Annotated in this window: 53 protein-coding genes and 4 pseudogenes (2 of these 57 only partly in view); 28 read left to right on the plus strand and 29 right to left on the minus strand. The window is 72.0% G+C overall.

Going from position 1 to position 55,558, the window contains the following annotated elements; translation table 11 throughout:
* Positions 1-496, plus strand: the 3' portion of a protein-coding gene (locus ACPC54_RS07710; RefSeq protein WP_498962300.1) for a LysR family transcriptional regulator. Its footprint begins 413 nt before the window's first position; 496 of the gene's 909 nt are visible here — the last part of the coding sequence; its start codon lies beyond the left edge, outside the window; it ends in the stop codon at positions 494-496.
* A 75-nt stretch (positions 497-571) separates the two neighbouring features.
* On the opposite strand, the gene ACPC54_RS07715 is transcribed toward ACPC54_RS07710, so the two are convergent.
* From ACPC54_RS07715 to ACPC54_RS07735, 5 genes and pseudogenes are all read right to left on the minus strand, one after another.
* Positions 572-1,834, minus strand: coding sequence for a hypothetical protein (locus ACPC54_RS07715; RefSeq protein ID WP_498962302.1), 1,263 nt, complete (start codon positions 1,832-1,834; stop codon positions 572-574).
* Between the two features lie 210 nt (positions 1,835-2,044).
* Positions 2,045-2,440, minus strand: coding sequence for a DUF2267 domain-containing protein (locus ACPC54_RS07720; protein WP_498962304.1), 396 nt, complete (start codon positions 2,438-2,440; stop codon positions 2,045-2,047).
* 59 nt (positions 2,441-2,499) lie between these two features.
* Positions 2,500-2,904: a DUF2267 domain-containing protein gene (locus ACPC54_RS07725; RefSeq protein WP_498962306.1), complete on the minus strand. Its 405-nt coding sequence runs from the start codon at positions 2,902-2,904 to the stop codon at positions 2,500-2,502.
* Positions 2,901-3,143, minus strand: a pseudogene (locus ACPC54_RS07730) (STAS domain-containing protein); the annotation flags it as partial. The pseudogene ACPC54_RS07730 and the gene ACPC54_RS07725, both read right to left, overlap by 4 nt.
* 114 nt (positions 3,144-3,257) lie before the next feature.
* Positions 3,258-3,692 carry an Hsp20/alpha crystallin family protein gene (locus tag ACPC54_RS07735; protein WP_498962309.1) on the minus strand — a complete coding sequence of 145 codons (435 nt, stop codon included), beginning with the start codon at positions 3,690-3,692 and terminating at the stop codon, positions 3,258-3,260.
* Positions 3,693-3,800: 108 nt separating this feature from the next.
* On the opposite strand from ACPC54_RS07735, the gene ACPC54_RS07740 reads away from it, so the two are divergent.
* A complete protein-coding gene (locus tag ACPC54_RS07740; RefSeq protein WP_498962312.1) occupies positions 3,801-4,487 on the plus strand; it encodes a type III effector protein in 687 nt (228 codons plus the stop codon).
* The gene (locus ACPC54_RS07745) at positions 4,462-4,710 is read left to right on the plus strand and encodes a hypothetical protein (protein WP_498962314.1); all 249 of its coding nucleotides are present in this window, start codon (positions 4,462-4,464) and stop codon (positions 4,708-4,710) included. Before ACPC54_RS07740 ends, ACPC54_RS07745 begins: the two co-directional genes overlap by 26 nt.
* A gap of 824 nt (positions 4,711-5,534) precedes the next feature.
* Here the strand turns inward: ACPC54_RS07745 and ACPC54_RS07750 are convergent.
* Both ACPC54_RS07750 and ACPC54_RS07755 read right to left on the minus strand, forming a co-directional pair.
* The gene (locus tag ACPC54_RS07750; RefSeq protein ID WP_498962453.1) at positions 5,535-5,840 is read right to left on the minus strand and encodes a MerR family transcriptional regulator; all 306 of its coding nucleotides are present in this window, start codon (positions 5,838-5,840) and stop codon (positions 5,535-5,537) included.
* Between the two features lie 750 nt (positions 5,841-6,590).
* Positions 6,591-6,803 (minus strand): hypothetical protein, encoded by a 213-nt coding sequence (locus ACPC54_RS07755; RefSeq protein ID WP_498962316.1) that lies wholly within the window; start codon positions 6,801-6,803, stop codon positions 6,591-6,593.
* Positions 6,804-7,116: 313 nt separating this feature from the next.
* On the opposite strand from ACPC54_RS07755, the gene ACPC54_RS07760 reads away from it, so the two are divergent.
* Entirely contained in the window at positions 7,117-7,494 is a 378-nt protein-coding gene (locus tag ACPC54_RS07760) for a GvpU-like protein (RefSeq protein ID WP_498962318.1), read from the plus strand.
* 199 nt (positions 7,495-7,693) lie between these two features.
* Here the strand turns inward: ACPC54_RS07760 and ACPC54_RS07765 are convergent.
* Positions 7,694-7,903 (minus strand): annotated as a pseudogene (locus ACPC54_RS07765) (serine/threonine-protein phosphatase); the annotation flags it as partial.
* A 616-nt stretch (positions 7,904-8,519) separates the two neighbouring features.
* Between ACPC54_RS07765 and ACPC54_RS07770 the strand changes: the two are divergent.
* The 3 genes from ACPC54_RS07770 to ACPC54_RS07780 all read left to right on the plus strand — a co-directional run bounded on the left by ACPC54_RS07770 (position 8,520) and on the right by ACPC54_RS07780 (position 11,329).
* On the plus strand, positions 8,520-8,849 hold the full coding sequence (locus tag ACPC54_RS07770) for a hypothetical protein (protein WP_498962320.1): 330 nt from the start codon (positions 8,520-8,522) through the stop codon (positions 8,847-8,849).
* Between the two features lie 89 nt (positions 8,850-8,938).
* The gene (gene htpG, locus ACPC54_RS07775) at positions 8,939-10,906 is read left to right on the plus strand and encodes a molecular chaperone HtpG (protein ID WP_498962322.1); all 1,968 of its coding nucleotides are present in this window, start codon (positions 8,939-8,941) and stop codon (positions 10,904-10,906) included.
* Positions 10,907-11,089: 183 nt separating this feature from the next.
* Positions 11,090-11,329 carry a hypothetical protein gene (locus ACPC54_RS07780; protein ID WP_498962324.1) on the plus strand — a complete coding sequence of 80 codons (240 nt, stop codon included), beginning with the start codon at positions 11,090-11,092 and terminating at the stop codon, positions 11,327-11,329.
* A 139-nt stretch (positions 11,330-11,468) separates the two neighbouring features.
* On the opposite strand, the gene ACPC54_RS07785 is transcribed toward ACPC54_RS07780, so the two are convergent.
* Positions 11,469-11,936, minus strand: a complete 468-nt coding sequence (locus tag ACPC54_RS07785) for a MarR family winged helix-turn-helix transcriptional regulator (protein WP_498962326.1) — start codon at positions 11,934-11,936, stop codon at positions 11,469-11,471.
* A 56-nt stretch (positions 11,937-11,992) separates the two neighbouring features.
* Here ACPC54_RS07785 and ACPC54_RS07790 point away from each other — a divergent pair, with 56 nt between their 5' ends.
* Both ACPC54_RS07790 and ACPC54_RS07795 read left to right on the plus strand, forming a co-directional pair.
* On the plus strand, positions 11,993-13,027 hold the full coding sequence (locus ACPC54_RS07790; protein ID WP_498962328.1) for an NAD-dependent epimerase/dehydratase family protein: 1,035 nt from the start codon (positions 11,993-11,995) through the stop codon (positions 13,025-13,027).
* Positions 13,024-14,289 carry a M24 family metallopeptidase gene (locus ACPC54_RS07795; RefSeq protein ID WP_498962330.1) on the plus strand — a complete coding sequence of 422 codons (1,266 nt, stop codon included), beginning with the start codon at positions 13,024-13,026 and terminating at the stop codon, positions 14,287-14,289. Before ACPC54_RS07790 ends, ACPC54_RS07795 begins: the two co-directional genes overlap by 4 nt.
* An 83-nt stretch (positions 14,290-14,372) precedes the next feature.
* On the opposite strand, the gene ACPC54_RS07800 is transcribed toward ACPC54_RS07795, so the two are convergent.
* From ACPC54_RS07800 to ACPC54_RS07825, 6 genes are all read right to left on the minus strand, one after another.
* Positions 14,373-15,788, minus strand: coding sequence for a sensor histidine kinase (locus ACPC54_RS07800; protein WP_498962331.1), 1,416 nt, complete (start codon positions 15,786-15,788; stop codon positions 14,373-14,375).
* The gene (locus ACPC54_RS07805) at positions 15,785-16,465 is read right to left on the minus strand and encodes a response regulator transcription factor (protein ID WP_498962333.1); all 681 of its coding nucleotides are present in this window, start codon (positions 16,463-16,465) and stop codon (positions 15,785-15,787) included. The genes ACPC54_RS07800 and ACPC54_RS07805 overlap by 4 nt, the downstream gene beginning before the upstream one ends.
* A complete protein-coding gene (locus ACPC54_RS07810; protein WP_498962335.1) occupies positions 16,466-18,664 on the minus strand; it encodes an MMPL family transporter in 2,199 nt (732 codons plus the stop codon). It abuts the gene before it with no gap.
* 206 nt (positions 18,665-18,870) lie between these two features.
* Positions 18,871-21,387, minus strand: a complete 2,517-nt coding sequence (locus ACPC54_RS07815; RefSeq protein ID WP_498962337.1) for an FtsX-like permease family protein — start codon at positions 21,385-21,387, stop codon at positions 18,871-18,873.
* Between the two features lie 5 nt (positions 21,388-21,392).
* On the minus strand, positions 21,393-22,160 hold the full coding sequence (locus ACPC54_RS07820; protein WP_498962339.1) for an ABC transporter ATP-binding protein: 768 nt from the start codon (positions 22,158-22,160) through the stop codon (positions 21,393-21,395).
* Between the two features lie 4 nt (positions 22,161-22,164).
* Complete coding sequence (locus tag ACPC54_RS07825) at positions 22,165-22,536, minus strand: hypothetical protein (RefSeq protein WP_498962341.1); 372 nt, start codon at positions 22,534-22,536, stop codon at positions 22,165-22,167.
* A gap of 173 nt (positions 22,537-22,709) precedes the next feature.
* Between ACPC54_RS07825 and ACPC54_RS07830 the strand changes: the two genes are divergently transcribed.
* Together ACPC54_RS07830 and ACPC54_RS07835 are read left to right on the plus strand one after the other, a co-directional pair.
* Positions 22,710-23,876, plus strand: coding sequence for a sensor histidine kinase (locus tag ACPC54_RS07830; RefSeq protein ID WP_498962343.1), 1,167 nt, complete (start codon positions 22,710-22,712; stop codon positions 23,874-23,876).
* Positions 23,877-23,929: 53 nt separating this feature from the next.
* Positions 23,930-24,553 (plus strand): response regulator, encoded by a 624-nt coding sequence (locus ACPC54_RS07835; protein ID WP_498962455.1) that lies wholly within the window; start codon positions 23,930-23,932, stop codon positions 24,551-24,553.
* A 159-nt stretch (positions 24,554-24,712) separates the two neighbouring features.
* Here ACPC54_RS07835 and ACPC54_RS07840 read toward each other — a convergent pair whose 3' ends face one another.
* Positions 24,713-26,188 carry an FAD-dependent monooxygenase gene (locus ACPC54_RS07840; protein ID WP_498962345.1) on the minus strand — a complete coding sequence of 492 codons (1,476 nt, stop codon included), beginning with the start codon at positions 26,186-26,188 and terminating at the stop codon, positions 24,713-24,715.
* Positions 26,189-26,291: 103 nt separating this feature from the next.
* A complete protein-coding gene (locus ACPC54_RS07845; RefSeq protein WP_498962347.1) occupies positions 26,292-26,684 on the minus strand; it encodes a nuclear transport factor 2 family protein in 393 nt (130 codons plus the stop codon).
* A 119-nt stretch (positions 26,685-26,803) separates the two neighbouring features.
* Between ACPC54_RS07845 and ACPC54_RS07850 the strand changes: the two genes are divergently transcribed.
* From ACPC54_RS07850 to ACPC54_RS07875, 6 genes are all read left to right on the plus strand, one after another.
* A complete protein-coding gene (locus ACPC54_RS07850) occupies positions 26,804-27,259 on the plus strand; it encodes a MarR family winged helix-turn-helix transcriptional regulator (protein WP_498962349.1) in 456 nt (151 codons plus the stop codon).
* A gap of 62 nt (positions 27,260-27,321) precedes the next feature.
* Positions 27,322-27,906: a TetR/AcrR family transcriptional regulator gene (locus ACPC54_RS07855; RefSeq protein WP_498962351.1), complete on the plus strand. Its 585-nt coding sequence runs from the start codon at positions 27,322-27,324 to the stop codon at positions 27,904-27,906.
* 76 nt (positions 27,907-27,982) lie between these two features.
* Positions 27,983-29,203, plus strand: coding sequence for an MFS transporter (locus ACPC54_RS07860; protein ID WP_498962353.1), 1,221 nt, complete (start codon positions 27,983-27,985; stop codon positions 29,201-29,203).
* Positions 29,204-29,245: 42 nt separating this feature from the next.
* A complete protein-coding gene (locus ACPC54_RS07865; protein WP_498962355.1) occupies positions 29,246-30,178 on the plus strand; it encodes an MBL fold metallo-hydrolase in 933 nt (310 codons plus the stop codon).
* A 140-nt stretch (positions 30,179-30,318) separates the two neighbouring features.
* Complete coding sequence (locus tag ACPC54_RS07870) at positions 30,319-30,528, plus strand: hypothetical protein (RefSeq protein ID WP_498962357.1); 210 nt, start codon at positions 30,319-30,321, stop codon at positions 30,526-30,528.
* A complete protein-coding gene (locus ACPC54_RS07875; protein ID WP_498962359.1) occupies positions 30,515-31,906 on the plus strand; it encodes an amidase in 1,392 nt (463 codons plus the stop codon). The genes ACPC54_RS07870 and ACPC54_RS07875 overlap by 14 nt, the downstream gene beginning before the upstream one ends.
* 607 nt (positions 31,907-32,513) lie before the next feature.
* Here the strand turns inward: ACPC54_RS07875 and ACPC54_RS07880 are convergent.
* The gene (locus tag ACPC54_RS07880; protein WP_498962361.1) at positions 32,514-33,209 is read right to left on the minus strand and encodes a UPF0158 family protein; all 696 of its coding nucleotides are present in this window, start codon (positions 33,207-33,209) and stop codon (positions 32,514-32,516) included.
* A gap of 109 nt (positions 33,210-33,318) precedes the next feature.
* Here ACPC54_RS07880 and ACPC54_RS07885 point away from each other — a divergent pair, with 109 nt between their 5' ends.
* Positions 33,319-33,873: a hypothetical protein gene (locus ACPC54_RS07885; protein WP_498962363.1), complete on the plus strand. Its 555-nt coding sequence runs from the start codon at positions 33,319-33,321 to the stop codon at positions 33,871-33,873.
* Positions 33,874-33,880: 7 nt separating this feature from the next.
* Positions 33,881-34,072, plus strand: a complete 192-nt coding sequence (locus ACPC54_RS07890) for a hypothetical protein (protein ID WP_498962366.1) — start codon at positions 33,881-33,883, stop codon at positions 34,070-34,072.
* A gap of 330 nt (positions 34,073-34,402) precedes the next feature.
* Here ACPC54_RS07890 and ACPC54_RS07895 read toward each other — a convergent pair whose 3' ends face one another.
* From ACPC54_RS07895 to ACPC54_RS07905, 3 genes are all read right to left on the minus strand, one after another.
* Entirely contained in the window at positions 34,403-35,290 is an 888-nt protein-coding gene (locus ACPC54_RS07895; protein ID WP_498962368.1) for an oxygenase MpaB family protein, read from the minus strand.
* A gap of 108 nt (positions 35,291-35,398) precedes the next feature.
* Positions 35,399-35,899, minus strand: coding sequence for a WhiB family transcriptional regulator (locus ACPC54_RS07900; RefSeq protein WP_498962370.1), 501 nt, complete (start codon positions 35,897-35,899; stop codon positions 35,399-35,401).
* Positions 35,900-35,982: 83 nt separating this feature from the next.
* Positions 35,983-36,123, minus strand: coding sequence for a hypothetical protein (locus tag ACPC54_RS07905; RefSeq protein WP_498962372.1), 141 nt, complete (start codon positions 36,121-36,123; stop codon positions 35,983-35,985).
* A 429-nt stretch (positions 36,124-36,552) separates the two neighbouring features.
* Here ACPC54_RS07905 and ACPC54_RS07910 point away from each other — a divergent pair, with 429 nt between their 5' ends.
* Both ACPC54_RS07910 and mctP read left to right on the plus strand, forming a co-directional pair.
* Positions 36,553-36,792 carry a DUF3311 domain-containing protein gene (locus ACPC54_RS07910; protein WP_498962374.1) on the plus strand — a complete coding sequence of 80 codons (240 nt, stop codon included), beginning with the start codon at positions 36,553-36,555 and terminating at the stop codon, positions 36,790-36,792.
* Positions 36,789-38,441, plus strand: a complete 1,653-nt coding sequence (gene mctP, locus ACPC54_RS07915; RefSeq protein WP_498962376.1) for a monocarboxylate uptake permease MctP — start codon at positions 36,789-36,791, stop codon at positions 38,439-38,441. The genes ACPC54_RS07910 and mctP overlap by 4 nt, the downstream gene beginning before the upstream one ends.
* Before the next feature lie 75 nt (positions 38,442-38,516).
* On the opposite strand, the pseudogene ACPC54_RS07920 reads toward mctP, so the two are convergent.
* From ACPC54_RS07920 to ACPC54_RS07935, 4 genes and pseudogenes are all read right to left on the minus strand, one after another.
* Positions 38,517-38,918 (minus strand): annotated as a pseudogene (locus ACPC54_RS07920) (ATP-binding protein); the annotation flags it as partial.
* Positions 38,919-39,433: 515 nt separating this feature from the next.
* The gene (locus tag ACPC54_RS07925) at positions 39,434-40,012 is read right to left on the minus strand and encodes a sigma-70 family RNA polymerase sigma factor (RefSeq protein ID WP_498962377.1); all 579 of its coding nucleotides are present in this window, start codon (positions 40,010-40,012) and stop codon (positions 39,434-39,436) included.
* 400 nt (positions 40,013-40,412) lie between these two features.
* A complete protein-coding gene (locus ACPC54_RS07930; RefSeq protein WP_498962379.1) occupies positions 40,413-41,141 on the minus strand; it encodes an anti-sigma factor family protein in 729 nt (242 codons plus the stop codon).
* Positions 41,138-41,626: a sigma factor-like helix-turn-helix DNA-binding protein gene (locus ACPC54_RS07935; RefSeq protein ID WP_498962381.1), complete on the minus strand. Its 489-nt coding sequence runs from the start codon at positions 41,624-41,626 to the stop codon at positions 41,138-41,140. The genes ACPC54_RS07930 and ACPC54_RS07935 overlap by 4 nt, the downstream gene beginning before the upstream one ends.
* Positions 41,627-41,837: 211 nt before the next feature.
* On the opposite strand from ACPC54_RS07935, the gene ACPC54_RS07940 reads away from it, so the two are divergent.
* Positions 41,838-44,606, plus strand: a complete 2,769-nt coding sequence (locus ACPC54_RS07940) for an ATP-binding protein (protein WP_498962383.1) — start codon at positions 41,838-41,840, stop codon at positions 44,604-44,606.
* Here ACPC54_RS07940 and ACPC54_RS07945 read toward each other — a convergent pair whose 3' ends face one another.
* A complete protein-coding gene (locus ACPC54_RS07945) occupies positions 44,607-47,462 on the minus strand; it encodes an ATP-binding protein (RefSeq protein ID WP_498962385.1) in 2,856 nt (951 codons plus the stop codon).
* Positions 47,463-47,680: 218 nt separating this feature from the next.
* Between ACPC54_RS07945 and ACPC54_RS07950 the strand changes: the two genes are divergently transcribed.
* On the plus strand, positions 47,681-48,076 hold the full coding sequence (locus tag ACPC54_RS07950) for a zinc-binding dehydrogenase (protein ID WP_498962387.1): 396 nt from the start codon (positions 47,681-47,683) through the stop codon (positions 48,074-48,076).
* Positions 48,077-48,371: 295 nt separating this feature from the next.
* On the opposite strand, the gene ACPC54_RS07955 is transcribed toward ACPC54_RS07950, so the two are convergent.
* Positions 48,372-49,688: a hypothetical protein gene (locus tag ACPC54_RS07955; protein WP_498962389.1), complete on the minus strand. Its 1,317-nt coding sequence runs from the start codon at positions 49,686-49,688 to the stop codon at positions 48,372-48,374.
* A gap of 440 nt (positions 49,689-50,128) precedes the next feature.
* On the opposite strand from ACPC54_RS07955, the gene ACPC54_RS07960 reads away from it, so the two are divergent.
* Together ACPC54_RS07960 and ACPC54_RS07965 are read left to right on the plus strand one after the other, a co-directional pair.
* Positions 50,129-51,067, plus strand: coding sequence for a 3-hydroxyacyl-CoA dehydrogenase NAD-binding domain-containing protein (locus tag ACPC54_RS07960; protein ID WP_498962391.1), 939 nt, complete (start codon positions 50,129-50,131; stop codon positions 51,065-51,067).
* A 22-nt stretch (positions 51,068-51,089) separates the two neighbouring features.
* Positions 51,090-51,938, plus strand: a complete 849-nt coding sequence (locus ACPC54_RS07965; RefSeq protein ID WP_498962393.1) for a DUF4232 domain-containing protein — start codon at positions 51,090-51,092, stop codon at positions 51,936-51,938.
* 473 nt (positions 51,939-52,411) lie between these two features.
* On the opposite strand, the gene ACPC54_RS07970 is transcribed toward ACPC54_RS07965, so the two are convergent.
* Entirely contained in the window at positions 52,412-52,771 is a 360-nt protein-coding gene (locus tag ACPC54_RS07970; protein ID WP_498962395.1) for a hypothetical protein, read from the minus strand.
* A gap of 199 nt (positions 52,772-52,970) precedes the next feature.
* Here ACPC54_RS07970 and ACPC54_RS07975 point away from each other — a divergent pair, with 199 nt between their 5' ends.
* From ACPC54_RS07975 to ACPC54_RS07985, 3 genes are all read left to right on the plus strand, one after another.
* Positions 52,971-53,135 carry a hypothetical protein gene (locus ACPC54_RS07975; protein WP_498962397.1) on the plus strand — a complete coding sequence of 55 codons (165 nt, stop codon included), beginning with the start codon at positions 52,971-52,973 and terminating at the stop codon, positions 53,133-53,135.
* A gap of 565 nt (positions 53,136-53,700) precedes the next feature.
* A complete protein-coding gene (locus ACPC54_RS07980; protein ID WP_498962399.1) occupies positions 53,701-55,083 on the plus strand; it encodes a threonine/serine exporter family protein in 1,383 nt (460 codons plus the stop codon).
* A 57-nt stretch (positions 55,084-55,140) separates the two neighbouring features.
* Entirely contained in the window at positions 55,141-55,440 is a 300-nt protein-coding gene (locus ACPC54_RS07985; RefSeq protein ID WP_498962457.1) for a DUF2397 family protein, read from the plus strand.
* On the opposite strand, the pseudogene ACPC54_RS07990 reads toward ACPC54_RS07985, so the two are convergent.
* A pseudogene (locus ACPC54_RS07990) lies at positions 55,427-55,558 on the minus strand (NF041680 family putative transposase) (its annotated part continues 45 nt past the right edge of the window); the annotation flags it as partial. The gene ACPC54_RS07985 and the pseudogene ACPC54_RS07990 overlap by 14 nt on opposite strands.

Consider the following 55,558-nt stretch of genomic DNA (forward strand, 5'->3'; position numbering starts at 1 on the left):
GCGGGGCGACATGGACCTGGCCCTCAGTTACGACTACGACTTCATCCCGATGCCACCGCCCCGGGGGCTGCGCCGAACGCTGGTCGCGCGGGACCCGGTCGTGGCGGTGGTCCCGGCCGACCACCCCCTCGCCCACCGGGACGTCATCCGCCTGGCCGGCCTCGCGTCCGAGACCTGGATAGCGGCTCCGGAGGCCGCGTTGCGCCTGGAACTGCTCGCTCAGATGGCCAAGACGCCGGGCTTCCAGGCCCGCCTGGAATACGACGGCGACGACTTCAACACCGTGCTCGGCTTCGTGGCCGCCGGCCTGTGCGTCGCCGTCATGCCGCGACTGGCCCTCCCCCCGGGTAGCACCCAGGTCGTGGCACGCCCCCTCGCCGACCCGGAGCTGACGCGCTTCATCTACACCGTCCGCATCGACACCCGGCACGCCCCACGCGCCCTCCTGGGCCTGGAACGCATGCTCGCCGCGCAGGCACTGTCCGCCCTCTCATGAGGCGGGGCAACGCCGCGACGAGTTCGGACCCGAACGTCGCCGGCCCGCCTGCGGGCCGGTCCTCCGGTCAGCCTCTCACCCCTCAGGCCGGACACTCCGGTCGGCGGTGAGCCGCTCCCGCCACTCGGCCACGGCGACGGGGGGCATCGCCGCGAGGCGGGCGATCACCTCGTCGTCCCGCCCGTCGGTCCAGCTGAGGACCCGGGTCAGGACGGTGTTCCGGACCAGGCGGACCTCCTTGAGCAACTCCTCCAGGCGCTTCAGCTCCTCCCCGGTGGCGGCAAGCGTGTCGTCGACCGCCGCCCTTTCCTCGGCCCGCTGTTGCCGCAGGTAGGCCGTCAGGCCGGTGAGGACCACGCCGTCGTCGGCCGCAGCGCCGCGGAACGTCTCGGCGAGGTGGTCCAACACGCAGTCAGTGGCGTCGGCGAGACTCGCTCCCACCACCTTCGCGCCCTCCCAACTGCTCCGTCCGGCATCGCTGGTCCGCAGCCAGAGCCCGGCTTCGACCGGGGCACGATCGCCGCAAGCGGCCGCGCGGTAGGCGTACAGAGCCGCACGGTGGCCGTAGAAGGTGTAGCCCTCCTCGATCCGGACGCCCGCCGGAGTGCACATCCGTCCCGGAACGCCGCCGTAACCGGAATCGGGTTCGTAAGCGGCGTAGGCGTCCAGCTCGGCGTCGGTGGCCGTCGCCCAGGCCGAATCGCACAGCTCCGGATTCCGGGCGATGAAGTCCGCCACTTCGACCCGGCATCCGGGAACCGGGCTCATGCGGGGCTCGGACCAGGCCACCGTGCCCGTCGCATCGAGCGTGTAGAGGCAGGCCTGTTCGATATCGCTCCAGGCCGTGGCAGCCTCGGCGGACCACTCCAGATCCCCGGCCGGGCCCACACGGTGCAGCGAGCCGATCACCCGCTGGACCATGGGCAGGATCCGTCCGACCAGCGTGTGGAGCTCCTCGGCGCTGAAGAAGCGCCAGGTGTCGGCGCCCTGCTCGTCGACCGTGCGGTGGGTGAGCGGGAGCGCGAACACGGCCGGGGAAGGCAGAGCGCCATCGCCGGCCGCGGCCCGGCAGTGCCCCGGAAGCCAGGGGGCGGCGTCCTCGTCCTGGGTTCGCCAGTCGGTGTCCCCGAACCAGACGGCACCGGTGGCGGCGTCGACGGCGAGCCACTGCTGGTAGCCGTTACCCGGCCCGAACCGTTCCCGGTGGTGATCGGCCTGCCGGTCGTGCCACACGTATTCCGCTGGGGGCGGATTGAGTTGGACGGCGACGAAACCGTCCTGCGGGGTGTACCCGACAACGACATGTGCCGTCGGTTTGCTGTTCTCGGTCCCGGACATGCGGCTCCCTCCGTGCCGGACCGTGGCGGATCCGCCACTGTGCGACACCGAGCCTGCCCTGTGGGAGCCGTTACGATCAAATCCGATCACTTGTGGACTTGTCGCCCCATGAAAGTCCACACACGTGCGGACGCGACGGGGCTGACCACACGCGATCGCGGAGCGCTGCCGGACTGGTGAACAGGTCGCATCGGCGGCCGGACCACCGCTTCAGGCGGCCGCCAGGTCTGCGCGGCCGAACAGCAGAGCGTAGCCGCGGGGCAGGTGGGCGAGAAGGCGGTCGGTGAGGTCGTCGTCGGTGAGGGTGGTGAGGGCGGCCAGGACGGAGGAGGCGTCCCAGCGGGCGGCGGAGAGGCTGGTGCCCAGGGTGTGGGCGAGGGTGTCGACGAAGGCGGGGGCCGTGACGGGACGCGGCAGGGGGATCTGGGCGGCGAAGACGGCGCGGGCCCGTTCGGGCAGGACTGCGGCGAGGTCGCAGCGTTCGTCGCCGGTGAGCTGGGAGCCGAGGAGGGCCAGGACGGCGTCAAGGACTCGTTCGGCTTCCTCGTCGGCGGCGTAGCGCCCGAGGCTTCGGACCTGCTGGAGGAGGTGGCGGTAGCGGGTCATGACCGTGGGGCCTTCCAGAGGCTGGCCGCCGGCGGGCCGGTGGCGGTGTGAGGGGGTGGTCAGGGTCGTGTCCCTGCGGCCCGTCGGCCGAACAGCAGGTCGTAGCCGGGCGGCAGCTGGAGCAGGATGCGCCCGGTGAGGTCGTCGCCCGCGGCCTCGGCCACCGTGGACAGGACGGCGCCGATGTCCCACAGGGCCGTGGCTTCGGTGGCGCCCTCGATCCAGGCCGCGGTCGCGCGCACGAACCGTTGCGGACTGAGCGGCTCGGCGGCCTGCAAGGGGTTGAGCAGGATCAGGGCCATGGTCTCCGGCAGGCGGGCGGCCAGTTCCGCGCGCACGTCGCCGACCAGGTGGGCGCCGAGCAGGGCCAGGACGACCCGGGCGGCTCGCTCGGCCTCCTGGGGGGTGTCGTACTCACCGCGCTCCCGGACCTCTTCCAGGAACGCCTCCCATCGAAGAGTCACCGCGGTTCTCCCTCCGTCCCAAGGTCCGGCACGACCGTGCCCGGTCGGGGCTCGACGGCCAGGCGCCGGTGCAAACCGGTGAGGTTGAGGAGCCGGACGACGCGGCGGCGGGTTCCGCGCAGGATCAGGCGTCTGCCGCTGCGGTCGGCCTGGTTGCGGGCCCGGACGAGGGCGCCCAGGCCCGCGCAGTCCATGAACGTCACCTCCGCCGGATCGAGGACCACCTCCTGGTGCGAGGCGAGCGCGGCGGCCGGAGCACGGTGAGCGGGCGGCCGGCGGCCGGGGGTGTTCCGGCCGCCCCTTGGATCGAGGGGGGAGAGACCAGGGGCGGCCGGAACGGCATCGGGGGTCGGTCAGGCCTGGATCTGCTTGCGGTCGCCGCCGTGGCTGATCGCGACCTTGCGGGGCTTGGCCTTCTCGGCGACCGGGATCTTCAGGGTCAGCACGCCGGCGTCGTAGTCGGCGGTGATCCCGGCGGGGTCGAGGGTGTCGGAGAGCATGACCTGGCGGGAGAACACGCCGAGCGGGCGCTCGGACAGCTCCCACTTCACGTCGTCGCCCTGGTGGCGGGGACGGCGTTCGGCCTTGACGGTCAGCATGTTCCGCTCGACGTCGATGTCGATCGCGTCCGGGTCCACCCCGGGCAGGTCGAAGCAGATCAGGTACTCGTCGCCCACCCGGCAGGCATCCAGTGGCATCGGGGCCGGCCGGGACCAGGTGCCGTTCGTACCCAGGAACTGCTGGGTCAGACGGTCCAGCTCGCGGAACGGGTCAGTGCGCATCAGCATCGCGAAACACCTCCACGGATCGATGGGAGCCAGTGCGCTTCACCTGACACCTTTGTAGCGCGTCATCCACCCGATGACAAGTCGGCGCGTCGCCTATAGAGTGACTTCATGAGTGAAAAGCCCCGCAGCCCCGCCGCTGGTCCTCCCCGGCCGGTCGAGCCCGCCTCGTTCCTGGCGGCCGCGGCGGCGCTGGCCGCCATCGACGACGCCGTCCGCACCGCCCAGAACCCCGCGTCCCGGCCCGCGGCCGCCCCCGACGAGCAGGAAGGCCCAGCGCAGGCCCTGGCCGCCCTGATGCTGCTGCGCGAGCTGCGCACTCAGCTCGCGGGCTGGGAAGCCGGCCTGGTGGAGAGCGCCCGCGAGGCCGGCGCCACCTGGGCCGACCTCGCCCAGCCCATGGGCGTGGCCAGCCGCCAGGCCGCCGAGAACCGCTACCTGCGCCTCAAGCCCGCCGGCGGCACGACACAGCCCGGTACCGGTGCGCAACGCGTCAAGGCCGTCCGAGACCGGCGGGCCGCCGACCGGACGGTCACCGCCTGGGCCCGCGACAACGCCGCCGAGCTGCGGGTCCTCGCCGCCCAGATCACCATGACCGCACTCGCCCCAGGCGCCCGCCCCGCCCAGGCCGCCCTGACCGCCGCGCTCGGCGCCACCGACCCCGCGGACCTCATAGAGCCCCTCGCCGCCATCCGCCCCCACCTCGGCACTGGCCAGGGCGACCTCGCCACCCGCCTCGACGCCCTCACCCACCACACCGACCAGCTCCGCGATGACAGCGACCGACGCCGCGCCTGATCCTGTCGCCGCCGCCGAAAGGCGCTGGCAGGACCTCCTGGACCGGATCCACGACCTCGAAGAACGAGTAGCCGCCACCACGAGCACCGTCACCACCGCCCTCGACCACCACCTCGCCCGGCTCGACGCCCTGCGCCACCAGCTCGCCCGCCCCGACTGGCTGTCGGCCGTCCCCGATCCGGGCAGCCCCCGGGCCACACCGGCGAACAATCGGTCGACCTGACGGGGCCGGGAGCCACCGCGACCACCGGGCCGTCAGGCCCGGCGCCCGCGTCCCACCGGCGCGGCCGGGGACCGGTCGGTGGTCGGTGTTCGGGTAGTCCCGGATCAGGCCGGCGACGGGGTCGGGACGGCATGGCCGGGCATTCGCACGTACCGGGCGGTTCATCGCAGCCGCAGGTGCTCGACCGGCAGCGGCCACGCCTCCACCCGCCCCCGTAGTCGGCGATCACCAGCACGTCCGGCCCGGCCCAGGCGAGCGCCGTGACCGGCTCGGGCAGCTCGCGCTCGAAGGCCGGGCGCAGCAGGGCGCCGGCCCGTCCGGCGTCGGCCCGCCACAGTGCGGCAGCCGGGACCGGGAGATGCCGGCTGCGCGGAGTCCACTCGCCGTGCCCCACACAGCGCGCGCAGCCGGCCTCAGGGCCGAGCGTGGAAGAGCTCGCGAGCCTTCGGCCGCCGGCACCGAACCCCCGGTGTCGCTCGGCCCTCCGAACCCTCGTCCGGCCCCGGCTTCCCAGCCAACCAGAGGCATCGGCCCGACGTTACGGCGTTGCCGAGAGCTTGCTCAGCGTTTGACAGGCACTTGACCTGCCGGCCGCGTGCCGATGCGGACGACCGATCATGTCGGAGAGTGCAGTTCAGGCCATGGTCGGGGCCCATGGCCGGCGAGACCGCCGTCGAAGCCCGGCCGCATCGGGTCACGGAGCCCACCGGCCGCACCCGCCGGCAGGTCAGGCTCCCTCCTTGTCGCGTCTCGTGTGGCGGCCATGGTCGGAAGGGGCCTGCGGCGCGCGTCGTGGAGGTCGCGGGCCGGCAGTCCGGTTCTCCTCAGCTGTGGTCGCGGCGGAGTTGTTCGTTGATGCGCAGGGCCTCTTCGAGTTGGTCTTCGAGGATGATGATGCGGCAGGCGGCGTCGAGCGGGGTGCCCTGGTCGACGATTTCGCGGGCGCGGGCGGCGATGCGCAGTTGGTAGCGGGAGTAGCGGCGGTGGCCGCCGGCCGATCGCTGAGGGGTGATGAGTTTGGCCTCGTCGAGGCTGCGCAGGAAGCCCGGCGTGGTGCCCAGGATCTCTGCGGCCCGGCCCATGGTGTAGGCGGGGTAGTCGTCGTCGTCGAACTTGGTCTCTGCGCTCATGTGGTCCGCCGTGTCGTGGTCGGTGGCGAGGGTGGCCTGTTCCACCAACACCTTCTTTCTCGGGAAACGGGTCGAGGGCCCCGGCGCTGTTGTGCGCCGGGGCCCAGGGATATGCGGATTCACTGCACCATCTACTGCACTACTGCTGCCGGCTGATTCGCCGGCCTGCGGTGTCCGCCCTGCCCGGGTGAGGGGCAGGATGCGGGGATCGCGTATGCGTGACCGAGGACCACCTCTTCCATGACGTTCCATGACGATGGCTACTGCGGTGACCGCCCAGCTGGTACTGCGTGCCGTGGCGGGCGATCCGACGGGGTGAACCCTTCCCTTCTCCTCCGGTGTGCATCGTGCGTACTGCGGTACTGCGAACTGCTGGCAACACCCGTCTTGCCGGTACTGCGTGGTGCGAACTTCAGGTACTGCCGATAGTGCGAACTGCCGGGGTGTTGCCGGTGCTGCAATCCTGCGCGTGCGCGACCGCCACCGCCCCGAGCCCCACGCACAACCGGGCCCGCGACGCCTGACAGGTCACCCGCCTTCCGCCAGGACCCCTTGCTATGAGCGAGTCCCGCGTACTGACGACCTGCACGCCTCCTGCATCACTTCTGGTACTGCCGACTGCGGTACTGCCCAGGCAGTTCGTGTCTGCCTGCCCTGCGGTCCTGCTCTTCCAACACGAGGAACATTACACAGACCGCCGGGCAATGTCTACTTTCGCCAGCACAGGTTTCCGCATGCGGGCGCAGGGCTTTATTGCGGTGGCCCCGGCCGGCCGGTGCTGGCGGCATCGCCGGCGCCGGGGTGCGGGGTGAGGGCGTCACGCAGGGCGTAGAGGTCGGCGACGGTCGCCTGCTCGGCCAGGCGCGCGAGGAGCCGGCGCAGGACTCTGTCGTCGCCGTCGCGGACCGCCTCCACGATTCCGGTGAGCACGGAGGTGTCGGTGATCGGGGCGGGCTGCTGCATCTCCACTCTCCTTCGCGCCCCGGCGGGGGCGGTGCGTGTCCGCGTCTGCGCTCTGCGGCGCGCTGGTCGGGGCGGGAGACTACCGGCTGGGCGGTGGCCCGGACCTGCGAGGGTGCCGCTGCGGCGGTGAGGACCACGGCCGCCTCTCCGCGATCCGGCGGGCTGCGGCCGAACCGCGCCCGGTATCTCTCCCGGCCATCCCATATTTTTCCATGCCGTGATCACAGCTAGTGGAATTGCCGCGTCGCGTCCGGCGGCGTCGCGGGTCGGGTGTCCGTGCGGGTGGCTTGCGGCGGGCACTATCCTCTGGTTCATGTCGAACCCTGATGGGCTGCTCGTCGACATCGCCGCAATGGTGGAGTCCGAGCGCAGCAACCAGATGCCTTTGACCGTGGTCGTCCCGGGGGCGGTCATCACCGGCCGCCTGGCGCCGGAGAGCCTGTGGCACGAGCGGGTGGCCGAAGTCCTCGCCGCCTCCGAGCACTTGAAGCCCTTCGCCGCGCTGTTCTCGGCGCCCACCACCGGCGACGACGTGGCACTGACCATCGCGCGGCCGACGCATCTGCATCTGCATGTCGCCCGCATCCTGCAGGGCAGCTACGGTCTGCCCCACACCGGGGGCATGTACCGGATCGCCATTGCCGACATCAGCAGCTGGACGGTGGGGGACCTCAGCTACTCCGACCAGTGACGCCCCGTCCTGGACGGGTTCGCCGGCGCTGCGCCACCGCAGTCATGATCGATCCCACCGTCGAGGGCCGCACCGCTGGGGCGTGACTGCCGGAAGTGTCCGGAGTGTCGTGGTGGGTGGGTGTCGTTGCCGCGCCGTTCGATCAGGAAGAGGGTCGCGTCGTCGCTGGTGAACCCGCCGTGGCCCGGTCCATGAACGGCAGCTGTTCGTAGTCCTGCAGCAGGATCGACAGGTCACGGCCGTCGGCCCTGGCCGCCTCCTGCGCGATCACCGGGGCGATCAGCTGCGGCGGCATCCCGTGAGCGCGGTCCAGCGGCACCCCGAGCAGCCACTCGCCGAACCCCCTCGACCGGTCCGATCCGCCCGGGTCGGGCCGCGGCCCCCCTGCCGTCACAGCCCCACCGGCCATGGGCGGATCCGCTGAAGGACCCGCTCACGCGATCTGGACGCATGGGCTCCCGATGGGACCGTCAATCCTCACAACATGATGCGGCCGGCCGGCCCGAGGAGCCCATTGCGCCATCGGCGGCATGTCACCCGCGGAAGGGCTGCAGCCGGGGCGGAACTCGCGGGCGGCCTCCGGCGCGAAACGCCGCCGGCGGGCTGTCTCCGGGTGGTCAGCACTGGTGCGAAGCGCCACCAGCCGCTGTAAGATGTCATCCATTCGACGACAAACGCACAGTCAGCGAAAGAGTGACGACATGGATGTGCGGGACACCGGCGCAGCCGAGGTGGGGCCGGCCTCATTCCCGGCCGCCTCCGCCGAGCGCCGCTGGCCTGCGCGAGGCGCCGGTCCCGGCGTGCCGGGCGCGAGGCGGCGCTCCGGCGTGCGGAGCCCAGCCCGTATCTCTCGGACCGTGACGGCCGTGCCGTCCCTGACCCCAGCCGACTCCCATGACTCCAGCCGACCTGCAGCAGCTGCTCATCGTGCGTGCCCAGGGCATACCGGGCATCACCGGTGCCGGTAGGCGCGACGACGACAGCCCCTACGGACTGACCGTGACCCTCGAAGGCGGCGGACAGGTGTGGTGGTCCATCACCGGCGCCAACGGCCCGCCCCCACCGACTGCGGCGGCGAGAGCATCGAGATGCCGGACCTGACAGGCCCGCCGGTTCCGGTGGCTCTCGTCGAGCAGGCCCTGATCGCCGCGGCCACCGCCGCCGAGGCCGACGACCCGGCCGGCGCAGTCGTGCGGGTCGACCGGTACAGCACCCATCCCAACCCGCCCGCGGTCCGCTACGGCGCGACGCTGGAGTGCCGCGACGGCTGGAAGCTCTTCCTGTCCTGCTACGGAACCGTCCGCCCCGGAGGCACGACGCCTGATCAGCCCTACCAGCCCCTCAGCCACATCTGACCACCCCGGGCCGGCCACGCGGCCGGCCCGGGCACGACCGGATCGACCCGAGCAGGACCCCTTTCCACTTCTTGAAGGAGACGCCTTCCGTGGCCAGTTCGACCCAGACGCTGGAGTTCCAGGCGGAGACCCGCCAGTTGCTGCAGCTGGTGATCCACTCGATCTACTCGAACAAGGACATCTTCCTGCGCGAGCTGATCTCCAACGCTTCCGACGCCCTCGACAAGCTCCGTCTGGAGTCCCTCACCGACTCCGGCCTGGACGCCGACACCTCCGACCTGCACATCGTGCTGGACGTCGACCGGCAGGCCCGCACCCTGACGGTGCGGGACAACGGCATCGGCATGACCCGCGAGGACGTCGTCGACCTGATCGGTACCATCGCCAAGTCCGGCACCGCGAGCCTGCTGGCCAAGATCAAGGAGGCCCAGGACGCGGCCGCCGCACAGCACTTGATCGGGCAGTTCGGCGTCGGCTTCTACTCGGCGTTCATGGTCGCCGACAAGGTCACCCTGCGCACCCGCCGGGCGGGCACCGAGCAGGGCACCGTGTGGGAGTCCGACGGTGAGGGCACCTACACCATCGCGGAGGCCGACGATGTGCCGGTGGGCACCTCGGTGACGCTGCACCTCAAACCCGCGGACGGCGAGGACGGGCTGGGCGACTACCTGGCCGCATGGAAGATCCGTCAGATTGTCAAGCAGTACTCGGACTTCATCCGCTGGCCCATCCGCATGGCCACCGAACCCGTAGGCACCGTCGGCGACACCGAGGCTGCCGTCGAGGAGGACGGCGAATCCGCCGCCGAGGACTCCGCGCCGCGCGAGTTGGAGACGCTGAACTCGATGAAGGCGCTGTGGGCCCGCCCGCGCAGCGAGGTGACCGAGGCCGAGTACAACGAGTTCTACCAGCAGATCAGCCACGACTGGCAGGCCCCGGCCGAGACGATCCACATGCGGGCCGAGGGCACCTTCGAGTACGAGGCGCTGCTGTTCGTCCCCGCCCACGCCTCGTTCGACCTGTTCTCCCGCGACACCAAGCGGGGTGTGCAGCTGTACGTCAAGCGCGTGTTCATCATGGACGACTGCGACGCGCTCATGCCGAACTACCTGCGGTTCGTCAAGGGCGTCGTCGACGCCCACGACCTCTCCCTCAACGTCTCCCGCGAGATCCTGCAGCACGACCGCCAGATCACCGCCGTGCGCCGGCGCCTCGTCAAGAAGGTCCTCGGCGCGCTCAAGGACATGCAGACCAAGCGCAGCGAGACCTACACGAAGGTGTGGGAGCAGTTCGGCCGGGTCCTCAAGGAGGGCCTGGTCGAGGACCGTGACAACACCGACGCGCTGCTGGAGCTGGTCGGCGCCGCCTCCACCCACGATACGGAGAAGCCGACCACGCTGCGCGAGTACGTCGCGCGGATGAAGGACGGCCAGGACACCATCTACTACCTGACCGGCGAGAACCGGGCGATGGTGGAGAACTCCCCGCACATGGAGGCCTTCACCGCCAAGGGCTACGAGGTCCTGATCCTCACCGACCCCGTCGACGAGATCTGGACCGACCAGATCCCCGCCTTCGACGGCCACCGCTTCCAGTCCATCGCCAAGGGCCAGGTCGACCTCGACGAGGCCGACGGCGACGGCAGCGACGAATCGAAGGCCGAAAAGGACCAGCGCGAACAGGACTTCGCCGCCCTCCTCGCCTGGCTCCAGAACACCCTGTCCGACCACGTCAAGCACGTCCGGCTCTCCACCCGCCTGACCACCTCCGCGGCGTGCCTGGTCGGCGACGCCCAGGACCTGACCCCCACCCTGGAGAAGATGTACCGGGCCATGGGCCAGGAACTCCCCGCCGTCAAGCGGATCCTGGAGCTCAACCCCACCCATCCCCTCATCACCGCCCTGCGCCGGGCGCACGAGACGAACGCCGACGACCCGGCGCTCGCCGACACCGCCGAACTCGTCCACGGCAGCGCCCTGCTCGCCGAAGGCGGCGACCTGCCGGACCCGGCCCGCTTCACCCGCCTCCTGACCGACCGCCTCACCCACACGCTGTAACCCCACCGGGGTGCGGCCCGCGACGCGCCTATCCGGCACGGCCGGCCGCACCCCGTACCGCTCGACGTCCAGAAACCGGCCCGTCTGCCGGGCCCCGGGGAACGCCCCGGTACTGGGGCGGCGCACCTGCCCGCTGACCCGGCCTGCCCGCCGACCTCACCCGCCAGACCGCCCAGCTCCGCGATGACAGCGACCAACGACGCGCCTGACCCCCACCCCACCGGCCCAGACCGGTGGCAGCCCATCGTCCAGCGGCCGGCGGACCTCGAAACCCGGATCCGCACCCTGGGCATCGAGACCACCGCCACCCTGGACACCTACCTGGCCCGACTCGATGCGCTGCGCCACCAACCGGCCCACCCCGCGAGCGCATCCGTCCCGGCCTCTCCGGCGCCTTCTTCCGCGCCGGAGGCCGATGGTTGAAGGTCATTCGGATGATCACCGAGCCGGCACTGCACTCGACTCCGAAGAACGTCGGTGCCTGGAGGGCGCCGGCCTTGTGGAACCTCGGCGCCTCTTCGGAGACGGGCGGTCGACCGGCCCAAGGAAGGGCAGGCTCCGGCTACGAGTGCTGCGGGTTGCGCATCTTCGTCAGCAGCGCCAGCAGGGTGTCCTGTTCCCGCGCGTCAAGGCCGGCGAACAGTCTGGAGGCGTGCAGCCGGGACCGGAGTGCCTCCCACAGTTCGTGGCCCTGTTCGGTGAAGGCCAGGGTGCGCTTGCGGCCGTCGGAGGGGTGGGGCCGCCGGGCGACGAGTCCCATGCTCTGGAGCTTGTCGGCGGCGAGGCTGACCGTGGAGGGGTCGCAGTTCAGGCGAGCCGCCACATCCCGCATGGTCGGCGGCTCGGTTCCCGGGGCGAGCGCCCACAGCGTGCCGGCGACGGAGGCCGGGACCCCGAACTCGCCGAGCACCTGGGCCACGATCGCGTCCGCGGCGTTCCCCACCTCCACGAGGACACGGACGATCTCGGCCTTCCGCTCGACATCCGCGGGGCTGGGCATCGGTGCCTTCGCGTCATGGCTTGCGGTCATGGACCTATGGTAGCCTCCCAATATCAATGAGAAACTCAATGATATTGAGGGATCAAATGGCCGATGCTCACAGCGGTGAGACGGTGCTCGTCACGGGCGGGACCGGCTACCTGGCCGGCTGGGTGATCGCGGGCCTGCTCCAGCGCGACTACCGGGTGCGCACCACCGTGCGCAGCCTCGACAAGGCCCAGCAGGTGCGCGACGCCGTGAGTGCGCAAGCGGGCCGGCAGGCAGCCGGGACCATCGAGTTCGCGGCCGCCGACCTCCTGGGCGACGACGGCTGGGACCGGGCGACCGCCGGCGCCGACTACGTGCTGCACACCGCCTCACCGATGCCCTTCGGTACGGGCACGGACCTCATCACCACCGCCCGCGAGGGCACCCGCCGCGTCCTGGGTGCCGCCGCCCGTGCCGGGGTCAGGCGTGCCGTGCTCACCTCGTCCGGCGTCACGGCCGACAGCGGCGCCCCGGACACACCCGCGACCGAGACGACCTGGACCGAACCGTCCGGCACCCCGCTCCGCGCGTACCCCGACTCCAAGATCCTTGCCGAGCGCGACGCGTGGGATCTCGCCGCCGCGACCGGGCTCGAACTGACCGCCGTCCTCCCGACGTTCATGCAGGGACCCGCCCTGGGCACAGCGAACAGGCCGGGCACGGTCGAGGTCATCCGCCGTCTGCTCGCCCGGGAGATCCCCGCCGTGCCGAACATCGGCTGGAACGTCGTCGACGTGCGCGACATCGCCGAACTCCACGTTCTCGCCATGACGAGCCCGGCCGCCGCAGGCGAGCGCTACCTGGGTTCGGGCGCCTTCCTGTGGTACCGGGACATCGCCCGCATCCTGCGCGAGAAGCTCCCGGACGAAGCCGCCAAGGTGCCCGTGCGCACCATGCCCGACCTCGTGGTCAAGTTGCTGGCGCGGCGCAACCCGCAGCTGGCGATGGTGCGGCACGAACTCGGCCGCACGAGGCTCGTCGACAGCAGCAAGGCACGTACCCAGCTCGGCTGGCAGCCCCGCCCCACCGAACAGACCATCATCGACACCGCCACCGCGCTCATCGCCACATCGCGGGAGGGGCGAGCAGCATGATGTTCCCACCGGTGCAGCGCACGTCCGTTCCCGTCTACTCACTGGCCGAGCGGGACCGGCGCTGGAATTTGGCGCGCGGCTTCATGGAGGCAGAGGGCCTCGACGCTCTGGTCGTCTTCGGTGAAGGAGACGCCGGACCGGCGCCCTTCGCCTTCGACAGCTGGTTCACCAATGATCGACCGGGCGTCCTTCTGGTCTTCCCTCGCGACCGGACACCGACGGCGCTCGTGCCGATCCCGACGTTTCTCTTCGACCATCGAGAAGCGGTGCACAGAGGCGACGAACTGTGGCTCGCCGCGAACGACCTGCGTCTGGGCCGGCAGTCCCCTCAGCTCGTCCAGACCCTGAAGGACCTGGGGCTCGGCAGCGGATCCATCGGGATCATGGGCCTTGACCCCTACCTGCCCGCTCATCCCGAAGGGCGAATTCCGTACCCGTTCTGGGGCGCCGTGCTGACTCGCTTGCCCGGCGCCGACTTCCGCGATGTCGGGCACGCGTTCGCCCGCCTCATGATGCCGCTGAGCGACGAAGAGATCGCCGTGGTGCGTCATGCCGCCCGCATCGGCGATGCGATGGCAGCGGCCATGGTGGCCACGGCCGCACCGGGCGTATCCGAAGCCGACGTGTACGCCGCGGCGATGGCCACCGCGTACCGGCACGGCGCCCTCGCGCCCCACATGCACTTCTGCTCGGGCCCGGCACCATCGGCATCCGGGCAGCCCACGTGGGGCTACCGGCCGCAAGCACCGCGCGTCCTGCGGGAAGGCGACCTCGTCGCCACGGAGATCTTCAGCACCTTCGGTGGCCGTCAAACCCAGCACCAGGCCGCCGTCGCCATCGGCGAGGTCCACCCGACGATCGAGCACGCCGCCCGGATCGCGAACGAGTGCTACGCCGCCGGCTTGGCGACGCTTCGCGCGGGCGCGACGTTCGGGGACGTCTCCGAAGCCATGCTGGCGCCCGCCGAGGCGGCCGGCGCCTGGTTCCGCGGCCCGCAGATCCACGGGCTGAACCCCTACGGCGCCTTCAGCCGCATCCCCGGGGGACCCATCCAGGCCGCCGGCGGCGACCGGTACCCGATAGCGGCGCCACGACCTGCGACCTTGGCCGACATGACCCTGGAGCCCGGCATGTCCTTCGCCTTCGAGCCGAGCTGCGGAATCGGCGACCACATGGTCACCATCGGCGGGACGGTTCTCGTCGGCGAGGACGAGCCGGTCGAACTCAGCCCACTCACGGCAAGACTGCTGCGGGCTGTATAGCGCCCTCCCGACACCGCACGTTCCGGCCGTCACCGTGCCTGGCCCTCGTACGGTGCTTGTGGGCTTGATCCACCCACCGGAGTTCATGAAACGGCATCGCCCGCGGCGTGCAGCGTCACCGTGACCAGCGCGCCGCCTTCGACCGCCGCGCCGATGGACACCGTCCCCTGGTGCGCGATCGCGATCTCCCTGACGATTGCCAGGCCGAGCCCGGTCGAGCCGCTGACCTGCTCGCGGCTGGCGTCGAGGCGGACGAACCGGTCGAAGACCCGGTCCCGGTCCTCGGCGGGGATGCCGGGGCCGTCGTCCGCGATGGTGATCCGGACCAGGCCGCTACCGGCGTGGTCGGCGGCGATGGGGGAGGCGGTGACGCGAACCGTCGTGCGTGCGTGGCGGACGGCGTTGTCGAGCACGTTGCGGAAGAGCCGCGACAGGTCTGCGGTGTCGCCGGTGACGGCCAGGTCCGGCGGCACCTCGACCGAGACGGAAACGGACGCTGATGCGGTGGTCTCCGTCACGTCGGCCAGCAGCGGTGCCAGCTCGACGCGTCCACGGCGTGCGGCGGCTTTGCCGGCGTCGGTCTTCGCGAGCAGCAGCAGGGCGCTGATCAGTTCCTCCAGGCGGGTGGCCTGCCTCACCGCGCGCCTGGCGATGTCGGGCCACGGTGCCCGGTCCGGGTGGGCGAGGCCGACTTCCAGGCCGGTGCGGATCGCCGTGAGGGGGCTGCGCAGCTCGTGGCTGGCGTCGGCGGTGAAGCGGCGCTGCCGGGCGGCGGAGTCCTCCAGGCGGGCGAGCATCGCGTTCATGGTCTGGGCGAGGTGGCCGATCTCGTCGTCGGTGCCGGGTTCGGGGACCCGCTGGGTGAGGTCGGCCGCCGAGAGGTCGGTGATGTCGGTGACCGCACGGCGGATCTGCTCGACGGGTCGCAGGGCCCGGCCGGCCACCAGCCAGACCGTGGCGCAGGCCAGCAGCAGCAGGGCCGGCAGTCCGATGATCAGCAGCCGCGCGAAGGTCTCGTTCACCTGGTCGAGGAGCGACGTGGGAGTCAGGGTGATCACGGACGCCGGTCGCCCGCCGACGGTGACGTGCTCGCCGTAGACGGTGACCTCGCCGGGGACGACGCCGTCGGCGGCCTTCTGGCGGACCGGGGAGGTGGCACCGGCCGGCAGGTCGTAGACGGCGGGCAGTCCGGCGAGGGTACGGGTGGCGGCGAGGACGCGGCCGTCGACGGTCAGTACCTGGGCCTCGGCGGCCGGGTCGAGGGCGGAGGCCGGGAGCGGGTTCGGGAAGGTGCCGTCGGCGGAGGCCGACTGCTGGATCTGGGTGGCGTAGGTGCGCACCTGGCTCTGCACCGTGCGTCGTGCCGAGTCGGCCTGGAGCAGGTACATGATGACGAGGCCCAAGGTGACGGCGGCGGTCAGCGCCAGGCCCGCCGCGATGGTCACCCGCGAGCGCACCGTCGCGGGCCGGAACCTCCTGATCGTCTCAGCCGTGGTCATGACCGCTCCCGGATGACGTAGCCCTGCCCGCGCACCGTCTCGACGACCGACCCGCCACCCGCGCCGGCAGTCGCGATCTTGCGCCGCAGCCGGTGCACCATGACTTCCACCGCCGTCGGGTCGCCGTCGAAGTGGACGTCCCAGCAGTGTTCCAGCAGCTCGGTCTTGGACACGACCCGTCCCGCCGCACGCAGCAGGTACTCCAGTACCGCGACCTCACGCGCCGTCAGATCCAGCGGCTCGCCGTCGCGTGTGACGGTGCGTGCGGCGGGGTCCAGCGCCAGGCCGGCGGCGGTGAGCACCGCCGGCCTGGCGCCGAGTGCGCGCCGGGTCAGGGAGCGCAGGTGGGCGAGGAGCACGGGGTAGGAGAACGGCTTGGGCAGGTAGTCGTCGGCGCCGCTGTCGAGGCCCTCGGCGTGATCGAGGTCCTCGTCCAGCGCGGTGAGCATCAGGATCGGGGTCCAGATCCCGCGTTCGCGCAGCGTGCGGCAGACCTGGTAGCCGTCCATCCCCGGCAGCATCACGTCCAGGACGATCACGTCGTGCGGGCTCTCGGTGGCCTTCCACAGCCCGTCCGTTCCGTTGCCCGCGACGTCCACCACGTAGCCCTCCGCCGCCAGGCCCCAGGCCAGGGCCTCGGCGACGTCCGGCTCGTCCTCGACCACCAGCACTCGCATCTATCCAGCGTCCCTTACGGTCGGCGCGGTCTGCACGGTGTGCGCGGGGTCGCGCCGCGTCGCGGGAATGCCGGAGCCTACTGCGGGCTTCAGGCGCAGGATACGGCGGGCCCGGTCCGGCAGCCACCAGTTCCAGTCCCCGAGCAGTGAGACCAGGGCGGGCAGCAGCAGCATCCGCACCACGATCGCGTCCAGCAGCACTCCGGAGGCCAGGCCGGCGGCGATCTCACGGACCGTCACGTCGTTGGCGGTGGAGAGCGAGGCGAGCGCGAAGAAGAGGATCACGGCGGCTGAGCTCACCAGGCGCCCGGTGCGGGAGACACCCTCGACGATGCCTTCACGGGTGGACCCGGTGCGGTCAAAGCCCTCGCGGACCCGGGCCAGGATGAAGACCTCGTAGTCCATCGAGACCCCGAACAGGAATCCGAAGATCAGGACCGGTGCGAAGGCGTCGATCGTGCCGTAGCTGCCGGCGCCCCACAGCGCCCTCATGCCGAGGCCGTGCTGGAACACCAGGACCAGGATGCCGTAGGTCGCGGCCACCGAGAGCATGTTCAGCAGTACCGCCTTCGCGGGCAGCAACAGCGAGCGCATCCCCCGGGCCAGCAGCAGGAACGTCACCAGCGCCACGATCCCGAACAGCAGCGGGAACGAGCCGTACGTGGCGTTCGTGGCGTCGATCCGCTGCGCGCCGTCGCCACCGGCCAGCGCACCGGGTGCCACCGAGCCGCCCGCCGCGCGGATGTCTGCCAGCGCGGTGCCGCTGTGCGAACTGCCGATCTCGGTCCGCGGGATCGCGACCACCAGCGCCGAGCCGTCGCCCGCCGACCAGCCGGGTCCGGCCGCCACGGCGGCGCCGCGCAGGCTGGACAGCGAGTCCAGCGAGGTGACCAGCGCCGGGGCGTCGGCGGCGTGCGGGACGTAGACCGGGACGGCGGTCAGCGTGCCGGACGGGAACCCGTCGGCCTCCAGCGCGTGCAGACCGTCGGTGTAGCTGCCGGCCGAGGCCATGGCGTGGGTGGTCGGCTGGGCGATGTCGATCGTGGTCGCGGTGCCGGCCAGCGCGCCGAGCAGGCCGAGGCCGACGACCGCCGCGAGCACCCGGTGCTTGATCACGCCGACCGACCAGGCCGTCCAGAACCGGCTGGCCGACGTGCGGCGCGACGCGCGGCGGGGCCAGTCGACCCGAGGCCCGACCTTGGACAGGATCGCGGGCAGCAGGGTCAGCGCGACGAGCGTCGCGGTGGACGGGATGAACAGCCCGGAGATCCCGATGCCGCGCACGACCGAGTTGGGGACCACGATCAGCGCGAACAGCCCGAGCGAGGCGACGACGCCGCTGAACCACACACTGTGCCCGGCCCGCTTCATCGCGGCGAGCACCGCCTCGTCGTTGGACCTCCCGGCTCTGCGCTCCTCGCGCCAGCGGGTGACCACCAGCAGCGAGTAGTCGATCGACAGGCCCAGCCCCAGCAGCGCGACGATGTACTGCACCGAGGGGTTGAGCGGCGAGGACGACGGCACGAGGTAGGTGAGGCCGTAGATGAGGGCCTGCATCGTCAGGACGCTGATGACAGCGGTGAGCAGCGGCAGCAGCGCCAGGAACGAGCCGAACACCCATGCCAGGACCAGCAGCGCGCCCGCGGCCCCGATCAGCAGCTCGGTCAGCACCGAGGAGTTGCCGCCGCCGGTGGTGTTCCCGGCTTCCAGGGCGTGGTAACTGGTGCCATGGACGGTCAGGCCTGGCACGGCCTGCCGCGCGGCGGCGGTCAGCTGGTCGACCTGCTCCGGGCCGATGTCGTCGTTCGGCTTCGGCGGGTAGGCGAGCACGATGGTGCTGGTCCGGTCCGTGCCGACCAGCGCGGCGTCACCGGTGTTCGCGTAGGAGACGACGCGCAGCTGCGGCGCGGCCTTGGCGAGCGTGGCGTCGATCCGGGTGAGGTCCTGCCCGACCTGCGGTGTGTCGACGGTCTGCCCGGCCGGGGTGTTGAGGATCAGCACGCCGGGGTCGGCGGCCGCGCCGCCGTAGTGCGCGGAGATCGCGGTGTTGGCGGTGAACGCGGGGCCGTTGACGTGGCTGCCGGGCTGCAGCCGGCCGGACAGCGAGGGCGCGAGCACCACGCCGACGACGGTCATGGCGAGCCACAGCAGTCCGACGGCCAGGCGGTGCCGGGTCACCCAGATTCCGAGTCGTTCCATCAGATCCTCCCTGCGGACGGGTCCGGGCAGGTGTCCTGCCGGTCATCGGCACCGTAGGGAGGCGCAGCTTTCAGAACCCTTTCGCGCTGCGGCCACCGGTGCGCCCTGCACGACCTGCGCCACCGCACGCTGTCGACCACCGCGAAACACTCGCCTGCTCGCTGCTCTGCTGGCGACGCTTGCAGGCTGCGTTGCGTCAGGAGTTCTCAGTCAGCGCGCAGGGCCGTCATGGGCGAGACCGCCGCTGAACGCAGGGCCGGGATCACAGACGCGCCCAGCACGAGGGCCAGGGCTCCCACCAGCGTCACCGTCAACTGCCCGTACGGGATCGTGGGGCTGCTGAGACCGGGCAGCGCACCGAGCATCATCCGGCCGTAGAGCGAGCCCAGCGTGACGCCGAGGACGGCCGCGTACAAGCCGAGCAGTCCGGCTTCCCAAGCCATCACGGAGCGCAGGCGTGAGCCGCGCATACCCACCGCTCGCAGGACACCGTTCTCTCTTTCGCGTTCCATCGAGGACAGGGTCAGGGTGATCGCCACGCCTACGAGCGATACCAGCACGGTGATGCCGACCAGCCCCAGTGCCGTGATCCGCAGCTGACCGATCAACTGTCGCAGAGAGGCCCGGTCCTCGCCCGGATAGGACAGGTGGAGCGAAGCGTTCAACGGCAGCGCTCTGTCCAACGGAGCGCGCAGTGACAGCGGGTTGTCTCGGTGGACGGCGGTGATGTACAAGGACCGTACGGGGGCGAGAGGCGCCAGTTCGGCGAAGTCCCCCGGCAGGACGGCGACACCGCCCAGCATGTAGGCGTCGTCCGGATGGATCAGGGCCACTTCGACGCTGGACTCCCCGCCGCCGGGCACGCGCAGCGAGATCCGGTCGCCGGGACGGACCCCGAGCGACTGCGCCACGGACGTGGAGACGGCTGCCTGGCCACGCCGCAGGTCTCCGCCGTGGGAGTCGCGTTGGCTGTCGGCGAGCAGGGCGGGGATCGCGGCAGGATCGAGGCCTCGGATGTCCGTCTCCTGGTGGCGGCCGTTGCCGCCGAGGGCGACGCCGTCCACCCGGGTGACGGGCACCACCGCGTCGGTCTCGGGCTGTGCCGCCACCGCCTTCACCACGGCAGGGGTGAGCGCCGACGGGCCGGTGCGCGACGCGTCGAGCACGACGTCGACCGGGTCGCGCTCCCGTAGCCGCCGGTCCGTGCCCTTCTCCACCGAGGCCAGTGTCACGAGCACCGCGGCGACCATGGTGAAGCCCAGGGTGAGGACCGTCGCGCAGGCCGCGGTCCGGCGCGCGGCACGGCCCAGGTTGCGCACCGCCAGAGCACCGTCCAGCCCCGCGACCGCCCGCACGGGCTGTTGAAGGGCGAGTGTCGCGCGGCGCAGCAGTGCCGGCCCGAGCGCGAGGAGGCAACCGAACAGAGCGGCCGCGGAGGCGACCGAGCCGACCGCCGCCACGGCACCGCCCGCGCCGCCGAGCCCGGCGAGGGCGATGAGCAGGAGCGCGCAGCCCAGGCAGAGCGCTCCGATCAGCGTGCGCGTGCGGCCGATGCGGTCCGGTGCGTGGCGGGTGGCCGCCATGGACAGGGCGGCGACCGGTGCGACGCGCGCTGCGGCTCTCGCTGCCGGCATCGCCGCGACCAGGGCGGCCAGCACGGATACGAGCACACCTGCGGACAGTGAGGGTGCCGAGATCGCGGGGTCGGGCAGAGCTGTGATTCCGGTGATCGCGAGGGCGCAGCAGATCGCCGCGGCCGTTCCGACCGCACCGGCGATCAGCCCGGAACCGGCGGCCTGTAGCAGCACGGACCGCATGACCTGCCCCGGCCGGGCGCCCATGCAGCGCAGCAGGGCCAGCCGTGTCTGGTCCCGCACGAGCAGCACCCGATACGTCGTGGAGACGATCAGGGTTCCGGCGAGCAGGGCCACTACGACGAAGATCGTGAGCAGGGTGGACACGGTGGTGGCCCATTTGGGTCCGCTCTCCGCGCGCAGTTTGGACGCGGTGCGGACGGTGAAGCCTCTGCCCAGCTCGGCCTGGACCGTGGACGCCACGTCGGCAGCGGGGCGGTCCGGGACGCGGAGCAGCGTCTGCTGCCAGGCGTCGGTGCCCAGCCACGAGCGGGCGTTGGTGGGCGTGGTGAGCACGGCGGTTCCCATGGCCGAGGGGGCCTGGACGATGCCCGAGACCGTCACGGTCACCGTTCGGGCAGGAGCGTCCCGGGAGGTCGCCGAGCCGACGCCGGCCTGCGGAACGAGTGTGATCCGGTTGCCGACTCCCATGCCTGGGAGGTCGGCCAGCATCCGGGTGAGCACGACCTCACCGGGCCCGTTCGGAAGCGTGCCCTGCAACGGGCGGATGACGGACTGCGGTCCCGTGAGCGCCGTGCCGATCAGCGGGTAGGGGTCACGGCCCGCGCCTTGCAGAAGCACGCTGCCGGTGGCCACGGGTTGGACCTCGGCCACCCCCGGTACGTTCTTGAGTTCCTCGACCCTCTTGTCGTCGAGCGGCTGGGTGCCGTCCGTGCCGACCACCACGGCCGTGCCCGCGGCGACCGGAGAGAGGTCGTCGGCCAACTGCCGCTTCAGGGTGTCGGTGAAGACGATCGACCCGGCCAGGAAGAAAGCCGTCACCATCAGTGTGCAGCCGGTGAGCAGCAGCCGTGACGGCCTGGCCGCGATCTGCCGTATCGCCGCCCTGGTCAGCCCCGATGCCCTCAACGCCCTCACCGCTTCCCCGGGTTCTGGAGCGCGTCGAGTACGGACTCGGGGGTGGGTCCGTCGACCCTGCCGCTGATGCGACCGTCCAGCAACAGCACGACGCGGTCGGAATACGAGGCCGCCACCGGGTCGTGCGTGACCATCACCACCGTCTGCCCGAACTCGCGGGTGGAGTAGCGCAGGAACTCCAATACGTGCCGGCCGGAGCCGGCGTCCAGATTGCCGGTGGGCTCGTCCGCGAAGACGACTGCGGGACGGGCCGCCAGCGCGCGAGCGATGCCGATGCGCTGCTGCTGTCCGCCGGACAACTCCGAGGGGCGGCGCGAGAGTTGATCACCGATCTGAAGGGTGCTCACGAGCGTGTCCAGCCAGTCCTGGTCGGGGCGGCGGCCTGCTATGTCCAGCGGTAGCAGAATGTTCTCGGAGCCGTTCAACTCTGGCAGCAGGTGGTACTGCTGGAAGACGAAGCCGATGCGGTCGCGACGCAGGTCCGTGCGCTGTCGTTCGGACAGTGCGGTGATCTCGGTGTCCTCCAGGGTGATCGTGCCGGAGGACGGACGGTCCAGGCCGGCAAGGCAGTGCATCAGGGTGGACTTCCCGGATCCGGAAGGTCCCATGACGGCCAGGAAGCTTCCCTTGTCGATCTCCAGGTCGACTCCGCGCAGTGCTTGGACGCCGACCGCCGCGGTGGTGCCGGGCTTTTCCGCCCCGTACACCTTGGTGACGCCGGTCGCGCGGACCGCCGTGCGAGCGGCCACGCTCGTCGAAGTCATCGGATCAGTCCTTCAGGTGGATGGAGCACGACAGGGTGCCCTCGGCGTTGGGCTTGTTCTGCTCGTCCTTGAGCTTGCCGTCGACGTAGATGCGGCAGACGGTGCCGGGTTTCGCGTTCTTGACGCCCAGATCGTTGAAGCCGAAGCCGACGTTCTGGGCCTTGTTCCAGGGCAGCTTCTGATTGAGCGCCGTCTTCCCGTTCGTGTCACCGGAGAAGCTGTAGCCGACGTCGGTGCTGCCGGGACCTGTCACCTCCAGCTTCACGTCCCAGCTGCGGCCGAACACACCGCAACCGGTGAGCGACACGGCTGCCACAACCACGGATCCGGTCGCCAACAGGGATCTGACATGCGTACGGAATGCGGGGAACTTCACAGCGACTCCGGGTGACGGGAGGATCTTTTGCCTGGACACGCATCATTGTGGGGAGCGGCCGACGGGTCGCGATGCCGTCGAAAGACGGTATTCGAGCTGGCGACATCGGCCGAAAGTACGTATCGGCCTGCTCCGTTCCGAGGGCCGGCGAACGGGCGTCTAAACTCGTCGCCATGCCCCGCTCTCTCCCGCGCCCCTCCCCCGGGACGGTCGCCGCATGGTGTCTGAGCGCGCTGCTCGTACTGCTCGACGCGTCCGTGGTGAGCTTCAGCTACGTCGGGCTGGCAGTGGTCGCCAGCGGGGTCATGGCGCTGGGCGCCGCCGCCGCGCAGTTGCGGCTGTACCGGTTCGGACGGCACTGGACGGCAGGCGCGCTGTGCGTCGTCGTGGCGACCGTCTCGTCGCTAACCACGTCCCTGGTGAAGGGAACCGTCCTCCAGCGCACCCCCGGGTGGGCCGAACTCCTCGGGCTTCTGGTGCTGTTGTGCCTTTCCTGCCGGTATGGACGACCTGTGCCGCTCATGTTGTCGGTGGTCCCGCTCTTCGTGGCGGTCGTACGGATCGAGGGCCGCGCTCCAACACTGTCGGATCTGCCGGTGCTCAATGACATCAACGGCCTGTTCACCCTGCTGCCGGTGGGTTTCGCGCTGCTGGGCGGCTACCTGCGAGCCGAGGACGGCAGACGCAGGACCGCCGCGGAGAACGTACGCCAGGCAGAACGCCTGGACCTCGCCCGCGACTTGCACGATCACGTGGCCCACTACGTCACGGCCATGGTCGTCCAGGCCCAGGCCGGTGAACCCACCGCGGAACGTGACCCGGCCACGGCACGCAAGCTGTTCGCCAACATCGAGCAGACCGGCCAGGAAGGGCTGGTGGCGATGAGCCGCATGGTCCGACTGCTGCGCAGTGCGGACGGAGCCGTCGCGGAGGCACCCGTCACCCCCGCCATGACGAGGATCGAGGAGCTCGTCCACCGGTTCAGCGGCACCGGCCAGCACGCCTGGCTGGACATAACCGACGACGTGGACGGTGCCGTCTGGTCGCCACAACTCGCCAAGTCCGTGGAACGACTGGTCCAGGAGGGCCTGACCAACATCCGCAAGCACGCCCGCACCGCGACCACCGTGCATGTCAAGCTGGGAACCGACGGAGACCGACTGGTCGTCCGCGTACGTGACAACGCGAGCGGTCAGCAACGCGGCCGGGTGTGGTTGCGCCCCAGCGGTTTCGGCATGGTCGGCCTGTCGGAGCGGGTGGTCGAGCTGGGCGGTGAGCTCAGCAGCGGCCCCATGCCGGAGGGCGGCTGGGAGCTGGCTGCGTCGATACCCATGAAGTGAGGGAGTGGGGACCGGTAGTGAGCGTCTCTGTGGTGATCGCCGACGATCAGGAGATGGTGCGGATGGGCTTCCGCCTCATCCTGGAGGGGCAGGACGACATCTCCGTGATCGGGGAGGCCTCCGACGGCGCGGAGGCGGTCGAGGCGGTTCACCGGCTGCGGCCGGACGTCTGCTTGATGGACATCCGCATGCCGAAACTGGACGGTCTGGAGGCGACCAGGCGCCTGCGCCAGGCACAGGGAGCCGCGACGGACGGTACAAAGATCGTCATCGTGACGACGTTCGACATGGACGAGTACGTCTACGGAGCGCTCCGCGCCGGTGCCAGTGGCTTCGTGGTCAAGAACTCCGGCCCCCGACTGCTGATCGAAGCCGTGCATGCCGCTGTCAAAGGTGACTCCCTCATCTCGCCGTCCGTCACCGTTCGGCTCCTGGAACACCTGAGCAAACCGTCACGCGCTGAGACCGCGGCCGCCGCCGCACGACGGCTCACTCCCCAGGAACTCAAGGTCGTGAGCCGGGTCGCCCGCGGGCACACGAACAACGAGATCGCCGCACAGCTGACTCTCTCCCTCAGCACCGTCAAGAGCCACCTCAGCCGGGTCCAGGACAAACTACCGGCCCGCAACCGTGTGGAGATCGCAGCCTGGGCCTGGGAACACGGCGTCGTCCGCTGAAGCCACCGCGGTCCTGGGCCCAGAGGACCTTGTTGGTCGACGCGTGGATGCGGGTACCCCCGACCTGGAGGCCGGGGGCGCCGCGCGCTGATCCGGTCTGATCCGCGAGAGAGCGGGCCGCCGCCTCCGCCTGGCGGGCGCGGGCTCACCGGGCGGCGTTCAGCGGCACAGGGCGCGCAGGGCGGTGAGGCAGTCCGCGACCCGGCGTTGCGGGTCGGTGTCGGTGCCGGCCCAGGCGATCCGGGCGTCCGGCCGGATGAGGACGGCGGTGACGTCCCGCCAGATCGGGTGCGCCGCTTCGGTGTTGACGGTCGCTGCGCGCTGTTCCAGGCCGTCCGCGGGGCATGGTGTCCGTGTCCCGCCGAGGTCCAGCAGCAGTGGTCGGCCGTGGTGCATCAGCGGGTGGGCGGTGGGTGCACCTGCCGGGGTGTTCAGGGCGAGGCCGGCCAGTCGGGTGCCGTTCAGTGGGTGCGCGCCGGGTGTGGTGTCGACGGGGAGCGGGTCGTCGAATCCGGCGATCCGGCGGGCCCATTGGTGGTTGGTCCGTGGTTCGGTGAGTGCGGCGGACCAGACCTCGCGCAGGGCGATCTGTTCCGGGCTCTTCGCCGCGAACAGGGCGAGTTGAGCGCGGGTGTTGGCGATGACGGCGCGGGCGGCCGGCCGGCGTTCGGTGTCGTAGCTGTCGAGCAGTCCGTCGGGCGCCCGGCCCTGGAGGGTGGCGGCCAGCTTCCAGCCCAGGTTGGTGGCGTCCTGGATGCCGAGGTTCATGCCTTGCCCGCCGGCCGGGAAGAACATGTGTGCCGCGTCCCCGGCCACCAGTACCCGTCCGGCCCGGTACCGCGCGGCCTGGCGGGTGGCGTTGCCGTAGCGCGAGAGCCATCGGGGGTTGCGCATGCCCAGGTCCCGTCCCAGCAGGGTGCGGGTCTGCTCGCGCACCTCCTCCAGGGTCAGCGGTTCGCCGGTGCCGTGGTGCATGGTGGCCGTGGACAGGCCCGCCAGCCGGTGGACGCCGTCGCCGATCGGGGCGGCCAGGAACGAACCGGCCGGCCCGGTGGCGGCGAGCGGCTCAGTGGGCGGGTCGTCGAGTTCGACGTCGGCGAGCCACCCGGTCAGGGTGGTGTCCTGGCCGGGGAAGTCGATGCCGGCCGCCCGGCGCACCGCGCTGCGGGTGCCGTCGCAGCCCACCACCCAGCGGGCCCGCACGGTCCGGTGGGTGCCGCCGGCCCGGATCACCACCTCGACCGCCTCCGGCCCCTGGGTGAGCGAGACGACCTCCTGCCCGCGCAGCACCCGGGCGCCCACGGCGACCGCGTGCTCCTCCAGGAGCTGTTCGGTGACGCACTGGCCGAGCGCCAGCATGAAGGGGTGCACCGCCCCGATGGTGGAGAAGTCCAGCCGGATGGTCGCCGCGCCGAAGTGGCCGGTCGGCACCGGGGTGCCGCGTTCGATGAACCGCTCCGCGAGGCCGCGGGTGGCGAAGGTGTCCAGCGTGCCGGCCTGCATGCCGACCGCGCGCGACCGTCCGTCCGGTGCCGCCCGGCGTTCCACGACGGTCACCTCCACCCCGTGCAGGCGCAGCTCCGCGGCGAGCCAGAGCCCCGCCGGGCCGGCCCCGGCGATGAGCACGTCGAGCATGACAACCACTTCCTCTCACATTTTTCGGATGATGTGCCGGGGCATCGGCGCGCCGATGCCCCGGCACGGGGGGGTGGCCGCGTGCCTCAGCTGGGCACGGTGCTCAGCGGGCGCTGCCGAGGTTCCGGTCCGCGTCGGCGCCTTCGAGCATGAGGGTGGTCTCCTCGATGCGGCGGAAGCGGCCGTCCGGGGCGAACTCGGCGAAGAGGTAGACCTCCATGCGGACGGTGGAGCCGTCGGTCTTGACGACGGTCATGGTGTGGCGGTCGGCGTAGCGGTCGCCGTCGACGAGTTCGTCGTGCACCTCGACCGAGCCGCCGGCGACGACCGTGCGCAGGTGGGCGATGTGGGCGAGGAACTCGGTGCGGTCGGCCCACTCGCCGTCGGTGCGCTGGCGGTAGTCGGGGGCGAAGTGCCGGTCGGCGGCCTCGTCCAGGTCGAGGCCCGGGGTGAGGAGCAGGTCGGTGAGGGCGGCGCGGGCGTCGGTGTGGTTCATGGGGATTCCTTCGGTCGGGTGCGGGCGTGACCCGCCCTGGATCGAGCAAATATGCGTGCCTTGAGCACGCTTCCGACTGTAGCAGGAAAAGCGTGCGCCGAGCACGCTAATCTGGAGGCATGAAGAACTCGACGGGACACGACATCGCCGATGCACTGGGCCTGCTCCTGCGGCGGAGCACCCGCGCCCGCCTCTACACCCAGCTGACCGAGGGACTGGGGCCGGCGGTCGACGACCTCACATACCCGCTCCTCAGCGGCCTGGCCCGGACCGGGGCATGCAGCGCCGCCGACCTGGGCCGCGAGATCGGACTGGACCGCACCACCGTGACCCGCCGCGCCGACCGACTGGAGCAGGCCGGCCTGCTCCAGCGCCAGCCCGACCCCGCCGACGGCCGCGCGACCCTCCTCGCACTCACCGAGCAGGGCCACCACACCGTGTCGGTCACCAGACAGCGACTGGCGGCCGGCATCGAATCCTCGCTCGCCACCTGGCCCCCGTCAGAGGCCCAAGCCTTCGCACGCCAGCTGCGCCGCTTCGTCGACGAGGGCCCGTTCGCCACCGAACCCCACTGACCGCCACCGGCGCCCCGAGTCTGGTCGACCCAGACGCAACTCCTTCGCATTAAGCTGTGCGCATGAATGCCCGAGCGACCACACGCCCCGGCGGGCGCAGCGCCCGCGTCCAGCAGTCCGTGCACCAGGCCGTCCGAGATCTGGAGGCGGAACTGGGACGGGATGCGCTCACCGTGCCGCTGATCGCCGCCCGCGCGGGAGTCACGCCGTCCACCGTCTACCGGCGTTGGGGGGACCTGCGGGAACTGCTGTCCGACGTGGCCGTCGAGCGACTGCGCCCCGACACCCCGCCGGCCGACCACGGCAGCCTGCGGGCGGACCTGGAGGCATGGGCGGCGCAGTTCGCCGACGAGATGTCCTCGACGGCGGGCCGTACGTACATCCGCGACGCCCTGCTGGGCGACCCCGAACAGGGCAACGCGGCCCGCTGCTCCGACTACGCCGCCGAGCAGTTGAAGGCCATCGGCGTGCGCGCGGCCGGGCGCGGGGAGGCCGTGCCCGGCGTGGAGACCCTGCTGGACATCGTCGTAGCCCCCCTGATGTACCGGATCCTGTTCCGCCCCTCCGACCTGTCGGAGAGCTACACCGGCCACCTGGTGGCGGCGGCGCTCGGCGAGGATTCCGCTCCCCCGGCACACAAAAGCTAAAAGTTTGCGTTTTGGATGACGTGGGGCCTACTCTACCTAACGCAAAGCGTTTGCCTTTAGGCATGAGAGGTGCTCCATGCTCAGCGTCACAGCCCTGCCGTCCCGCCCCCGCCGCCTGAACGCGCTGGGCCGCCGCGGTGCCTTCGGGCTGCATGCCTCGGTCCTGGTCGCCCTGCTGGCGGCCTCCAGCGCGCCGACCCCGCTGTACGCGCTCTACCAAGAAGCCTGGCACTTCTCGGCCATGACGCTGACCGTCGTGTTCAGTGCCTACGCGCTCGCCCTGCTGGTCGCGCTGCTGACCGCGGGCACGCTCTCGGACCACCTCGGCCGGCGCCCGGTCCTCGCCGGGGCGCTGCTGGCCGAAGCCGTCGCGATGGCCGCCTTCGCCACCGCCCAGGGGGTGCTGGCCCTGACCGCCGCCCGGATCCTGCAGGGCCTGGCCACCGGCGTGGCCACCAGCGCCGCCGGAGCCGCCCTGCTCGACTTCGAGGACCCCGACCGCCCTGGCCGGGCAACGGTCGCCAACGGCATCACCCCCGTCGCCGGCATGGCGGTCGGGGTGCTGGCCGCCACCGCCCTCGTGCAGTACGCCCCCGCCCCCACCCGCACCGTCTACCTGCCGCTGCTCCTGCTCTTCACCGCGCAGGCCGCCGCAGTCCTGCTCACCCCCGAGACCGCCCGCCCCCACCCCGGCGCCTGGCGCTCGCTGCGTCCCGCGATCACCGTCGCCCCCGCCTCCCGGCCTGCCCTCGCCCTCGCCACACCCGGCATCGTCGCCGCCTGGGCCCTGGGCGGCTTCTACTCCTCCCTCGGCCCCTCGCTCGCCCGGCTCATCGACCCGCACGCCGCCCGCGCCACCGGTGGCCTGGTCTTCTTCACCCTCACGGCCGCGGCCGGCCTCACCGGCCACACCGCCCGGGCACTGCCCGCCCGCACCGTGAGCCTCGCCGGCACCGCGCTCCTGATCCCGGGAGCCCTGCTGACCCTGAGCGGCCCCCAACTGCACAGCCTGCTCGCGCTGTTCGCCGGCACCGCAGTGGCGGGCGCGGGCTTCGGCGCCGTCACCCAGGCAGCTCTGCGGCTGCTGCTGCCCCCGGCCGCCCCGGGCGAACGCGCCGGCACCCTCGCCGCCTACTACGTCCTCAGCTACCTGGCCATGAGCATCCCCGCCGTCCTCGCCGGCCTGCTGACCAACCTGTACGGCCTGCGGACCGCCGTCTCGCTCTACGCCGCGACCGTCGTCCTGCTGGCCCTGACCGGCCTCACCCGCGCCGTGCGCCGACCGCGCACCGCCTGACCGATCTCAAACTCGACCCAACCACCACACAGGGACCCAGAGATGAGCACCAGCACGACCCGCCCCACCACCCGCTCCACCAGCACGGGCTGGAGCCTCGGCGACATCACCGTCCACCGCGTCGACGAGATCGAACTGCCGCGGCACACCGGCCCCTGGCTGCTGCCGGACGCCACCAGGGAAGTACTGGACGAGGCGTCGTGGCTGCGTCCCGACTTCGCCGACGCCGACGTCCCGCGCCTGGCGAGCCACAGTTTCGCGGTGGAGGCCGGCGGGCTGCGGATCGTCGTGGACACCGGCATCGGCAACGGCAAGACCCGCGCCAACCCGGCCTGGAACGGTCTCGACACCGACTTCCCGCAGCGGCTGGCGGCAGCCGGCTTCCCGCCCGAGTCCGTCGACCTGGTGATCACCACGCACCTGCACACCGACCACGTCGGCTGGAACACCCGCCTCGTCGGCGGCGACTGGGTCCCCACCTTCCCGGGCGCCCGCTACCTCACCAGCCGCACCGAATGGGACCACTGGGCCGCCACCGACCTGGACGAGGCCCGCGGCCAGATGTTCCGCGACTCCGTCCACCCCGTCCGCGACGCCGGGCAGTACCACCTCGTCGACGTGCCCGAGCAGGGGCACGAGGTGGCGCCGGGCGTCTTCCTGGTCCCCGCCCCGGGCCACACCCCGGGCCAGGTCGCCGTCGAGCTGCGCGGCAGCGACCGCCGGGCACTGATCACCGGCGACAGCATCCACCACCCCGTGCAGCTGTCCCACCCCCACGTGAACAGCTGCGTCGACATCGACCCCGCCCAGGCGGTCCGCACCCGCGCCCGGCTGCTCGACTCCCTGGCGGACACCGACGCGCTGCTCCTGGGCACCCACTTCCCGCAGCCCACGGCCGGCACCGTCCGCCGGGAGAACGGCCGCTACCGGCTGCTCGCCGAACCGGGCGCCGAGATCCCCGCCACCGCGGCCTGATCACGCGGCCGGTGCCGCTCGGCCGCCCGCGTACGGCCCGCCGAGCACGCGCGGCAGCTGCAGTGACCTAAAGCGAAATCTTTGGCCTTTACCGCCTCGTCACCTCGTCGCTCCAGTCTCGACCCAGAGGGAGAACATCCATGTCCGCCCCCGAACTCACCCCGCCGGAGGCCGCCCGCTGGGCCGCCCGCTCCGGACTCGTGCTGCCCGCCGAGCGCCACACCGCGGTCGCCGCGGTCGCCAACCACATCCACGGCGTCGTCGCGGTCCTGCGCGAGCTGGACTTCGCGGACGCCCCGCCCGCCGCCGCCTACCGCGCCGCACAGGAGAAGCCCGATGCAGCCGTATGAGCTGTCCCTCGCCGCCGCCGCGGACGCGATACGCGCCCGGCGACTGTCCCCCGTCGAACTGGTCGACTCCGTCCTCGACCGCATCGAGGAGGTGGAGCCGCACCTCGGCGCCTACGTCACGGTCACCGCGGAGCAGGCGCGCCGGGCGGCGGGCGAAGCCGAACACGAAGCGGCGCACGGCCGTTACCGGGGACCGCTGCACGGCATCCCGATGGCGCTCAAGGACCTGATCGACGTCGGCGGGATGGCCACCACCGCCAGCTCCCGGGTCCGCGCCGGCCATCGCGCGACAGCGGACAGCACGGTCGCCGCGCGCCTGAGCGCGGCCGGCGCGATCCTGCTCGGCAAGACCCACACCCACGAGTTCGCGTTCGGCCTGACCACCCCGCAGACCCGCAACGCCTGGGACCGCGGCCGGGTCGCCGGTGGCTCCAGCGGCGGCTCCGCGGTCGCCGTCGCGTCGGGCACCGCGACCTTCGCCCTGGGCACCGACACCGGCGGATCGATCCGGGTGCCCGCCGCACTCAACGGGGTCGTCGGCCTCAAACCGACCTACGGTCTCGTCCCCCGCCACGGCGTCACCTCCCTGTCCTGGTCACTGGACCACGTCGGCCCCCTCACCCGCACCGTCGAGGACGCCGCCCTGGTCCTGACCGCACTGGCCGGACACGACCCGCGCGACCCCGCCTCACTGTCCGCGCCCGCCACGGACTACCGGCCCGGCGCCGGCACGGACCTGACGGGGCTGCGCATCGGCCTGCCGCGCACCTACTACTTCGACGACGTCCACCCCCAGGTGGAGACCGCCGTCCGCCACGCCATCGGGCAACTGGAAGCCCTGGGCGCGCAGCTCGTCGAGGTCGACATCCCGATGACCCGCTACATCCGGGCCACCCAGTGGGGCCTGATGGTGCCGGAGGCCGGCGCCTACCACGAAGACAGCCTGCGCACCGTCCCCGAGCTGTACCAGGAGGACGTCCGCATCCTGCTGGAGGCAAGCGAGTTGATGAGCGCCGGCGACTACGTCCGCGCCCAGCGCTCCCGCACGCTCATGCGCACCGAGTGGGCCCGGATGCTGGAGGAGGTCGACGTGATCGCCGCCCCGAGCGTCCCGATGACCGCGGTCGGGGCCGACGAGGAGACGGTCACCTGGCCGGACGGCACGGTCGAGGGCGTCTCCGACGCCTACGTGCGCCTCTGCGCCCCCGCCAACATCACCGGCGTGCCCGCCCTGACCGTACCGGTCGGCCACGACGCGGCGGGCCTGCCCATCGGCATGCAACTGCTCGGCCGGCCCCTCGACGAGCCCACGCTCCTGCGGGTCGGCCACGCCTACGAGCAGACCCGGCCCACCCGGGCACTCGCCACAGCAGCCTGATCCTTCGCGCTACCCGGCCAACGCGCGGGACCTCGTTGGCCAGGTAGCGCGCCCGCGCTCCCGGACCCGTCAGGCCTGTCTCGTAGTCCCGGCCGGCCCACGAGCGATCAGCTTCGGCGAAGCAGCCGACCTCAACTCCCGACTACCACCAGCCTGCTCGACCTCGCGCGGTGAGCCACCGGCCGACCTGGCTACCTGGGAAACAGCGAGTCCCGGTAACGGTGCGGCTGGTGCCGTCGGCGAGGGTGAGGGTCACCGAGTCGGGCACGCCACCGTTGTCGTGGTCGGAGCCGGGCCACCATGCGGTCCAGCGGCCGTCCTGCACGGTGACCTCGAAGGTTCGCCCGGCGTCCTTCATGGCTACCGCCTTGATGTCGGGCCGGCCAACAACCAACGGGGTGCTCCGCCGACGTCGTCACGCCCACCCGCTTCGGTCTGGAGCCGCATGACGCCTGATGCCGCCTCGTGACACCCAGCCCGTGAGAGCCTCGTGAGAGGCGACGCGCGAGCGGGGGTTCGCGAGTGATTTGCCTCACACTCCAACTGTGGGATGCTCCGCGCTTTCCGGAGCCTCCGATGGCGTCCTCCCCACAGCGCGGCTGCGCGGTCATGGCCGGGCCACCGGGCGGTAGCCGTTCCCGGCGAGCCAGGCCCTCGCCCGGCCGCGCTGCCGTTCCTCGGCGAACAGGTGGAACCGACGCAGCTCGTCCTCACGGCGCGCCAGCACGTCCTTGAAGCGACGGAACGCACCCCTACCGGAGATCGCGATCCCCAGGCGATCCGCGAAATCGGCGTCACTGATCGTGGCGATGAACAGCTCCATGTCCCGGTAACCGTCCCGGGAACCCGCGCACCACACCGGCAGCCACCGCTCAGGATCCTCGTCGTCCTCCGTCTGCTCGTCGGAGTCGACCAGCTGCGGCCAGCAGTCACCGGTGGTCAGGTCGATCCGGCCACCGCCGAGGACCGGGTCGCCTTCCAGCAGCCCGGACAACTCCTCCAGATCCACCGGCAACGGCCTGAGCGGTGGCACCGGGCCGCGCCCCAGGGCAGCCGCAAGCTGCCGCGCCAGCTCCGCATCCCCCTCCCAGTCGCGCTCACCGAGTGCGGCGATGCACCGCTCGGCCAGGTCCGCCGCCCCTGGCACCCGCGCGGTCATCGCGTCGCCGACCGCATCTCCGACCTGCTGCAGCACCTCCGCGAACGGCAGCCCCGACAGCAGCGCGACCAGCGCCGCCCCGTCACCGGCATGGCGCGCGGCGCGCAGCCGCCGAAGACTCTCCTCGCTCCACGTACCCCTCATGGACGGCACAGTAGCCGCGCACCCGGTCCGGCGAACGCCAGGTCCGCGTTCAGGGAACGGTCCTGCGGCCATCCGCTCGCGGATGGCCCGATGTGCTGGGATGGGGTGGATGGGCACGAACACGGTCTCCCCGGACGAGCTCGCCGCGCTGGTGGACAGGCTGCGGTGGGACAAGCGCCGCCATCCGTACCACGGGCGGGGCGAGTACCAGGCAGCCGCCCACCAGGTACTGGAGACGGCGACCGTGCCGGTCGACGCCGGCCGGGCCGGCACGGTCGTGCGGACGCTTCGCACCGCCGTGGACCGGGTCACCCGTGCGCTGATGCACCTGGACGACTCCTCCGGCATCGTCGGCGACGCGCTGCAGGAACTCACCGACCTCTACGCCCGCGCGCTGGAGCAGGCCCCACCCGCCAACCCCAACACACTCGCGTCCTGGCTGGTCGCGGCGCACTTCGACGGCCCCGACTGGCCCCGCATCCGCCTGCGCGCGTTCGCGCCCGCCCTCGGCGACCAGGGCATCGCCGTGTACGCCAGTCCTGGCTCATCACCCCGGCGAGGCCGTCCCAGCGCTCCGCGGTGTACTCCACCGCGTCCAGCAGCTCCACCGACTGCGGGCGCAGCGCCAGCGCCTGGAGCTCAGCCACCGCACGGCCCGCGGTGACGACCTCGTGAAGGTCGTCCTCGTAGCGGCCGTCCGGAATCGCCCGCGCCTCATCGACCAGCGCACGCAGCGGCTCCAGATCCTCGGCGCCCGGCGCACCGAGGCAGCCCGCGACCACCTCGAGATCGGTGGAAAGCATGCGGTCACGCACGGCATGACGGCGATCATCGCGATGAGTTCCGCCGCGTCGAGGACCTGACGGCCCTGGGCGGAGAGCTCAGAGACGCTTCAGTGGCACCAAGCTCAGAATCCTCCCGGCGTGGGACGAGGTAGTGCGCCGCCGGCTCCTGATCGGGCTGGCACGATCTCGTCGGCGCCCTGCCCCGAACGGCCGTCCGAGCCCGGGGCTCTCCCCGTGCGTGCGGCGGTCAAGACTCTCGGGCCGTTCGAGTCCGAGCTTGGCGAAGATGCGGGTGCCGTGGTTGCGAACGGCCCTCGCCGCCGGACTTCGTGCGGCTCACGCACCGTACGCTCCGTCCGCGCCCTGGGACTGCGCTTGGCCACGGAGAGCACGGATCCCTCTCCAGGTTCAGCGGCTGCCCGTCTGTTCGCGCAGCCACCGGCTGGAGGGCATGCTCTCCTTTCCCAACCTCTCGAGGGCCTGGCTGAGGTAGGGCACGGGGAAGTCAAGTCGCCTGCGGCGGGGGATCAGCAGGGCCGCGCGGCGGGCGGCCCGTAGAACCGCGGTCGCCACCGGCGCCGGCAAGCCCGAACGGCCGTAGTGACGGTGGGCCCAGTCCGGCAGCAGGGAGTACCCCAGCTGCGAAGCGGCGCTCCACGCCGGTCGCAGTACGCGGTGCGTCCCGTGCAGGGGTGGGCGCGAGACGAAGCGGTGGATCGCCCTTGCCTCGGCGGAGGCGGCCAGCACGGGCCGGACGGCTGACAGGTAGTCCTCCAGGTCCGCGACCGAGCCGGGAGCGTCAGCGGCCGGAAGTCCCACCAGGGCCGCGGTCCGGCGCTGCTCACGGACGTAGCGGTCCGCCTGCTGGTCCGTCACGTTCAGGCCGCCCCGCAGGACGGCGTGCAGGTTGGACCTGACCAGCGCGCAGTGCACCCAGAGCAAGAGGTCGGGGGCGTCCAGCCGGTGGCTCTTGCCGCTCTTCGGATCGCGGATGCGCAGCCGCTCGTGCACGGCCCGGACACGGGCGCCGGCCCGCTCCGCCTGGTCCCGGGTGCCCCACGTGGTCGCGACGATGAAGGAACCGGTGCCCACGAGTCGGCCGAACGGGTCTTCCTCGAAGGAGGAGTTCTGCGCTATGCCTAGCGCCGCGATCGGATGCAGGGCCTGGAGATGCAGCGCGCTGATACCGCCGATCCACATCGCAGGGTCCGCGTGGAGGTGCCAGGTGACCGAGGACGGACCGAAAATCCCTGCATCGGTGGGGTTCTGGCCACCGGGGTGGATGAGGGTACGCATGGCTGGCCTTTCCTGTTCTGCTATGGCGTGGACTTCCTGCAAGGCAGACGAACATGCCCGGGCTCCTCCGCCCCCGGCAGCCGCCCACCGCGCGATCGCACGGGGCCTTCAGGCGGCCCGCGGCAGCTCGACCGACTCCAATGCCTCGGCAAAGTCAGGCAGTCGCCGCGGGCCGTCGCCCAGCAGGTCCGTCACCCGCAGCAGCGCCGCCGCGACGGCGGGCAGGTCCCCCGGCCTCAGGTCGGCCCGCTCGCCGTGCCGGAGCCGGACCGGCATGCCGACTGGCAGGCTCCGGAACGCCTTCACCTGCTTGAGCGGGGCGCGGCGCTCGGGCCCGCTCAGCCCGCCCCACACACCGTACTGCTCGCCGCACTCGATCGCCCGGCGCTGGCATTCACGGCGGACCGGACACACGTGGCAGATCTGCTCCGAGCGGTCCATCGGGAAATCATCGGCCGGCACCACAACGCCGTTGTCCGGGAAGGAGATCTCCGGGTCGACGACGGTCCCCCCGGACAACGGCCGGGGCTGACAGGCCGCGTCGGCCATCGGTGCGACCCGGGGCCGGACCTCCTCGGCGGACCGGGCCCAGGACTGCACGACGGACATGGCGCACACCCTTTCGTAAGGAACTGTAGGCGGTGGGGGGCGGTGCAGCGCACCGGGCGGCACGCCGCACACGCCAAGGCGGCTCAGTAGCCAGCGGCGCTGCCGCTCGCCGCCGGGGAGGCCGATCCGGCGGCGGCCTTCCTGCCCTCGGGCATGCTCGCGAACCGGCCGATCAGCACCACGACCTCACCGCAGGCGATGTCCCGGTCGATGTCCTGCAGCACATGCAGGGCACTGAAATGCTTATTGCACCGCGAATCGGCACCAACGTCATCGCCGCCCCGCTTCCAAGGTCGCCGCTTCCTGATCCTGTGCCCCCTTACGGCCCCCGCGACGGGTTGGTTCAGGTCCGAGTCGTACTTTCCCGGCGGGCACGGCCTGTCGGTCTCGCCGACTGCAGACGGCGGACGAACCGGGCTGCGAGGTCTGCTGCGGACGGCCCGAAAGTCGCTGACGCCGGGTTGAACCTCAGCGAGCGGTCAGCCGTAAACGCGGTCGGTCCGGCCGGATCCCACGGTGAGGATCCCGGCCGGACCGACCACCCGGCTGCCGAACCGCTCGGCGGCCGGACCGAATCCGACCAGAACTGCCCGGAGGCTGCCCGCATGTCGTCAGAAGTCGCTTGGATGGAAAGGGAGTCGGGCTCGCAACCGGTGCCTCCGCTCACGCCGGAGCGCTTCCTGGCAGTCCTCGCGCTGGCCGTACCCGTGGTCGCGTTGCTGTGGGTCCCCTCGTACAGCAAGTCGGCCCCGGCGCTCGGCGGGGTGCCGTTCTTCTACTGGTACCAGCTGATGTGGGTGCCGCTGGCGGCGGTCTTCACCGGTGCGGCTCATCTGCTGCTCTCCCGCGACGAGAAGCACCGCGCGGCACTGAACGGCGGTGACGCCCGATGACGCGCCTCGCCAACGGAGTGAACGCCCCCGCGCTCACCGTGTTCCTGCTGCTGCTCGCCCTGGTGACCGTGCTCGGGTTCCTCGCCGCACGCTGGCGACGGGCGGACAACGCTCTCGACCTGCACGAATGGGGCCTCGGCGGCCGTTCGTTCGGCACCTGGGTGACCTGGTTCCTGCTCGGCGGCGACGTGTACACCGCCTACACCTTCATCGCGGTGCCGGCGGCCGTGTACGCCACCGGGTCGGCCGGCTTCTGGTCGGTACCGTACGCGGTCGTGGTCTACCCGCTGGTGTTCCTGCTGCTGCCCAGGCTGTGGTCGGTGGCCCGGGTGCACGGCTACGTCACCCCGGCCGACTTCGTGCGCGGCCGCTACGGCTCCCGGGCACTGAGCCTGGCCATGGCGCTCACCGGCATTCTCGCCACCATGCCCTACATCGCACTGCAACTAGTGGGCCTGGAAACGGTATTGAACGTGCTGGGGATCGGCGGCGGCCAGGCCTCCAACGCACTGGTCCGGGATCTGCCGCTACTGATCGCCTTCGCGGTGCTGGCCGCGTACACCTACTCCTCCGGCCTGCGGGCGCCGGCAGTGATCGCCTTCGTCAAGGACACCCTGGTCTATATCGTCATCATCGTCGCGGTGGTCTACCTCCCGATGCGGCTGGGCGGCTACGGGCACGTCTTCGACACTGCCGCGGCCAAGTTCCAGGCGGTGAACCCCGTCACCCACCAGCCGACCGGCTCACTGGTGCCCGGCCCCAAGGCCCAGTGGGCGTACGCCACGCTGGCGCTCGGCTCGGCACTCGGCCTGTTCATGTACCCGCACACCCTCACCGGCGTGCTCGCCGCGAAGTCCCGAAGGACGGTGCGACGCAACATGGCCATCCTGCCGGCCTACACGCTGATGCTCGGCCTGCTGGCGCTGCTCGGCTTCATGGCCGTCACCGCCGGCGTCGGCCAGGGCGTCAAGGGCTACAACGCCCAACTGGCCATCCCCCAGTTGTTCGCCCAGTTCTTCCCTGGCTGGTTCGCCGGCGTGGCCTTCGCGGCCATCGGCATCGGTGCCCTCGTCCCGGCCGCGATCATGTCCATCGGAGCGGCCAACCTCTTCACCCGCAACGTCTACAAAGAGTTCCTGAAGCCGGACGCCACGCCGGAGCAGCAGACCAAGGTCGCCAAACTCGCCTCCCTGCTGGTCAAGTTCGGCGCCCTGGCGTTCGTCGTCGGCATGGACAAGCAGTTCGCGATCAACCTGCAGCTGCTCGGCGGCCTGTGGATCCTGCAGACCCTGCCGACCGTCGCAGCGGGCCTGTTCACCCGTTGGTTCCACCGGTGGGCGCTGCTGGCCGGCTGGGCCGTGGGCATGGCGTACGGCACCTGGCAGGCGTACGGGATCGCCACCCCGGCCACCAGGCACTTCGGCGGCAGCACCGCGGTGGTCCCGTTCATCGGCGAGACCGGCTACATCGGGCTGACCGCCTTCGCCCTCAACCTGCTCGTCGCGCTCGCTCTCACCGTGCTGCTGCGGGCCCTCGGTGCCCCGCAGGGCAAGGACGAGACCAGCCCGGAGGACTACCGTGTCGAGGCCGGGACAGCGGCGGACGCCCCCGAGCCCGCGCCGGTCCCGGCGCTGACCGCTGCGAGCTGACGCCTGCGGGCAGCCGAAAGGGGTGGCGCCGTTCGGCGTCGCCCCTCGAACCGGGCGGAGAACGCCCGGACGAGCTCAGGCGCGTGGGGCGGATGGTGGCGAAATCCGCACACCCGGCCGGTACTTGGGGATCCGCACGGTGATCTTCATGCCGGCCTCCACCCCGGTCTCGATCACCAGGCCGTATTCGTCCCCGTAGACATGGCGCAGGCGCTCGTCCACGTTGCCCAGGCCGATGCCGTGGGACGGCCCGCCCTCGCCGCGCAGGATCGCCCGCAGCCGGTCCGGGTCCATGCCCACGCCGTCGTCCTCGATCACCACCCGCGCCTCCGCGCCCGCGTCGTCGGCCCCGATGGTGATCCGGCCGCGTTCCGGGCGTCCTTCGATGCCGTGCTTGACCGCGTTCTCCACCAGCGGCTGGAGGCAGAGGAACGGCAGCGCGACCGACAGCACCTCGGGTGCCACCCGCAGGGCGACCACCACGCCGCCGACCCAGCGCGGCGCGCCGGTGACGGTCTGCAGGGTCAGCCCGGCGCCCTGGAGCTGGGGCAGCAGATAGAGCCAGCCGATGCCGGCCACCAGCGCGCCGGCAGTCCGGCGCACGGCCAGGGACTCCAGCCGGGCCTCGGCGAAGTCCGGCACGGTGTACGCCCCCGAGCGGCGCAGCGGAGCCGCGACGAAGAGCAGCAGCCAGGCCAGACCGAGACCGCCGATCCGGGCCGTCGCCGCGCCGGGCACGAAGGCCATGACCAGCGGCAGCGTGCCGATCAGCAGCACCAGCGTTCCTGCGGCGCGCAGCGCCACGGACAGCTGGCGGCGGATCAGCGCGGCAGCCCCGGGATCGAGCGGCGCGGGCGGGACGGGGGCGCCGGACGCGTCGGCCGGGTGCGCGGCTCGCCGGTGACCACCTCGCGGCGTGGCCGGCCGGGATGGCTCCGGGATTCAATCCGGCTCGGAAATTCCTGCTCCGAAGTCGCGACCGCGGTCAGGCGTCAGGGCACCAGGCCGTGCTCGCGCAGCGCCAGGCGCAGCGCACGGATGGCGTAGAAGCAGCGGGACTTGACGGTTCCTTCGGGCACGCCGAGCAGTTCGGCGGTCTCGGAGAGCGAGCGGTGGTTGAAGTAGATCTCGGTGAGCACCGCCCGGTGCGCCTCGGTCAGCGAGGACAGTGCCTGGCGCACCGACCAGTTGTTGAGCAGCCGGTCGATCTCGTTGCCGAGCGCGGGCTCCTCGGCGAAGACCGTGAGGTCGGGTGAGCCCACCTCGGTGGGCCGGCTGCCGCGCGCCCGCAGATGGTCGATCAGCAGGTTGCGGGCGACGCGGTAGAGCCAGCGCAGCGGCGTGCCCTGCTGGGCGGAGAGGATCTCCGGGTGGTGCCAGGCACGCACGAAGGTCTCCTGGGTGAGATCCTCCGCGAGCTGGGCGTCGCCAAGGGTGCGCTTGGCGAGATAGCCGTGCACGGCCCGGCGGTGTGTGGTGAGCAGGCTCCGGAACTCTGCGTCGGCCATCCGCGGCCGGTCGGCGGGGGCGGATGGGGTCTGGGTGACGAAGTCCTGGGCGTGCTCGGTCATGAGGGTCCTCTGGTCGGGTGAAGGCGTCGCTGCTCTGACGAGGTGATCCGAGCCTCTCGGCCGGCCAGGTCACGGACATCCGCCAAGTGGCTCCGGGCCTGCGCGGATCCGGCACTGCCCGCCGGCAACCGGGCCATTCGTCGTGCCGACGCCGCACCGCCGGCGCCGGAAGGTGCGACGAACGGTCGAATTCACCGGTCGAACGGTCGGGCGGTGACCGTCTCCGACCCGCCACCGGTCCACCGCCACGCCGCTGACCTGCTGGTTCTCGCCAGTTGGCGGGTGTTCGTGACAGCGCGGACGGGCGGACGGCCGCACTGCGCCGAACGGCGGGCCGAGAAAGACGGAAACGGCCCGGTCAGCATGTACGGGCCGTCCCCTTCCGCGAGGTCGGAGGTGATCAGACGGGTACCGAAACCAGCTCCCGCCCGTCCGCGGTGCGCACCTCGAAGTGGTCGAGCTGCTGCCGGGACAGCGAGGTGCCGCCGTGCACCAGCAGCGGATCCGGGTGCCGGGGCATGCCGTACCCGGCGGCCGGCACTGACCAACTGGTCACCGACTCCCGTTGCCCGCTCTTGGAGACCGCCACCAGCGAGCAGACCAGCGGCCCGTCGACACCACCGAGCTGGAGCGCGACATGCGTGCCCCAGGCCTTGTCCTCCAGCCCGACCACCCCGGCCACGCCGGTCGCCGGGTCGGTGGCGCCGTGCTGCTCACCGGTCATCATCAGCATGGCGGCCGGGCTCGGCGTGGGGCCGGCGGGCCTGCTCGCCACCGCCCGGCCGGAGCCCAGGCGCAGCGAGACGAAGGGCGCGGCCACCAGCAGCGCGGCGGCAGCGGTCAGCGCCGCCGCCGTCCGCCAGGTGCGGCGGTGCCGGTCCCGGGCCACGTCCCGAAGCAGCTGGTCCAGCAGTTCGTCGTCCGGCCCGGCGGTGGACCGGACGTCATACGCCTCCGGCGGCTCCCCCACGAGCGGGAGCAGCAGCTCGCGGACCGACTGGAAGGAGCCGATCTCGCTCAGGCACTGGTCGCATTCGAGCAGGTGCTCCTCGAACCGGTCGGACTCCGGGCCGTCCAGTCCGCCGAGCACGTAGGCGCCGAGGTCGGCACAGTCGGGGCTGCGGTTCACCAGGCCGATTCCTGTTCTTCGATGGCGAGGGCCAGGCGGTGCAGGCCGTAGTAGAGACGGGACTTCACAGCCTCGGGCGGAAGACCGAGGACCTCGGCCGCCTGCTGGACCGTCCGGCCCTTCAGGAACGTCTCGACCAGCGCCGCCCGGTGCTCGGGCGGCAGTTCGGCCAGCGTATCGGCGATCGGCAGGTCGTTGCCGGGCCGGGCCGGCGGCCGGCTGGGCGCCGGTGCGGCCGCGACGGCACGCCACCGACGCCATAGGCCGAAGCGCGGGCGCCTGACGGACAGCCGGCGCATCTCGTCGGCCAGCCAACCCGCCAGGTCGGCACCGACCGGACCGGCTGGCCGGCGGACGGCGTTCAGCAGAGCGGTGCGGAGAAAGGCATGAGCCCGCGTCCGGTCGCCGTCCGTGAGGGTGAGGGCATGCGGATACACCCCGGCTGCGTGCCGCGCGTACAGCTCACGCGCCAGCCGCTCCTGCACACGCTTCGTCAACCCACGATCTCCCCGCCTCGGCTCCCCCACTCCACGGACGGAGCGACCCACAGGTTCAGCGTGATCCACACCACAGCCCGAGAGTCCGGACCCGCCATCGGGTAGCCTCCTGACCGGAATCGGGAGCGATCGGCTGATCGGCTCCTTTCCTGGTCAGCGGGGGCGAAACGGGCAGATGACGGGCGGCGGGCAGAGGACGATGACGGCAACCGACGAGCCGCTGTTCGGCCGTGACGCGGAGTTGGTCCGCCTGGCGGACCTGCTGTCCGAGGCCCGCCGGGGCTACGGCGCGGCCGTGCTGGTCGAGGGCGAGCCCGGGAGCGGCAAGACCTCGCTGGTGGGGGCGCTGGAAGCGCAGGCGCTGGCGGCCGGCTGCACGGTGCTGCGCGGCTGCTGCGACGAGGCCGCCAGCGAGTTCCCGCTGCTGCCGGTACTCGACGCGCTGGGCGTACACCGCCGCAGCGAGGACGACGCCCGTGCGGAGATCCGCCAGTTGCTGCGCCTGGGCGCGGGAGCGAACCAGGACGCCGTCCCCGCGCTGATCGAGCGGCTGCTCGACCTGGTGGAGACCGCCTGCGCCGCCGGGCCGGTGGTGCTCACGGTCGACGACCTCCAGTGGGCCGACGACACCACCGCCGTCTGGTGGCAGCGGCTCGCGCGCTGTGCCGACGAGCTGCCCCTGCTGCTGATCGGCGCGGTGCGCGCCCTGGGCGGCTCCCCCGCCGTGGACGTGCTGCGCCGCAGCCACGCCAGGCGCCAGAGCCCGACGCTGCGTCTGGGCCCGCTCGACCCGGCCGCCCTGGCCGCACTCGCCGCCCACCGGCTGGGTGCCGTCCCCGGCCCGAGGCTCTCCCAGCTGCTGCTCAGCACGGGCGGCAGCCCGTTGTGCGCGGTCGAGTTCCTCGCCCACGTCGGGCGGGAGGGTCTGCTCCAGCCGGCCGTGGACGGCCAGGCCCTCGACCTCGCCGAGGAGTTGGCCGGCGCCACCCTGGCCGGCGCGGTCCGCAACCGGATCAGCCATCTCAGCCCGGAGCAGCGCGAGTTCCTGCAGACCCTCAGCGTGCTCGGCCCGGAGTTCGGCACCGATCAGGCGCTGGCCGTGCTGGACGGCTCGGCCCGCGAGCTGGCCCCGCTGTTCGCCGAGACGCAGGCCGTCGGCCTGCTCGCCCAGCACGGCACGGTGACCGCGTTCCGCAACCCGCTGCTCCAGGAGCAGCTGTACGAGGAGATCCCGCTCCCGCTGCGGGCTACCCTGCACACCCGGGCGGCCGAGCGGCTGGAGGCGGCCGGCGCCCCGCTCGACCGCGTGCTGCAACAGCTGACCAAGGCCGCCGCCGGGTCGGACTCCTTCGCCCCGCAGGGTAGTTGGGCCAACGGCTGGCTGCACGAGCACACCGAGGCGCTGGTCAACCGCACCCCCGCGGTCGCCGTCGAGCTGCTGTCCCCGCTGGTCGATCCGGCGGCACCCGGCGGCACCGTGCAGCTGGCCGTCCTCACGGCGCTGCAACGGCTCCAGCGGCACAACGAGGTGGAGGCGCACTGCCGGCGGCTGCTGGACTCCGGTACCGACCCCGAGATGATCGGCCAGGCCGGCTACCAGCTCGCGGTCTGCCTTCAGCGCGGGGCGCGGTTCGCCGAGGCGAACGACCTCACCGACCGGCTCTTCGCCCGCAGCGACCTCCCGCCGAAGTGGCGCGCGGCGCTCCACGCCGTCCGCAGCACGACCGAGGACAACGTGGGCCACCAGGAGGCGGCGGAGCGCCACGCCGAGCTGGCGATCTCGCTGGGCCGGTCCTGCGAGGCCTGGTTCGCCGTCGGCCTCGGCGGCTGGTACAGCGCACAGTTCGCGGCATCGGCCGACCCGCACCTGGCGCTGCGCCGGTACGACGAAGCCGTCGACGCGCTGCGCCGTGACCCGTCGCAGCGGTTCATGCTGACCATCGTGCTGGGCGGCCGGCTCGGTGTGCTCCACTGGCTCGACCGCACCGCCGATCTCGCCGACACCGTCGACTCGATGCACCGCCTGATCGGCGCCAACGGCGGCGTCGCACCGTTCGTCACCACCATGGTCCTGGCCGAACTCCGGTACCACCAAGGCCGCTGGGACGAACTCCAGGCGGACACCGAGCACCTGACCGAGCAGAGCCCGGCCGAGAACTGGCAGCTCTACACGCTGCACGGGATGCTGGCCGTGGTCGCGGCCCACCGCCGCGACGAGGCGGCGCTGCGCCGGCACCTCGACAAGTGCGCGGACATGCCGCAGGAGGAGGGGTACCTGCTCGACTTCGGGCAGTGGACGAGGCTGGCGCGGGCGGTGGCGGCGGACCGGGCCGGGGAGCCCGGCCGCGCGGTGGCCGCCCTGCTGGAGTTTCACCACCCCGAGCTGATGCACCGCCAGCGGCTGCGCTTCCAGCTGCTGCCCCACCTGGTGCGGTTCGCGCTGGCCGCCGGAGACCGGGCCACCGCCGCCGACGCCGCCCGGCTGTGCCGGGCCCAGGCGGAGCCCCGCGCGGTCACGCACTGGCAGCAGGCCGCCGCACACTGCGCGGCCATGCTCGCCGACGACGCGGCCGCCCTGCTCGACGTGGCGGCGTACTACCAACGCACCGAAAGGCCGTTGGAACACGCCCAGACCCTGCACGACGCGGCGCGCGCGTTCACGGCCGCCGGCGACCACCAGGCGGCCGAGGCCACCACGGCCCAGGCGGTCGCCGCCTGCCACCGGCTCGGCATCCCGGGCGGCGCGGACGCCCCGGCGCAGCAGCCCGACCGCGGCTGGGAGTCCCTGACCGCCACCGAGCAGCGGATCGCCCGGCTGGCCGCGCAGGCCAGGTCGAACCCGGAGATCGCGGCGGAGCTCAACCTGCCGCGCCGGACCGTCCAGACCCACGTCTCTCGGATCCTCGCCAAGCTCCAGCTGCGCTCGCGGGTGGAGATCCCGTTGCACGTCCCGGCCGACGCCCGGTAGTCAGCCGACGCCCGGGTCCTCGGACCGGCGGGCGAGTTCCTGAGCGATGGCAACCCGGGAGGTGGCGCCGAGCTTCGCCAGGATGCTGGACACGTGGGTCTGCACCGTCCGGACGGAGACGCCCAGCCGGGCCGCGGCCTCCGGGTTGGACAGCCCCTGGCCGACCAGCCGGGCCACCGTCAGCTCGGCGGGCGTCAGCGCCTCCCAACCGCTCGCGGCCCGCCGGCGGCCGGCACGGCGCCGGACGACCGCGTCGACGCCCGCCGCGCGCAGCCGCTGCTCCGTCCGCCGGGCCTCGGCCAGGGCGCCCATCCCCCGGTACAGCTCCAGTGCCTCGGCCAGGACCGGCCGCGCCTCGGCCATCCGTCCGGCGGCCGCCTTGGTCGCCGCCAGATCCTCCAGCACCCAGGCCAGTTGGGTGCGCCGCTCCACCGACCGGAAGTACTTCGCGACGGCGCCCAGCCCGGTCGCGTCCGCCGCGAGCAGTGCCTCGCACCAGGCCAGCACCCGGGCCCGGTGCGGCACCGGCTGTACGGACGCCGCCTGCCGGGCGAACTCGACGAACCGCTCGGCGAGTTCGCGATGGCCGCAGCCGAGCGCGAGCCGTACCGCCCGGGGGCACCAGATCAGCCGGTACGCCGCCCCCTGGACGCGCCCTGCGGTCAGCTCACCCTCCAGCGCCCGCAGTGCCCGGTCGGGTTCGCCCGTGCGCTCGGCCGCCATCGCCTCGGCCACCCGGAGCAGCGTCGAGGCCCGGCCCACGGCCCGGCCGCCGGCGAGCTGCTGGGCCCGGCGCAGCTGCTCGGACGCGGCCTCCGGCTCGGCGCAGACGGCCTGCTGGACGGCAAAGGCGCAGTGCGCGCTGAGCATCGGCTGCGGCTCGTCCGGGCGGCACAGCTCGGCGAGCTCGTCCCCGCCGAGGGACCAGTCGCCGTTGCGCAGGTGGAGGGCGAAGCCTGCCACCGCCGTCCACCGCCCGTCATGGGTGCGTGAGCGGGCCGCCGCGGCCCTGGCGCGAGCCTGGGCTGCGTCCGAGTCGGGCCGCCGGTCCAGCTCGCCCAGCAGGTCGGCCAGTTCGGAGAGCACCACCGCGTGCAGCTCGGGCCGGCCGTCCCCGATGCCACCCAGTAGGTCACCAGCCTCGTCCAGCAGCGCCAGGGCACGCTCGGCCGCACCGCCCGCCCGGGCCGCGACGGCCCGGCACAGCGCCAGCCCGGCCAGCGCCCACTGGTCGCCGGAGTCGCGCGCCGCAGCCTCGGCAGCGGCTTCGATCGTGGCGAGCCGGGCCCGGACGGGCTCACCGAGCACCACCAGCGCGTAGACCAGGCAGGCCCCGAGTCGGGCACGCAGTGCGAGCGGAACGCCCTCCCTGGCGAGCTGCTCCTCGCACAGGCGGCCCGCCTCGGTGTGGCCGCCGACCAGGTGGAGGCTGCGGGCGAGGTCCCAGGCCAGCTCGGAGGTCAGCACCGGGTCGTCGGTCGAGGCGAGGATGTTCCGGGCCAGCTCCAGCGCCTGGGTGTAGCGCCGGGTGCGCAGCATGGCCCGGGCCAGCGCGGCCTGCAACGCCTTGTCCCGGCCGTCGAGCTTCTCCCCGCCGGCCGCCGCGCGAAGCACCGGTACGGCGAGCTGCGGCGCCTGCTCGACCAGCGCGGGCGCCTGCTGCCGGACCCAGCCGACGGCCCACCGGCTCAGCACCGGCCCGGCCTGCTCCAGGTGTTCGGCGACCTGGACGGCGTCGGCGCCGGACTCCGCCAGCCGGTGCGCCGCGTCGGCGTGCATCGACCAGCGAAGCACCGCCGGGACGCTTTCCCGGATGCCGCGCCAGAGCACCGGGTGACAGAAGCTCAGGCCGGTCTCGGTCTCCGCCAGCAGCCCGGTCGAGACGGCCTCCCGTACACCGGCCAGCAGGGCGGTGGCAGGCTGCCCGGTGACGGTTGCGAGGTCCGGGACCCGGAAACGCTGCCCGAGCAGCGCCGCCTCCCGGACGGCCTGCGCGGCGCCCGGCGACAGCTCCGCGAGCCGAAGTTCGGCCAGCTCGGTGAAGGCCGGCTCGGCCGCGCCCTCGGCGACCTCGACCGCGGTGTCGGTGCGGCGCAGCAGGCCCTGCCGGTCCAGCACGTCGAGGAGTTCCAGCAGATAGCGGGGGTTGCCGCCGACCTGCGACAGCAGCCGTACGAGGCTCTCGCCGGACGGGGCACCCAGCCGGTGACGGGCCAGCGCCAGGGTGGCGTCCGGCGCGAGCGGGCCGAGTTCGATCACGTCGTCGTCCAGCCGGCCCGCCACCACCAGGGACTCCACCGGCCGGGACCACTGCCCGTACCGCACGCACGCCAGCAGTAGCAGCGGCAGGTCCACGGCCGCCCGGGCCAGCCGGCGCCAGAGCGCGACCGAGGCGTCGTCCAGCCACTGCGCGTGGTCGATCACCAGGACCAGCGGCCCTTGGGCGCACTGCTCCTCGACCGCTTCCAGCAGCAGCCCGCTGGTCGCGGCCACCGACATCGCGCCGCCCGCGCTGCGGGCCAGCTCGGCCAGGTCCGGGCTGGAGCGGTAGAGCGCCTGGCCGCTCGACGTACGGCACTCCAGGAAAGGCAGCAGCGGCAGCCGCCGACCGAGCTCGTCCGCCTCGCCGCGCCAGACCTGCAGGCCGGCCCGGACCGGCTCGGCCAGGCAGTGCTCCACCAGACCGGTCACGCCCGCGCCGGCCTCGCCGGTCACGAGCACTCCTCCGCCGGCACCGTTCCGGGCCCTGGTCAGCCGGTCCCGCAGGCCGGCCTTCTCGTGCTCACGACCGAACAGGGCGGCGACGTCGGCGGTGCTGCCCGGCCGGCGCCCCGAGGCGGTGAAGACGGCATCCAAGCGGAACTCCTCAGCGGTACGGTGGTCGGTCCGGCGCGCCATCGGTCGTCAGGTGCGATCCGGTTTCCCGGACCTCATTCTCCGCTGGAGGACGACCCGCCCACATCCCGGACACGTACCCACCGGACTACGTGGTCAGCCGTCCCGGCGGACGACCCAGACCGCGAGCTGGGCACGCGAGGCGAGGTCCGGCTCGGTCGTGATTCATCTGTCCAATCGTGCCGACCGGAACCCGTCAGGAAACGGTGGACTCGGCCCGGACGGCCGCCTCCGGGCGGTGCAGTACACAGCAGGCGGCGGGGTCCGAACACAAGTGGCGCGACGGCCAGTTCCCGGAACTCCGTTCCTACGGCGTGCTGAAGCCGGGCGGCGTCCTGGTCTCCACCGTGTGGGTCCCCGCGGCCCAGGAGGCGGCCGAGCGCCACGGCATCCGGGTCGAGCCGTTCTTCATGCACCCCAGCGGCGAGCAGTTGGAGACGCTCGCGCGCCTCGTCGACGCCGGCACGGTCCGGCCCTTCATCGACCGTGCGTACAGCCTCGACGAGACCGCCGACGCCCTGCGCCACAGCGCCTCGAAGCGCGCCAAGGGGAAGATCGTCATCCGCGTCTCCTGACCGGCCCACGACTCCCCTGCACCGACCGCCCGGCACCACGCCGGGCGGTCGTCCGCGTTCGCCCACTGCCGCTCGGCCCGTGCCCGGGCGGAACGCCCGTCGGTTCTCGGGGAGAACCGACGGGCTTCGGTGCGCTCACGGCGGAGATCGGACCTCGCCGACCTTCTGCCTGCCGGGATCAGTACCGCCCGGCGATCGGTCCCCGGAAAGCCGAGCGGGACCCCGGCCGGGCCACAAGGCCCGTTGCCGGAGTCCCGCTCGATCGGCCCGCCGGGGCCCCGGTGCTCGGGACCGCTCAGTCCCCGAAGCGGATGGAGGCGATCTTCATGTCGAAGCCGATCACACTGAGATCCGGGATGCTGGCGGTCACCACCGCCGAGGTGCCGGTGCAGTCGGGGCCCGTCCAGATCTTGACCGGCCCGCCGCTGAGATCCAGCGAGGCGGCCTGGCTCCCCTTCTGGACGTTCTTGCAGCCGGGACCGCTGACGGCCTCCGAACCGTTCGGCTCGCTGAACTTGACGCCGGTGTCGATCGTGGCCACCCCGCTGCCGAGGGCCACCGGGGTCCCGGTTGTGCCCGGCGCGGCGACGGACGCGCTCGGCGAAGCGGGTGCGCTCGGCGCGGTGGCGGTGGCCGTCGGCGCGGCGGACGCGGTGGGTGCACCACTCCCGGCGGCCGGGCGCAGCACCTTCCCGCCGTGCGGCGACACCGCGAACCAGGTGCCGCCGACCCCCTCCCCGTTCGTCTGCCCCGGGGCGGTGTCCTTGCTGAAGCGGTACACCGGCCAGCCACCGATGGTCACCTGACGCGTGCCGTCTGCCCGGGTCACGATGCCGATCTCCGAGGTCGGCACGCCGGCGACGAAGATCCGCGAGCCGGGCTGGACCAGGACCGGCGGCCACGTCGTGGCACAGGCGTCATTGCAGGTGGACTTCGACGGCTTCGCCGTGTCCTTGTCGAACCGGTACAGCGTGAACCCAGCGCCGTCGTGCACGATCGGGGTCAGGCCGCCGGCCGAACCCGCCGTCAGTTGCACCCACCTCATCGCCTCCGGGCTGTTGCGCGGCCCCGAGTACTGGTCGCCGGTGTTCGGCGGCGCGTTGTTCTCCTTCGCGGTGCCGTTCTTGTAGTCCAGGCCGGTACCGGCGTCCGTACCCTGCTGGGACTGGCCGGCCTTGCCGCCCTCCGGTGTCACGGCGAACCAAGTGCCGCCCACGCCTTGGCCGTTGTCCTGACCCGGGGCGGTGTCCTTGCTGAACCGGTAGACCGGCCAGCCGCCGATGGTCGCCTGGAGCGTTCCGTCGTCGCGCTTGACGACACCCACGTCGGCCTGCGCCACGCCGTCCAGGAAGATCCGCGAGCCGGGCTGGACCAGGACCGGCGGCCACGTCGTGGCACAGGCGTCATTGCAGGTGGACTTCGACGGCTTCGCCGTGTCCTTGTCGAACCGGTACAGCGTGAACCCGGCGGCGTTGCGGACGACCGGATTGAGCGGACCAGCCGCGCCCACGCTGAGCTGCACCCACTTCATCGCGGCCTGCGTGTTCGTCCCACCGGCGGCGAAGTCCCCGGTGTCGGCAGGCGCGTTGTTCTCCTGTGCCGTGCCGGGCACATAACTGACGGGCGAAGACGCCGTCGTGCTCTCGGAGGGCTTGGGCTCCGCCTCCGTGCCGCTCGGAGAGCAACCCGTCAATGCCGCCAGCCCCGTGGCCAGGGCGGCCGAGAGTATCGCGGTGCGTGCTCGGATCATGTCGATTCCCCAGATGGTTCCACCGGCTGCCCGTTTCTCCGTCAGCCGTCCGACCCCCTTGACGGACCGCGCCGGTGAACTCCTCAACCCCGCCCCGATCAACGCACGTGACCCGCCTCACACCCCGCTCACGGAAGCCACCCGCCCTCGACCTCCTCTCCAGGGCTGCTCGGGGCGGTGCTTCCCTCGACAGCGGCGAAACCCGGTCCGAACGCGACTGAACCGGGCACCGCGATCACCCGTGAAGCGGGCCGACGGCTTCCCTGCCCGCACTCTCCTTCCCCGCCGCGAAAGGCAGTCTCATGAGCACCTCGGAAACCTACTCCCGCGTCGCCGTCGTCGGCGCCGGCACCATCGGCACCTCCTGGGCCGCCCTCTTCCTCGCCCACGGCCTGCACGTCACGGTCAGCGACCCGCGCCCGGACCTGGCGGAGTACGTCACCGCCCAACTCGCCGCATTCACCCCGACGCTGGCCGCGCTCGGCCTGCCGACCGAGGACCTCACCGCGCGACTCGTCGTCGAGCCGGAGTTGGAGAAGGCCGTCGCCGACGCCGACGTGGTCCAGGAGAGCGGCCCGGACGACCTGAACCTCAAGCAGGAGCTGTTCGCCCGGCTGGGGACGGCCACCCGCCCCGGCACCCTCCTGCTCTCCTCCACCTCCGGCATCCGCGCCACCGACTTCACCGCGCGGATGGCCGACCCCGGCCGAGTCGCGGTCGGCCACCCGTTCAACCCGCCGCACCTGATCCCGCTGGTCGAGATCGTGCCCGGCGAGCGGACCGAGGCCGGCACCCTGGAGGACGCCGCGGCGTTCTACCGCCAGGTCGGCAAGCAGCCGCTGATCCTGCGCCGGGAGATTCCAGGCTTCGTCGCCAACCGCCTGCAGTCCGCGCTGTTCCGCGAGGCCGTCCACCTGGTCACCACCGGGGTCGTCAGCCTCAAGGACCTGGACACCATCGTCACCAGCTCGATCGGCCCGCGCTGGGCGGCCGGTGGCCCGTTCCTCACCTTCAACCTCGGCGGCGGCCCCGGCGGCCTGGGGCACTTCCTGAAGCACCTCGGCCCGGGCATGGAGATGCTGTGGCAGCTGCTCGGCAGGCCGTCCTTCGACGAGACCACCATCGCCACCCTGAACGCCCAGGTGCGCGAGGCCTACGGCGACCGGACCCACGACCAGCTGAGCACGGTCCGAGACCGCGACCAGCTGGCCCTGATGGCCACCCTGCACAACGCCGGCTGAGCGACCCGAACTCGACCACGCGATGGTGCTCGGCACCGCCTCGCTGCGGATGGCCCGATGCTGCCGATCCGGTGAGAACGCGTTTTCAGTTCCCGACTGCCACCCCGACTCGCTGCTGTCGGTGTTCCGCTCTGACGGTGCGGCTGTTACGCCCCCGGGACAGAACGCGGTGAACAGGAGAGCGAGAACGGACGTCATCTGGGGTGATCGGACGCACGACCTGGTGTCGTCCGCAACACCGGAGGGGTGGAACATGCGGGTTGGCAGGGAAGTGGCAGCGGTCGCGACGGTGGTGGCGCTGGGGCTGGGGGCGGCGGCGTGCAGCGACGACGTGCCGTCGACGCCCGCGTCCGCGTCCTCGCCGGCAACCCCAGGGGGTGTCGGGGCCGCGGCGTCCGGCACTTCCGCCTCCGGCGGCACGGTCTCCACCCGCTGTCACACCGCCGATCTCAAGGCCGACGTCCAACTGCAGCCGGATCACCCCGGGTCCGCGATGGTGATGCTCACCAACAAGAGCTCGCGCACCTGCACAGTCCACGGCTACCTCGGCTACGGCGGACTGCTGGCCGACAACAGCCCAGTGGTGACCGGAAGTTCGCGGGTTCCACAACCCGGACACCCGATCGAGGTCAGCCTCAAACCGGGCGTCTCGGCGTTCTCCGGCCTCAAGTGGACGTCCTGCGACAAGGCCGACCCGACGTGCAAGGTGCTGGCCGGCATCACGATCACCCCGCCCGACGAGACCACCCAGCTCACCGCGAACCTCCTCGGTGTCGAGGCCGAGCCGGTACTGCAACTGACCGTCTCGCATGCCGGTTTCACGGTCGGCTCCCTCCAACCGGTCAGCCAGGGCGTGGTCTTCACCTCCTGAGGCCTCCCGGGATCGGAAGGCCCCGGGGTGAATTCCCCGGCGCAGGCCTGCTGGCGCACGTAGGCGGACGTGCGCCCCGGGTTTCGGCCACAGCGGCAGAAGACGCGAGGCGGCCTGGCTGGCGGGAGCGGCTGGACCGCACGGAAAAAGGCCCTGCGCGTGACCGGCGCCCTCTCCGTCCGCCGCCCACCCCGCAGCAGGGGGCGCGCTCCGCAGGTTCCACGGCGTGATGCGCATCACATTCGGGTGGGCGATTGAGACCCGCCGCATCCGCTCCCGTGATGAGTGTCAAATACCGGTGCCGCCGAAAAGCCCATGGCTTACGAATCCCTTCGCGCACACAAGCTCCCATCTCCGAAGGGGGATTCCAGAAATGTTCCACATCCAGCTCAGCCGATCCGACATCGAGGCGGTCGATGAACTCGTGTCGACCATCGCAGGGCGGTACCCGTCAGCCGACGACACCGAATTCCTCAAGGATTCCACGGTCCTCGCACAGCGCCTTCCGGAAACGCCTCTGCGGCACCAACATGATGGCGATGCTGTGGAGCGTTGCCATGGGCCGACGCTCGGTGGGCGTCGAGATGCGCGGTGACCCGTTCCTCGGCGTGCACTGGAACATCCGCGAGGACCTCTACCACCAGTTCGGCCTGATCGACCAGCTGATGCTGGAGCGCTACGGCGAGGACCGCGTGCCACGCCGCGCCAACGGCCGCCTCTTCCGCCTCGCCGAGTGCTTCCGCAGCGCGGACACCTGTGCCGGGGACATCGTCGCGGACGAGATCATCGACGGCTTCGACGAGGACCAGCACATCTCCGGCAGCATCCACCACGTCGAGTTCATCGACGACCGGTTCAAGGACGGCCGCCCGAACCGCGAGATCACGCTGCCCTGGGCGTGGTGGTGCGCCCGCTGCTGTGCCGGTGGATGGCGCGCGGCACCGCAGGGGGCCGACCGGCGCCCGCACTGCTGGCCGTCGGGCGGCCGTCCCGGCGAAGCCGACCGGCCTGGACTGGCGGGATGCGCGTCTGGTGGCAGTGCTGATGAACACCCGCGGGCTCACCGAACTCGTCATCCTCAAGGTCGGCGTGGAAGTCGGCGTACTGGACGGCCGGATGTTCACGGTCATGGTGGTGATGGCGCTGGCCACCACGATGATGGCCGGTCCGCTCCTGCCACGGCGGGCCGGCCGGTGAATGCGAGGAGGCGCCGAACATGACTGCGTGTGACCACAGTCACGCTGAACCTTCGGACGGAACTCGTCGTAAGGCAGTCCGTGGAAGAAAGCACTGTCATCACGCCCCTCAGGAAACCGTTCGGACTGGTCCGTCTGCCTTGCCGGAACACACGGACCACCGGTCCGGACGCCGCGGGCGGGAAGCGAGCGACAGGGCGTACGGCTGCCGACCGGTCGGATGCACAGGCGCTGTCGGACGCTGCCACGGCACTTCTGGCCCGGATCCGAGGCGGCCTCGTCGGTGACGGCGATGTGCTGCAGGGCCCTTACGTGCCCCGGCGGATCACGGAGTCTCTGGCGGGCCACCCCGCCCACGCAGGTGGCCTCGTCGCCGAACGTCCCGGACGTACGGTCGAAGGCCACATCGACTTGCCCGAGAATTTCGAGGCGCTGCGTCACTTCCCCATTGCCGAGGTCTGCTTGCGGACACACCCCGACAGCAGGGGAGCGGACGAGCCGTCCCAGGGTCCTCACGTCGGCCGCGATCACCACCTCCGGCGGCTGCCCGGCGAGAGTGCGGCCCGATGACCACCGCACAACAGCCAGTGGCCGTCCGACAGTTCGCCCGCCTCACTCCCCCTGCGCACGAGTACGCCGGTGAGCTCCTGCTGCTCGCCCTGCGCACCGGTGTACTACTGCTGGCCAATGGCGCGCCGGCCGCCGACGTCGTGGCGACGACGACCGCGATGGCGGCGGGCCTGGGACTCCACGGCTGCACCGCGGACGTCACCGCCAGCGCCCTCTCACTGTCCTACCGCAGCGGGCCGCAAGCGGTACCCATGACCGAGATCCGGGTCGTGCGCACCGCCACCCTGGACTACTCACGCATCGACGCCGTCCACCGTCTCGTCGAGCAGGTCGGGCGGCGTCGCCTGGACGTCCGCACGGCACGGTCCCGCCTGGCGCAGATCGAGGCCGCCCGACCGGCCCACCCCGCCTGGCAGGTCACCCTGTCCTGGGCGGGCCTGGGCGGTTTCTTCACCGTGATGCTGGGCGGCGGGCCGACGGTGTTCGCCGCCGCCGCCGCGGTGGCCGCCTTCATCGACCGCGCCAACCACCACCTGTCGCAGCGCGGCGTGCCCGGCTTCCACCAGGTGGTCCTGGGGGGAGTGGTCGCCACCGCCACCGCGACGGGGCTTTTCCTCACCGGCACGACCACCCAGGCACCGCTCGTCGTCGCGGGCGGAATCGCGATGCTGCTGCCGGGCCTGGCCTTCGTCAGCGGAGTACAGGACGCCATAGCGGGGTACCTGGTCACCGCCGCGGCGCGCGCCCTGGAAGTGGCGATGACCGTCGCCGCGATCGTCGCCGGAGTGGGAGTGGCCCTCTATGCTGCGGCGCACTCCGGGCTACGGGCCCCGCAGGTCCAACCGGAGGGCTTCGCCCTGCACGGCTGGGCCGCACTCCCCCTGGAGATCCTGGCCGCGACGATGGTCTGCGCCTGCCTGGCCTTCTGCCTCCAGGGGACTCGGTGGAACCTGCTCACGGCCGGCCTGGCCGGCGCGATGGCCTGGACCGTCCACCTCGTGCTCTGGCAGGAATTCCGCCTCCCGCCGCCACTGGCCGCAGCGGTCGCGGCCACTCTCGTCGGCCTCGCCACCCAGACCCTCGCGCGCCGCACCAACAGCACTGCACTACTGCTCACGATCGCTGGCATCGCACCGCTCGCTCCCGGCTACACCATCTACCAAGGCATGCTCCACCTCAGCCACGGCCAGCTCGCCCCTGGGCTCCTGACCATCGGCCAAGCCGCGGCCATCGGCCTGGCCACCGCAGGCGGCCTCACACTCGGACACACCGCCGCCGACCAAGTCGCCCCCGGAACGGCCCACCGGAGGGCAGTCCGGCGGCTCCCGAAACCGGCCTCCATTTCAGTCACCCACAGTGACGACAACCGGAACCCGTAGACGGCTCCTGCCCCGCACCCCAGAGGCGAAGTTCCGTAACCTACCCCAAAGGACCGCCTGGTCGAGTACATCGAGCGCTTCATCGCCGATCTGGCGAACCGCGGCGCGCAGATCGCGAACCTGCTCGACCGGCTGAACGTCGCCGATGTGGGGCGGCTGCTACCGGCCGCCGCGCAGCGTGAAGCCGGTGACGCCCTACCGGATGACGCACCGGGGGCGGACCCGGACGGTCAGCAGGCGCAGCAGGCCCGCGCAGCAGCGACGAGCGCCGCGCTGACCGCCTGGGAGAACCGCTGGCGGGGCCTCACCGACTGGTTCCTCAGCGATATCGCCTCTCTGTTCGCTATTGGTTGGTGACCAGGGCGAGTCCGACGTCATAGATGGGGGCTCGGTGGCGGTGGGCGGCCGGGTGGGCGCCCGGCGCCGGGGCGGGAGGGTCTCGCAACACGAGCTGGGCAGAGCAGGCGCGTGCGGA

This window comes from Kitasatospora sp. NPDC094028, assembly GCF_049543595.1.
GTDB lineage: Bacteria > Actinomycetota > Actinomycetes > Streptomycetales > Streptomycetaceae > Kitasatospora.

Excerpts from the sequence above, each read along its gene's own strand:
- ACPC54_RS07875 (WP_498962359.1), top strand. The coding sequence starts at position 30,515 with ATGCAGCCGTATGAGCTGTCCCTCGCCGCCGCCGCGGACGCGATACGC.
- ACPC54_RS07960 (WP_498962391.1), top strand. The coding sequence starts at position 50,129 with ATGAGCACCTCGGAAACCTACTCCCGCGTCGCCGTCGTCGGCGCCGGC.
- ACPC54_RS07755 (WP_498962316.1), bottom strand. The coding sequence starts at position 6,803 with ATGCAGCAGCCCGCCCCGATCACCGACACCTCCGTGCTCACCGGAATC.
- ACPC54_RS07820 (WP_498962339.1), bottom strand. The coding sequence starts at position 22,160 with ATGACTTCGACGAGCGTGGCCGCTCGCACGGCGGTCCGCGCGACCGGC.
- ACPC54_RS07865 (WP_498962355.1), top strand. The coding sequence starts at position 29,246 with ATGAGCACCAGCACGACCCGCCCCACCACCCGCTCCACCAGCACGGGC.
- ACPC54_RS07735 (WP_498962309.1), bottom strand. The coding sequence starts at position 3,692 with ATGCTGATGCGCACTGACCCGTTCCGCGAGCTGGACCGTCTGACCCAG.
- ACPC54_RS07840 (WP_498962345.1), bottom strand. The coding sequence starts at position 26,188 with ATGCTCGACGTGCTCATCGCCGGGGCCGGCCCGGCGGGGCTCTGGCTC.
- ACPC54_RS07885 (WP_498962363.1), top strand. The coding sequence starts at position 33,319 with ATGGGCACGAACACGGTCTCCCCGGACGAGCTCGCCGCGCTGGTGGAC.
- ACPC54_RS07925 (WP_498962377.1), bottom strand. The coding sequence starts at position 40,012 with ATGACCGAGCACGCCCAGGACTTCGTCACCCAGACCCCATCCGCCCCC.
- ACPC54_RS07805 (WP_498962333.1), bottom strand. The coding sequence starts at position 16,465 with ATGCGAGTGCTGGTGGTCGAGGACGAGCCGGACGTCGCCGAGGCCCTG.
- ACPC54_RS07740 (WP_498962312.1), top strand. The coding sequence starts at position 3,801 with ATGAGTGAAAAGCCCCGCAGCCCCGCCGCTGGTCCTCCCCGGCCGGTC.
- ACPC54_RS07835 (WP_498962455.1), top strand. The coding sequence starts at position 23,930 with ATGGTGCGGATGGGCTTCCGCCTCATCCTGGAGGGGCAGGACGACATC.
- ACPC54_RS07895 (WP_498962368.1), bottom strand. The coding sequence starts at position 35,290 with ATGCGTACCCTCATCCACCCCGGTGGCCAGAACCCCACCGATGCAGGG.
- ACPC54_RS07900 (WP_498962370.1), bottom strand. The coding sequence starts at position 35,899 with ATGTCCGTCGTGCAGTCCTGGGCCCGGTCCGCCGAGGAGGTCCGGCCC.
- ACPC54_RS07855 (WP_498962351.1), top strand. The coding sequence starts at position 27,322 with ATGAATGCCCGAGCGACCACACGCCCCGGCGGGCGCAGCGCCCGCGTC.
- ACPC54_RS07800 (WP_498962331.1), bottom strand. The coding sequence starts at position 15,788 with ATGACCACGGCTGAGACGATCAGGAGGTTCCGGCCCGCGACGGTGCGC.
- ACPC54_RS07860 (WP_498962353.1), top strand. The coding sequence starts at position 27,983 with ATGCTCAGCGTCACAGCCCTGCCGTCCCGCCCCCGCCGCCTGAACGCG.
- ACPC54_RS07850 (WP_498962349.1), top strand. The coding sequence starts at position 26,804 with ATGAAGAACTCGACGGGACACGACATCGCCGATGCACTGGGCCTGCTC.
- ACPC54_RS07745 (WP_498962314.1), top strand. The coding sequence starts at position 4,462 with ATGACAGCGACCGACGCCGCGCCTGATCCTGTCGCCGCCGCCGAAAGG.
- ACPC54_RS07870 (WP_498962357.1), top strand. The coding sequence starts at position 30,319 with ATGTCCGCCCCCGAACTCACCCCGCCGGAGGCCGCCCGCTGGGCCGCC.
- ACPC54_RS07940 (WP_498962383.1), top strand. The coding sequence starts at position 41,838 with ATGACGGCAACCGACGAGCCGCTGTTCGGCCGTGACGCGGAGTTGGTC.
- ACPC54_RS07980 (WP_498962399.1), top strand. The coding sequence starts at position 53,701 with ATGACCACCGCACAACAGCCAGTGGCCGTCCGACAGTTCGCCCGCCTC.
- ACPC54_RS07880 (WP_498962361.1), bottom strand. The coding sequence starts at position 33,209 with ATGAGGGGTACGTGGAGCGAGGAGAGTCTTCGGCGGCTGCGCGCCGCG.
- ACPC54_RS07750 (WP_498962453.1), bottom strand. The coding sequence starts at position 5,840 with ATGAGCGCAGAGACCAAGTTCGACGACGACGACTACCCCGCCTACACC.
- ACPC54_RS07790 (WP_498962328.1), top strand. The coding sequence starts at position 11,993 with ATGGCCGATGCTCACAGCGGTGAGACGGTGCTCGTCACGGGCGGGACC.
- ACPC54_RS07785 (WP_498962326.1), bottom strand. The coding sequence starts at position 11,936 with ATGACCGCAAGCCATGACGCGAAGGCACCGATGCCCAGCCCCGCGGAT.
- ACPC54_RS07760 (WP_498962318.1), top strand. The coding sequence starts at position 7,117 with ATGTCGAACCCTGATGGGCTGCTCGTCGACATCGCCGCAATGGTGGAG.
- mctP (WP_498962376.1), top strand. The coding sequence starts at position 36,789 with ATGACGCGCCTCGCCAACGGAGTGAACGCCCCCGCGCTCACCGTGTTC.
- ACPC54_RS07715 (WP_498962302.1), bottom strand. The coding sequence starts at position 1,834 with ATGTCCGGGACCGAGAACAGCAAACCGACGGCACATGTCGTTGTCGGG.
- ACPC54_RS07795 (WP_498962330.1), top strand. The coding sequence starts at position 13,024 with ATGATGTTCCCACCGGTGCAGCGCACGTCCGTTCCCGTCTACTCACTG.
- ACPC54_RS07830 (WP_498962343.1), top strand. The coding sequence starts at position 22,710 with ATGCCCCGCTCTCTCCCGCGCCCCTCCCCCGGGACGGTCGCCGCATGG.
- ACPC54_RS07720 (WP_498962304.1), bottom strand. The coding sequence starts at position 2,440 with ATGACCCGCTACCGCCACCTCCTCCAGCAGGTCCGAAGCCTCGGGCGC.
- ACPC54_RS07780 (WP_498962324.1), top strand. The coding sequence starts at position 11,090 with ATGACAGCGACCAACGACGCGCCTGACCCCCACCCCACCGGCCCAGAC.
- ACPC54_RS07810 (WP_498962335.1), bottom strand. The coding sequence starts at position 18,664 with ATGGAACGACTCGGAATCTGGGTGACCCGGCACCGCCTGGCCGTCGGA.
- ACPC54_RS07965 (WP_498962393.1), top strand. The coding sequence starts at position 51,090 with ATGGTGCTCGGCACCGCCTCGCTGCGGATGGCCCGATGCTGCCGATCC.
- ACPC54_RS07845 (WP_498962347.1), bottom strand. The coding sequence starts at position 26,684 with ATGAACCACACCGACGCCCGCGCCGCCCTCACCGACCTGCTCCTCACC.